The following is a 57,671-nucleotide window of genomic DNA, read 5'->3' on the forward strand; positions in this document are numbered from 1 at the left end:
GATGTTTACCGCGTCCTTGGTACTTGCCATCATGATTATCCCTTTTATCGCCGCCACCATGCGTGATGTTTTCTCTGTGGTGCCAGATCTACTCAAAGAGTCGGCCTACGGTATGGGTGCGACGACGTGGGAAGTGATGTTCAAGATTATCTTGCCTTATACCAAAGCGGGTGTCGTTGGCGGCGTGATTTTGGGACTGGGTCGTGCGCTCGGTGAGACCATGGCAGTGACTTTCTTGATCGGTAATGCGTTCAATATCAGCCCAAGTCTATTTACTTCTGGTGTGACCATCACCTCAGCATTGGCCAATGAGTTTGCCGAAGCGTCAAGTGAGCTGCATCTAGCGTCTTTACTGCATCTGGGCTTAATCTTGTTTATCATCACCTTCATCGTGCTGTCGCTGGCCAAACTGATGCTCATGCGCATGGATCACAAAGCAGGTAACCGATAAGCCTAAGCATGGTTATTGGATCTCGATTGATATTGATAAAAGATATGGGAAATAAATAGTATGGCTGCTAACAATGCGATGAATGCGCCCATGACCACCAAACCAAGCAGCGTGGGGCGTTACAACAAAAGTCTGTACAACAAACGTCGCTGGATGAATAAGCTGGGTTTGGGGTTTGCCATGACAGCCATGGTGTTTGGCTTATTTTGGTTATCATGGATCTTGGTGACGCTGTTTATTGAAGGCTTCCAAGGTATGGTGCAGCTGCCAATTTTTACCGCTGACACGCCGCCGCCGATGAGCCCAGGTGGTTTGCGCAATGCGATCGTGGGTTCTGCCATGCTGGCGTTTTCAGGATTGTTCATCGGTGCACCCATCGGGCTTATGACTGGCATTTATTTGTCTGAGTTTTCTAGAGGCAGTATGCTTGGCCAAGTGACGCGTTTCTTGAACGATATTTTATTATCGGCACCATCCATTGTCATTGGTCTGTTTATATATGCTTTAATGGTCAAGGGTCAAAATTTCTCTGGTTGGGCAGGCGCATTAGCATTGGCATTGATTGTCATTCCAGTCGTCGTACGTACCACAGAGAATATGCTGAATCTGGTGCCCAATAGCTTGCGCGAAGCGGCTTATGCACTTGGCACGCCCAAGTGGAAAATGGTGACGCAAGTGACTATCAAAGCTGCCAAAGCGGGACTGACGACAGGGGTACTTTTGGCTTTTGCTCGTATCACTGGTGAGACGGCGCCATTGCTATTTACCGCCCTCAATAATCAGTATTTCAGTACCGATATGGGTCAGCCAATTGCCAACTTACCCAATACCATCTATCAGTTTGCGATGAGTCCTTATGATAACTGGCACACACTGGCATGGGCAGCCGCGCTACTGATCACAGCGTCGGTCTTGGTATTGAATATTTTGGCAAGATTTATTGGCAATCGCGGTCAGGTCAAATAAAGACAGATATCGCTGCAAAAATACCAAGTATTTACTTATATTTATACGAAATACACTAAGCTAGGTTGGATAATATTATGAATGATGTCGTAAGCAAAGCCCGCACAGAAACAACGGCTGATCGCTTTAACAGTACAACAGACAGCTTGTTAAATAGGACCACGTCTCATAGTGCGCAATCGCAGCAACCCAATACTGCTGACTTCACCAAGCAAAGTATTCATGATATGCCCAAAAACATGCCCAAAGCAAAAATGGAAGTCCGCGATCTTAACTTCTACTACGATGATTTTCAGGCATTAAAAAACATCAATATCGATATCGCAGAAAAGAAAGTAACGGCGTTCATTGGTCCATCAGGTTGCGGCAAATCGACGCTGCTACGTACCTTTAACCGCATGTATGATCTGTATCCAGGAATGCGTGCAGAGGGCGCTATCAACCTTGATGGGCGCAATATTTTGGGCAAAGACATCGATGTCAACTTGCTACGCGCGCAGGTCGGTATGGTATTTCAAAAGCCAACCCCGTTTCCCATGTCGATCTATGACAATGTTGCCTTTGGTGTCAAACTCTATGAGAAGCTCAGCAAAGACGAGCTAGATCATCGCGTGGAGTGGGCACTAAAAAAATCGGCGCTATGGCCAGAAGTGAAAGACAAACTAAAAGCATCCGGCCTGTCGCTATCAGGTGGTCAGCAGCAGCGTCTGTGTATCGCCCGTAGTGTCGCAACCAAGCCTGAAGTATTGCTGCTCGATGAGCCAACGTCTGCGCTTGACCCTATCTCGACGAGCGCTATCGAAGATCTGATAGAAGATCTCAAAAATGACTATACCATCGCCATTGTTACCCACAACATGCTGCAAGCGGCGCGGGTATCAGACTATACCGTCTATATGTATCTAGGCGATATGATCGAGATGGGTGAGACTGATCAGATCTTTACCAAACCTACCCAAACTGCAACAGAAGATTATATTACTGGTCGCTATGGTTAGGGCCGATTAATTAGTACTGAAGAGCTAATACTGAAGTTGGGTCGTTTCACTCAACCAGCATATCGCGCTACTAAAATATAGATTTCAGGGAATACCTCTCATGCAAAGTGATAAGCATATCTCCAAAAGTTTTGACCAAGATCTTGATGAAGCCATCCGTCTGTTTTTGTACATGGGTGATAGTGCTGCCAACCAAGTAGCCAAAGCCATTCATGCACTTATCGATAAAGACGAGACACTGGCTCAAGAGGTCATCGAGATGGATTTTGATATCAACCGCATGGAGGTTGAGCTCGATGAACATATTTTATTGTTGGTTGCTAAGCGTCAACCTGCCGCAGGAGATTTGCGTTTAGTCATGTCGATCAGTAAAGGCGTGGTAGATTTGGAGCGTATTGGTGATGAGGCGGTAAAAATCGCGAAAATGGCAAACAGAATCGCGGCACAAGGCAAATCGTCTTACGGTTATGCTGAGGTACAGCATTTGAGCAATCAGGTAAGACTGATGCTTAACAACGCACTAGAAGCCTTTAGTCAATCAAATGCTGAGCAGGCGTTTGAGGTCATGCGCAATGACAGTGTGGTCAATAACGAATATCAATCTGCCATTCGCGCGTTGATGACCTATATCATGGAAGACTCAAGACAAGTCTCAAAGGTTATCAATATCATGTGGATTTTGCGCTCGCTTGAACGTATCGGCGATCATGCGCAAAACGTGGCGGAGCTGGTCATCAACTATATCAGTGGTCAAGATGTACGCCATTCAGACTATGCCATGGTCGAAAAAGCAGTGCAAGAAGCCAATGATCGTCTGGCTGCTCGTCAAGTGAGCACGATGTCAGTCGACGACTACGAAGCTTTAGAAAGTAATGACGACTAATAACGCAGGCAAAATAGTCTTCTTACGTAAAAAACGCGCTTACTATAGCGCGTTTTTTATGGGCGTAATGCAGTGGTCTCAGCCTAGCTTTCTGGCGTCCAGCCTTGAGCGCGCTCATAGTCTTCATTATCCAAGAACTTATCACGTTGCTCGGTCAAGAATTTTTTAGCTTCAGGATCCATCATGCTCAAATGATTCTCATTGATAAGCATGGTTTGATGTTCTAGCCACTCTTTCCATGCCTTGTCAGAGACTGTGTCTTGTAGCTCTTGGCCTTTTTTGTTAGGGAAGGGCGGATGCGGCATTTTTGGTAGTTCTTGCTTGTATTTGCGGCAAAACACGGTATTGTCTTGGGGATTAAAAGTCTCAGTCATCAGGTGTTCCTTATTTATCATATTAGGCCATGCCATCAATTAGCCCATTAAATCATTTAGCGGTCTTAAAATGGCTACATCTTGTCAAACATCGTCAAAAACTTTGTGAATATACCGATATTCTCTGCAGTTTTTTCCTTGTTTGACTACCATTTATCTTATTTTAAGCCTCGCTATCTAAATGATGATATGCCCTAGCAGGCAAATTAAATAATCATATGAGCCTATGATAACGCTCTTGGTCAATTTAGCAAAGGGTATCTCGTGTCTGTTATTAAACAGACACAAATCTATAAGGTGTTATCAGCACGTCTTGCCTTTATTCTGATTTATCGTTTCATATCAGATAGACAAAGAAAGCGCGAAAAAAGGGCGGGTAGCTGATAGTAAGTTATAGTTAATTCAGTTTAAAAGAGATATAAGACAACCGAGCGCAGATGTAACTGTGATACTGCAAGTGAGGTTAACGCTATAGCTCTTTTATAGGGGATTGACTATAAATAAAAAACACCCGCATCAATAGCGGGTGTCAGATGTAGCGCGGTCAGTTCACTTATGCTTAAAACGATATGATCAAGCAAAGGCTTTTAAACGAGCGCGGCCATTGATTACGGCTTGCTTGACTTGGTTTGGCGCAGTACCGCCCAGGTGGTCACGAGCTGCTAGTGAGCCCTCTAGCGTGAGATAGTCAAAGACATCCTCACCGATGGCATCGCTGAATTGCTGTAGTTGTGCCAAGGATAAGTCACTGAGATCAACGCCTTCTTTAATGCCTAGTGCAACCGCATTACCCACCACTTCATGCGCATCACGGAATGCAACGCCTTGACGTACCAGATAATCGGCTAAGTCGGTAGCAGTAGCATAGCCTTTCATTGTCGCAGCGCGCATACTTTCTTTGTTTGGGACAATGTTGGGCAGCATATCAGCAAAGGCAAGTAGAGAGCCTGTTAGCGTGTCGACACAGTCAAACAAAGGCTCTTTGTCTTCTTGGTTGTCTTTGTTGTAGGCGAGTGGCTGGCTTTTCATCAGGCTGAGTAATGTCATTAGCTGACCAAAGACACGTGCCGCTTTACCGCGTACCAATTCTGGCACGTCAGGGTTTTTCTTCTGCGGCATGATCGATGAGCCAGTACAGAAACGATCCGGTATCTGCACAAAGTTGAACTGCGCTGACATCCACAGAATAATCTCTTCACTCATACGTGACATGTGCATCATCAAAATAGAAGCGGCGGAGGTGAACTCAATCGCAAAATCACGATCTGAGACGGCATCGAGCGAGTTTTGACAAATACCTTCAAAACCCAATAGCTCAGCGGTGATAGTACGATCAATCGGGAACGTCGTGCCAGCGAGTGCGGCACTACCAAGGGGCATCTGATTGATACGGCGGCGGGCGTCAATCAAACGTTCGGTATCGCGATACAACATCTCAAACCACGCCATTACATGGTGACCAAAGCTGACAGGCTGGGCGGTTTGTAAATGCGTAAAACCAGGCATAATAGTATCGGTATGTTGGTCAGCCAGGTCAAGCAAGCCACTTTGTAAGCGTATGAGCAGCTCGATAATATTATCGATCTCTTCACGTAACCACAAACGAATGTCGGTCGCGACCTGATCGTTACGGCTACGACCCGTGTGTAGTTTTTTGCCAACAGCGCCTATAATATCAGTGAGGCGTGATTCGACATTCATGTGCACGTCTTCGAGGGCGATTGACCAGCTAAACTCACCTGCTTCGATCTCGCGTAATACTTGATGAAGACCGTCGATAATGGTGGCCACTTCATCAGCAGTCAAGATATCGCATTCTTTGAGCATCGTTGCATGGGCAATCGATCCTTGAATATCGTGACGAGCAAAGCGTTGGTCGAAGCCGACAGAGGCGGTAAAGGCAGCCACGAAGCTGTCCGTCGCTTCACTGAAGCGTCCACCCCACATCTGCTGGCCCTGAGTGCTGGTAGGGCTGTTTTGTGCATCTTTGTTTGTTACTGAGACATTCGTGCTAGAATCAGAAGCAGATGAATTTTTACTTGATTCAGGATTACTAAGGTTTGAAGAATTGGCGTTCATATTGGTACAAGACAAGTCAAGAGAGTAAGAACTCAAGTATAGCAAATGATGAGGTTGCCTTACTAGCTACGCGCTTAGAGTTTTTTATTCCAAAACTCATGGAGATCATGAGGCCTTTGCAGTGGCTGACATATATTGCTCTTTGGTCACTGTTTCTCACAGTGATTGAGCGGCATGGTCTGTCCAGTTGGTCGGACTTTATCATCAATCTTGTTGCGCGAACCATACAAAACGGTTTGACCGTTATACCTGTATTATATTTGGTAGATTATCTGCGCCCTGTCTTCAAAAATGCCAGCATTCCGAGTGTGAGTGTGCGTATCGTCATGCTGATGATGTTTGCCGCGACGGTTTCTATGGCTTTAGTCGTTTTGGTTTTGATTAATATGGGTTTGATGGAATATGATCGTCAAGCTTTTATGACCAATCTGTTTTTCAATACCGTACTGACGGGCGGTTTTACCATTGTATTTTTATTATACTTTTTGCGTAGCTACCGTGAGCTTAATGCGCTCAAGCTATCGTTTGAATACAAATTGACCGCACAGAATGACTTAATAAAAACTCGCACCGCCCCGCACTTTTTCTTTAATACCATCAACACACTGGTCTCACTCATTGAGTCCAATCCGTCAAAAGCCTCTGCTTTATTACAAAACGTTTCGGTCTTATATCGTGCCAGTTTTAGCGGCGAACGTGAGATTAGCTTTGAAGAAGAAGTTGCGCTGTGTGAGCATTATCTAGCGATCGAGTCTAGCCGTTTGGCAGACAAACTCGAGGTCCATTGGGATTTGCCTGATGAAGATATTATGTATGATATGGTGATTACGGCGTTAACCTTACAAAGCGTACTGGAGAAAATGCTACTCAACGTGGTTGAGATGACCACTGAAACCATCCATTTTAATATTAAAGTCACTTGGGAGCAGCACAGAGTAGCTATTCAGATCGACGTGGAACTTCCTACAAAGACCTTAATCATTAACCATGATTTGCGTCAGCATATGGATTTTTATATTCAAGCGGATCGATTACGTGCGTACTTTGGTCAAAGTGCTGATATCCAAAGCACAGTGACTGGTAACCACATCACTACCATTATTGACTATCCCTTACAAGACGTCAGTTTATAATCTTTCCTCTTTTACCGTTTTTTATGATGTTCTCAGACACTATATTTTTATTATAAGATGTTGTGGCATATTTATTGCATCGTCTTTTATATCTATGTCTTTTATATCTATATGGTTATTGCGATTTTTATCTGGCAATTATTGACAATGAGTGGTTACTATCAAAAATATGATGCAGAAAATTTTACCATATTGAACTGACCAGTACATTCGTCATACCATCGAAACATATTCAGTAGAGTTTGGGGTGGGAGTTTATATGCGTATCGTAGTTTGTGATGATGAGCCTTTAGCGCGTGAGCGTTTGGTCAGAATCGTACAGGAATCAGGTCATGAGGTGGTTGCTCAAGCTACCACAGGGGCAGAAGCGATTGTCGCTGTAAAAACTCAGCAGCCTGACATTATATTATTAGACATTCGCATGCCTGAGATGGATGGGGTGCGCTGTGCCCAAGAGCTGGACAAACTTGATCATCCACCAGCCATTATATTTGTCACCGCTTACGATCATTATGCGATAGCGGCACTAAAAGCCAATGCAATTGGTTATCTGTTGAAACCGGCAAACAAAGACGAGCTATTAGAAGCACTGAACAAAGCAAAAAACCTAAACGCGGCGCAATTGAACGAAATTCGCAAGCTTGCAAATCCAGCGGCGCGTCCGATACGCGAGCATATTGCTGCTCGTACCCATCGCGGGGTCGAATTGATTAAGCTCAAAGATATCTATTATTTTGCGGCAGATCAAAAATACGTCAAAGTACGTCACAAAGATGGTATGGTATTGATTGATGAGACCCTAAAAGAGCTAGAGCGAGAGTTTGATGATCGTTTGTTCCGTGTGCATCGCAACGCTATTATCAATCTGAATTTTTTAGACTTTTTAGAAACCCTAGACGCTGGACAATATCAGATACGTTTTAAAGAAATCGATGAGACGTTAGCCGTGAGTCGTCGTCATCTGCCAGCCTTACGTGACAAAATCCAAAGCATGTAATAGGATGTTTTCAGAGCGACATAATCATCCCATATCATCAAACCCTTATTTATGCTTAAATAGGGGTATTTTTTTGCGCCAGCATTTACTATCTCTGATGTGAGTCGACCATTTTTTGTGGCAAGTTTTCCTAATCGCTTAGCACCAACTTAGCACTGACATTGTAGCATTTAGATTATAGTACCGAATTTATTGAGGCCCTTTATGAGCAATCTGCAGCAACCTGCTTTGACTACCTTAACCATCGCCACGCGACAGAGTCCTTTGGCTCTATGGCAAGCGGAGCATATTCGTGATCGCTTACTGGCGCTCTATCCTGAGTTGACAATTGAGTTACTAAAAATTGTCACTAAGGGTGACAAGATTTTGGACACACCTTTGGCCAAAATTGGCGGTAAGGGTTTATTTGTCAAAGAGCTCGAGCAAGCATTGTATAACAAGCAAGCAGATATTGCGGTACATTCGCTAAAGGACGTACCGATGCAGCTGCCTGAAGGCTTGACGCTGGGTGTCTATTGCAAGCGTGCTTCACCAACTGATGCTTTTGTCTCAAATACTTATAATAGTATTGATGAATTGCCGCAAGGTGCAGTTGTTGGGACTTCAAGTTTGCGCCGTCAGTGTCAGATCAAAGCCTACCGCCCAGATCTACAGATCAAAACCTTGCGCGGCAATGTCGGTACGCGTTTAGGCAAGCTAGATGCTGGTGAGTACGATGCCATTATCTTGGCGACCAGTGGCTTGCAGCGTATCGAATTAGATGAGCGCATTCGCGGACAGCTAGATATTGATGCCTGTTTGCCTGCCGTTGGTCAAGGTGCGTTAGCCATTGAATGCCGTGAAGGTGATGACGAGGTGTTGAAATTACTAGCGCCACTGAACGATGATAAAGCGCGTATTCGCCTTATCGCTGAGCGTGCGCTTAACCGTCACTTGCAGGGTGGCTGCCAAGTCCCGATTGCAGCCTACGCAGTGTTGCAGAGGGCTGATGAAACCAGTGCGAATAACGATGACAATGGTGAAAACGGCAACAACGGCAACAACGATAACGGTAATGTGTTGTGGTTACGTGGTCGAGTGGGTCAAGCGGATGGTAGTAAGCTGTTAAAAGCAGAAAAGCGAGTGACATTGGTTGGTACACAAGACGAGCAAGAGTCGCAGGCAAATCAGCTCGGTATTGATGTTGCCAATATACTACTTGCTGATGGTGCAGGGGCTATCTTGTCAGCGATTTATCACGCTGAGTAACGTATTCACTTTGTCATACTGAGTCATTGATCCACATATCCACTGTTTGGTCGATGATTCAGTCCATTCTACAAGCCTTTTGTCGTGGTACATCTATGTCATCAACGTCAACTAAAGCTAGGTCTACTCATAAAAATCAATCCACTGATGGGTCGGTGCCAAAAATTGTCATCAATACACGGCCGATAGCACGCGCTGCGCCATTGACGAATCATTTGCGAGCAGCAGGGTTCACGGTGGCTGAGATACCGATGTTGACGTTGCAGCCGCGCCCAACGACTGGCGATGACCTAGCATTGATGCGTGCGTGGCTAGCAGGTGAATATAAGGCTCTGGTCGTCATAAGTCCAACGGCGGCCACTTCTGGGTTGAATGTTTGGCAGTCGCTTGTGTACAGTGAGCATGACGATAGTAGTTATGCGCAACCGGACAATAAAGCAGCCAACATAGCTTCTGAAGCTTTGGTAGCCCCAAGTCAAATCATTGCAGTGGGTCAAGCAACCGCTACGGCATTGACCCAATCCAATATAGACTCGGCAAACTACCAAGTACGACAGCCTGAAGTTGCCAATAATGAAGGTATGCTAGCAATGCCTGAGATAGAGCGTTTACAGGCGGGTGATAAGCTTTTGATATGGCGCGGACTGGGCGGGCGACGATTATTGGTCGATACTTTACAAGCACGCGGTGTACATATCGATAGTATTGCGTGGTATAAGCGTACAATGCCTACCGAGGCAATGACTCAGTATCAGCAGTGGCAAAAAGATTTTTTTGTATGTAATCAAACGACAAATACAACACCAAAGCAAGCAAAACCTATCGTCGTCGTGAGTAGTGGCGTTGCTTTTGAGCATTGGACGAGCATCGTCCAAGGTGCAAGAGAAAAAATGTCAGAACCAAAACGTAGTAATGACATAATGACTGATGCAAGAGATAATTTGCCACTCACGCTAGCAGACTTTTCTTATGTCGTATTGGGTGAGCGCTTAGCAAATATGGTTGCAGCGCAGCGCTTGAGCTATTGGCGCGTAGAGGATTTGGCGCCAGACACCATTCTTTCAGCCATCACTACCAATACTTAGACTTAGGGCGTGTCCCTATTTTAAAAATGGTGATAAAAATGAGATAAATCACAGGCAAACAGCGTCAAAGATTTAGCCATTTTTAGTCCATTTAGTGACAAACGTTTGAATTGGGGACATGCCCTAATTTTATAATTTCTATTTGATTTAAATATGTTTATACCTACCCATCACGGTACTGTCTTATGCCAATGAATTCTGAGTCTTTATCTAAGGATCCTTCTGCTATACAGCAGCGTCGGCAAGCAAATATCTTGCTGCTGCGGATGCAGTGGTTGGTCATTTTGCTGCTTATCGCGGCATTACTCTGGCTCTATATTAGTCAGCAGCGTTTTCAGCACAGTGTCAATGAGCGGTTGCAGAGCAATGAGCAGGTTGTCAGTCGTCTAAATGAGATGGACGATCGTTTATTTGCCATGAGTCAGCAGACATTGCCAGAGCCTAGAATCAAAGCCAGTAGCCAAGCGCAAAACCAGCTGGATTTACTACGTATTCAAATAAAAGCCGCTGACAGATTGCTAGCAGACAACAATGATAGTGCCGCGATCGAGTTGTTGCGAGGTTTGCATTGGCAATTGGCACAAAGTAGCAACGAGATTGCACCTGCATTGACCGTCGTAATCAAGCAAAGTTTGCTTAAAGACATCGAGCGATTACAAGCGCAAAGCTCACAACCTAGCCCCTGGCAAATACAAAATCTTGCGATTCAAAACATCCAAGAGTTTTTGCACAGTCATGAGCGCCTTGGGAGTTACGAGGGTACTGATATCCAGCGCCGAGAGCTTGTCGATGCAGCAACCAAAGATGCGTCATCGCAATCAGCAACGACTGGGTCTGCTGATAAGTCATCTCGTAACGAGGTGACATTGACGCGTAGACAACTGACGATTCATGAAGTCATCATGACGTTGAATCTGGCGAGCCAAGCGAGCAATATGCGCGAGCAGGATCAACTGATCAATTATTTGACCCAAGCGCGCAAACAGCTAAAAACCTTACTACCTAAATCATCGGTTAGCAATGGCAAAAACTCCGCGCAAGTTGGCGCCATTGGCATTGCTCCATCCGACAAAAAGCCAAAGGGTACGGACAACAACCTAGAGACCATGCAGTCGCCAAATGATATACCAGAGGTCATTGCCTGGTTTGACCAACTGATTGTCAATGCTCCTAAGCCAACACCCTTGTTAACCACACAGATTTTGGATAAGCCACAACCTTAATCGATACGGTTCGAAACAGCTATATATAGACAACATGAGACACAAGGTAAGTTATGACCAATATGAGTGAAAAGCCAGATTTTATGTCTGAGGTAGCAATTGATCGACCTGAAGTACTGGCGCATTACCCAGTGATTCATTATCAGCCGATTCATTGGGGTGAGATGGATGCCTTTAATCATTTAAATAACGTGGTGTATTATCGTTATTCTGAGTCAGCGCGCATTGGTTATTTACATGCGTTAGATATGTTCGATGGCAGTATGGTCACCGTCTTGGCACAGTCGAGCTGCCAGTATTTGCACCCAGTGACCTATCCTGATACTTTGTTATTGGGCGTTCGCTGTCAGCGTCTGGGCAATACCAGTATTGCGATGGAATATAGCTACTATAGTACAGCACAAAACAAAATCGTTGCCACCGCTGATGCCGTCGTAGTGCGTCTCGATAGTGATGGGAAAGGTAAGTTACCGTGGACAGCAGAAGAACGTGCGCGCTTACTGGCATTAGAGGCGAAATTTGGTCATACCCCTGAATATTAGAATAGGCTTTAGCTGCGTTGATGACCTATCTCGGATAGTGTTATATAACCATCAAAAATAAAAAAGGCACGCTAACATTATCGTAGCGTGCCTTTTTTCATGAATTTTCTCAGGCCATTTTCCAAGTAGATTTTAGCTCTCTTGCGGTGCGTGCACAAAATCCACCACATTGAGATCAAAACCTGATAACGCATAAAACTTCATGGGCGATGACAGTAGACGCATATCACGGACGCCTAAATGACGTAATATCTGTGCACCAACGCCGATACTGCGATAAGGCTGCTGGGTGATGGTCGATTGTGACTCATTGTCCAAGGCTTTATCTAATGCATCCCCTAGATCGACCGGTTGATGATTGCCGACCCAAACCAACACACCGCGCTCTGAGGCGCTAATCTCTTCTAGCGCTGATTGGACGCTCCAGCCACTACGACCAGTCATATCATTTTTGGCGGCAAATAAATCACGCAGTGGGTGGAAACCGTGGACACGTACGGTACTCACACCTTCGCTCACATCTCCTTTTACCAAGGCGATATGAGTTTCTTCAGCGCCGAACTCGCGGAAACGGTGCAAGGTAAAAGTGCCATGTTCTGTTTCAAAAGGACGAGTTTCGATTTCCTCTACCGTTTGCTCATTGGCGATGCGGTAGTTGATGAGATCAGCAATGGTGCCTATCTTGATGTTATGCTCTTTGGCAAATATCTCAAGATCATCGCGACGTGCCATGGTGCCATCAGCGTTGATGATTTCTACAATCACCGCAGCAGGCTCCAGTCCCGCTAGGCGAGCCAAGTCGCACCCTGCTTCTGTGTGGCCTGCACGGTGTAGAACGCCGCCGTTTTGTGCCATGATAGGGAAAATATGTCCAGGCTGCACGATGTCTTCTGGTTTGGCTGCCGAAGATACAGCGGCTTGAATGGTGCGCGCGCGGTCAGCCGCTGAGATACCTGTGGTCACGCCTTCAGCCGCCTCAATCGATACTGTAAAGTTGGTGCTAAATTTTGCCTCGTTACGATCTGACATCAGCGGCAATGCCAATTGCTGGCAACGCACTTGTGATAGCGTTAAGCATACCAAGCCGCGCGCGTGGGTAATCATAAAGTTAATGTCTTCAGGACGAACATGGGTCGCCGCCATGATGATATCGCCTTCGTTTTCGCGGTCTTCATCATCCATCAAGATGACCATTTTTCCAGCACGAATGTCTTCGATAATCTCAGGAATCGTATTTAAACTCATAGTAAATCTCAATATTTTATTATTAATAAATATGTGTGGTTTGTAATATAAAGGGTTGTCGGCTCATTGTAGCAGTAGTTGGTAACACGTGCTGTTGCCGTTGAGCAAATCGTTTGATCATCGTAGCAACCAAATATGAAAATGTTTCATGATTCTTATTCATCATGACGATAGGTATTTTAACGGTTTTTGCCTCAGCGTGCTGACCCAAAGCTGAACTATAACGCTTAGTCTTTTAAAAACAGGGTTCAGTTTTGCCAATAGTATATGCAACTAACTTTCAAACCTTTTGATCCAGTGGGTCAATAGATCAGTCGTTACTGGCCGCTTGGCTTTTTAGCCACGCCATAAACTGCTTGCTATGCTGTTCTCGCTGGTTATCGGCAAACTCATAAAAGCTCGTGCCTGCTAAGTTTTCTGGCAAATAGCTTTGAGGGTAGTAGTGATTGGGATAATCATGCGGGTAAGCATACCCTTGACCATAGCCTTGATTGCGCATCAATTTGGTCACGCCATTGCGCAGATGTAGTGGTACTGGCGAGGCGTCTTTTTCTGCCAACGCCATCGCTGCATTGATCGCTTTATACGTGCTGTTACTCTTTGCACTGGTGGCTAAATAGACCACCACTTGCCCTAGGATAATACGCGCTTCTGGCATACCGATGGATTGCACACTGCGCAGGGCTGCATCAGCGAGGAGTAGGGCGTTTGGATTGGCATTGCCGATATCTTCACTGGCTAAGATTACCAATCTGCGCGCGATAAAATCGGCAGGCTCACCGCCAACGAGCATCCGCGCCATCCAGTACAGCGCCGCATCAGGGTCGGAGCCACGTACTGATTTAATCATGGCTGAGATAATATCGTAATGCTGCTCACCGTCTTTGTCATAACGTACCAGCGCCGTTTGTGCGACGCGAGCGACCAGCGCATCATCGATGATAAGCGGCGATTGTCTGGTATCCGCCGTTTGTATAGCCAGCTCTAGTAGATTAAGCGCCTTTCTGGCATCGCCATGCGCCAGTTTGCTAATGGTGTCTTGTGCCTGCAAGTCGATGGTGAGCTTTTTGAGTACATGGTCCTCCAAGAGTGCCCGCTGTAATACCGCACTGATTTGCTCAGGCGTTAATGGCTCTAAACGATACACTTGGCAACGTGATAAGAGCGCGTTATTCACACTAAACGACGGATTCTCTGTCGTGGCGCCGATTAGGGTGATATCACCAGACTCTACCGCGCCCAATAATGCATCTTGCTGCGCCTTATTAAACCGATGAATCTCATCGATAAAGACCACTGGTGACTCAAATGCCAGTGAGTCTTTACTATCCAATACCTCGCGTAACTGCTTAACCCCAGTATTCAATGCAGAAAGCGCATGGAAAGGTCGATTGACCGCATCCGCCAATAGCATTGCGATGGTCGTCTTACCGATACCTGCTTCGCCGTGCAAAATAATAGAGGGCAGATGCCCTTGTTCGACCAAACGCCGTAAAGGTGCGCCAGTGGCCAAAAGATGCTCTTGACCAATAATAGCCGCGAGAGAAGCAGGGCGCATACGCTGAGCAAGAGGGGTGTCGGCATGAAAGTTAGGCGGCATAAGGTTCTCTATTGAAAAATTAAAAAACGGTCTATTGGCTAAAGTGGTGGCCATTGAGAGATTTTATAGTAAAATCTAAATAACGACATACTCGTCTATAGTTATCATTTCTATTGAAGTGAAAAGCGTTTGTTTGCTTGGCATGATTCTCGCAGCAACTTTACTATGACAATGAGTAAATGAGTATTAGACATCAGCAGTCAAAGTAGGCTAATTTATAAGTAGGGTACTTGCTATAAACAATACACGCTAGGCTAACGCAAAAACATGTTAATGAAAGCTAACGAAGCGTATAGCTTATGTCCCCAGCACTTTATTTTTAATCATTCATCCTTACTAACGGTTCAATGGTAACGATCAGAATGGTTGACCAAACACCATTTATTATCACTGCCCTAACAAATATAAGGTATTACATTGACGATGTCTGGACAACCTCTCAAGCGTTTGTTGAATCGATATTCACGCAGCAGCGTAAAAAAGCAGCAGTCGCGTTGTCTGACAATTGGCGAGATAGCACTGGCACGCTCAGTGTTCGGTGACAGTATCAGATTAGATGAAGTGCGACTAAAAACCACTTGGTGGGTTCTCAAAAGTTATGCGGTGAGTCCGAATGGTCATATTTACTTTAATCCAGCCGATTGGATCACAGATTTTAGTGTGGCCTCGTTGGGCAAGCAAAGCTGGCTCATCCATGAGCTCACCCATGTGTGGCAGTTACAGCAAGGCTTGAAAGTGGTACGCGGTGCCCTTATCGATCGGCGATATGATTATGTGCTAGAGACGGGTAAGTCCTTTTTTAAATACGGTATCGAGCAGCAGGCGCGAATGGTTCAAGATTATTTTGTGCGCCGTCAAAAAGGACAGGATTGTCAGGATTTAGAAGCCTGTATACCATTTTTGACAGTAAACGCCATGACTGACAAAAAACGCGCCAACAGCAATTTTACTATTTAAACTGCCTCATAGTAAGCGAAAAGCCTACGTGCATCACCATTTTAGCTTTTTATATTTTAGCCTTATTAAAGGATATTTACGCTTATGTTTCGACTTTTGCCAGTAAAGCCTAATGTTGATACTTCTGCTAGCTCAGCTCTGGCCGCAGTAGCGCTAACGGGCGTGCTATTTCTGACCGGCTGTCAGCAGCAAGCTGACGCACCGCCTGTACCAGATGAGGCTCAGACAACTGAAAAAACAAGTGAGGAAGACAGTCAACCTATGCAGCAAAGTGATTCTGCTGCGGCGCGTATAGAGCAGTTTCAGCCTATATACGTTGCGCAAGCGCAAGGGCTACAGCGTCGACTACAAGCAGAGTATGAGTCACTGGAAGCGGCAGATACTTCAGATAGCGAAGAGTCGCTATTACTCAATGGAGCGACTAACGATTCAGCTACTCTTACAGAAAATGCGAATAGCGCCAATTCCGAACCATTACCAGCTGATAGTCCAGTAGAAGCTAACGCTACCAGTGAGGAAGGTTCGGATGCAGAGATGAATACAAGTACGGAAGTTGGAGAGCGTGACTTAACGGTATTAAAACGTATTAGCCTTGAGCCGCGCAAACCGATTATATTGACGGAAGAGCAGATCATCGAGCGATATCAGCAAACGATGGCAGCGTTATATCAGCCTGTGACCACGCCCCTTAGTGCAGAAGATGCGGATACGCTAATCAACATAGCGACCTTAGTTCCTCAGTTATTTGAGCATGCAGAGATTGCAGGAAGGGTCAGTGCAAAAAGCCCTGCGCTGGCTCGGTTGATTATTCAGCACCAAGTATGGGAGCAAATAGAAGCGCAGCAAGTGGTTGATATGCAGCAAATGAAGCAACAACAGCAGCAAGAATTTGAAACGCTCATGGCCAAATTCAACGATACGATTAAAGGATATGACGAGCAGATTGCTAAATATGAGCAGACGTTAAAAGAGTTTCAATAACGGTTTAAATGATACACATAGTAACGAGTTTGCCAATAATTGGATGAAGTATATCCAATAGTATCTATCCCATCATAGCAATAAAAAATCCCGCACGATGGCGGGATTTTTTATTGTAAAGATACTATTTTTGCTTACTTACGGTCTTCAACCTTGACAAAGTCACGGCGCGTTTCACCAGTATATAACTGACGTGGACGACCGATCTTGTATGGGGCGCTGTGCATCTCTAACAAATGGCTGATCCAACCTGAAGTACGAGCCAGTGCAAAGATTACCGTAAACATTGATGTTGGGATACCGATGGCTTTTAAGATAATACCAGAGTAAAAATCAACGTTTGGATATAGGTTACGCTCGATGAAGAACGGGTCTTCTAGTGCAATTTTTTCGAGTGCCATTGCCAATTCAAGTTTAGGATCGTTGACACCAAGTGCTTCTAATACTTCATCACAAGTCTCTTTCATGACTTTCGCACGTGGATCGAAGTTTTTGTAGACACGGTGACCAAAGCCCATTAGCTTCACTTCACGGCTTTTCACTTTTTCCATAAATGCTGGCACGTTTTCAACCGTACCGATTTCATCAAGCATTTCTAGTACAGCTTCGTTGGCGCCGCCATGCGATGGACCCCAAAGAGCTGCGATACCAGCAGCGATACAGGCATAAGGGTTGGCACCCGTTGAGCCGGCTAGGCGCACAGTAGAAGTCGAGGCGTTTTGCTCGTGGTCTGCGTGCAAGGTGAAGATTTTGTCCATGGCGCGGGTGACGACGTCGTTTGGCTCATAGTCCACATCAGCAGGAGTCGCAAACATCATGTACAAGAAGTTCTCAGCGTAGCTAAAGTCGTTACGTGGATACATGAACGGTTCGCCCTGCGAGTATTTATAGCTCATCGCCGCAAGCGTAGGCATCTTAGCAATCAAACGAATAGCTGTGATTTCACGATGCTCTTCGTTGCTTAGGTCTAGGTTGTCATGATAGAACGCTGATAACGCACCAACGACACCAACCATAATGGCCATTGGATGCGCGTCACGGCGGAAACCTTCAAAGAATTTACGCAATTGATCATGAACAGCGGTATGTTCACGAATTTTTTCAAAGAAATCTGCCTTTTGCTCAGCGTTAGGTAGCTCGCCATTTAGCAACGCATATGCCACTTCTAGATATTCAGCATGGTTTGCTAACTCGTCGATAGGGTAGCCGCGGTGTAATAATTCGCCTTTGCCACCATCGATATAAGTAATTTTTGATTCAACGGGAGCAGTTACTTTAAAACCAGGGTCATAAGACCAAAATCCTGATTCTTGCAAAGCAGCAACATCGATAACTGGGCGCCCTAAAGTACCTTCAATAATAGGAAGTTCGTATTCTTCACCATTCACGGTTAGTTTGGCATTAGTGTCAGCCATAAATTGCTCTCCATTGTTTTTGATTCGTTAGAATAAAATTACTACAGACGCATACCTCACGTCGTTATCTGTCAAACGGCAAAATCCGTTTCACTCATTTAATACGCAAGGTATATTAGCAGCAATTACTTGTGATTTGAAAAAACTTTTATTGACCGTGGGTCCAATTGGCGCGGCCTAGCGGTGGTTGTTCGCTGTAATTTTTGTATCAAAATATGTCTGATTGGTTATTTTGCGCTAAACTTTCTGTTTATTAAACATATTTACAACGTCAATATTGACGTTATATTTTGGGGTTTGTCGCAAAAACGCAGCAGGATTTTCGCAAAAAACGAGGCTAAAAACAGACAGGGCATGAGCAGTAGACAAGTTAAGTGTCGAGCATAATTGTCAGAGGTAAGCGTTTTCCACATTCAGTATTGCATATATCTATTCGTTTGTTAATTAAGTGTGTGACTTTATTACTTTAGGGATAAATTTGTAATTATCGCCCAGTCATTTTATAATTGCAGGAATTGACTGGCACTAGCTTTGTGCGAATTGATAAGTGGTCATGATATAGTGTCGCCTAGAGCTTACTTTATACATGCTTATTTACGATTGTCTGGTATTTTGATAAACCAAACCGAATTCTGTGGTTTAAATGTTCTTGTTAACTGCTCTATTTTTAGATGCTCAGCACCAGTATTTAGTGCTCAGTACAAGGTTTATTTTGATAGAGAAGACATATTAACGTTGTCTGGCTATTCATACGACCAATAAAAATAGACTGGTTAGTCGATCTTACTCATGTTTATTTTCTTTGTTGTATAATAGATAGGTTGTTTTGTAGGCCTGTCAGCTCGACAAGCGACACTAAACAGCTTATCAATACCTTATATACATGATTCTTTCTTCATATTTAGCACAAACTAAAAGAAGTCAGCTAGCTCTTCCTTACTTTATTCGTCTCGTGTGTTGCTCGATGCTCAACTGACACTATTTTTGTCAAGCGTTGATAGCAGATACAGGAGTATAACCGCAAAAAGGATGCCCGCTGTGAAAAGCAACCGACCTATTGATCTGCCTTTAAGCCAAGTGATTAGCGTTAATCGCTCACCGATCGCAATCGCCTCTATTTTGCATCGTATCTCTGGCATTATTTTATTCTTATTAATTCCTGTAATGCTGTGGCTATTACAGAACTCATTGGCGTCGCCTGAGAGTTTTGAGACCGTATTTGACAACGTACTTGTGCGCTTTTTGACATGGATATTTGTTGCCGCCATCGCATATCACTTCGTGATGGGTATCAAACATTTATTTGCTGATATGGGCATGAACGAAGAGCTAAAATCTGGCCGCACTGCCTCTATGGTCAGTTTTGTAATTGCAGCGATTTTAGTTGTCGCGTCATTTATATGGGTGATGTTCTAATGATTAAAAATGATTCAGGAATCAAAAGTGCTACTGGTCTGACAGGTTCAGGCTCACGCGATTGGATTATTCAGCGTATTAGTGCTGTTGTTTTAGCCGTTTATAGTGTGGTGTTGCTGGGCTTCTTTTTGACCCACGGCGATGTCACGTATCTTGAGTGGTCATCATTCATGACTAGCCTGCCAATGCGTTTATTTAGCTTAGTTGCTGTACTTGCATTAGCTGGCCATGCTTGGGTGGGAATGTGGACAGTATTTACTGACTATATTACGACAGGCAAACTGGGCTCAAGCGCAGCAGGTTTACGTTTAGTGCTACAGTCATTGATGATTATCGCTATTTTAGTATTTCTATTTTGGGGAATCATGATTTTTTGGGGTAACGGCTTTGGTGTCGTTGCTGTTTAATGATTGAGTGACCAGCTTTAGTATTGATATAAGCATCTATATATAACGGATGCGCGCAGCTGGTATGTCAGCTGATAAAGTAGTTTAAAAGTATCCGTTGATAGCCAAAAATAGTCATAGCATTGGACCAACAGCGCCCACTATTTAGATTGTCGCTGAATGAGCAACAAGGTTGAGCAGGTTTGGTTCAGTATAACGATAGATATGCAAATTAAGTGGTCAAAGACTGTTATATCCTCTTCTTTAATAAGTGCATGTAATGGCCAGATAAAAGCCCTTAAACCTGCAATAAGAAGATTTTAAAACACGCTTTTCATTTACTTATAAGCATTAATAGGCATTAGGAAAACCGTAATGGCAACTAGACAAGACAATACCATTAGTAATATTAAGACCCTAAACTACGATGCAGTTATCGTTGGTGGTGGTGGTTCAGGTATGCGCGCTTCATTGCACTTAGCGGAAGCGGGTATGAAGGTTGCAGTCCTGACCAAAGTATTCCCAACACGTTCGCACACGGTTGCTGCTCAGGGTGGCATCGGTGCAAGTTTGGGCAACATGAGTAACGACAACTGGCATTTCCATTTTTATGACACCGTAAAAGGATCAGATTGGTTAGGTGACCAAGACGCTATCGAGTATATGTGCCGTGAAGCACCAAAGGTAGTCTATGAGCTTGAGCACATGGGCATGCCGTTTGACCGTAACGAAGATGGTACGATTTATCAGCGTCCATTCGGCGGTCATACGTCAAACTATGGCGAAAAAGCGGTACAACGTGCGTGCGCTGCTGCTGACCGTACAGGTCACGCATTGCTACACACGCTGTATCAGAAAAACTTACAGCAAGGCACTGAGTTCTTTATCGAGTGGATTGCGCTTGATTTGATCAAAGACGAAGCGGGTAACATCAACGGTGTTATCGCTCTTGAGCAAGAGACAGGTACTGTTGCGGTATTCCAAGCACCAGTTACTGTTCTAGCAACAGGTGGTGCAGGTCGTATCTTTGCCGCTTCTACCAACGCTTATATCAACACTGGTGATGGTATTGGTATGGCAGTTCGCGCTGGTATCCCACTACAGGATATGGAGTTCTGGCAGTTCCATCCAACGGGCGTTCATGGTGCAGGTGTACTATTGACCGAAGGGTGCCGCGGCGAAGGTGCTATCTTGCGTAACAAGGATGGCGAAGCTTTCATGGAGCGTTATGCCCCAACCGTTAAAGATTTGGCACCACGTGATCTCGTATCGCGCTCTATGGACCAAGAAATTAAAGAAGGTCGTGGTTGTGGCCCTAATGCTGACCATATCGTCATGGACATGACCCATTTGGGTGTCGACACTATCATGAAGCGTCTACCGTCAGTATTTGAGATCGGTAAAAACTTCGCCAACGTTGACATTACTAAAGAACCTATTCCAGTTATCCCAACCATTCACTACATGATGGGTGGTATTCCAACCACTATCCATGGTCAGGTAATCGTGCCGGATCTAGAGGCAGGTACAGATGAAGACGGTTTATATGCTAATGGTAACGTCGTTAAAGGACTATACGCTATTGGTGAGTGCGCTTGTGTGAGTGTACACGGTGCCAACCGTTTAGGTACCAACTCACTACTTGATTTGGTTGTGTTTGGTCGTGCTGCTGGTAAGCACATTGTTGATGAGTTCCATCAAAACGATCATAACTACAAACCACTTGATCCGCATGTACTTGATATCACGGTTGGTCGTTTAAACAAATTGCAGCAATCAACATCAGGCTACAATGCACAAGACGTGGCTGATGAGATTCGCGCCACCATGCAGAAACACGCCAGTGTATTCCGTACGCAAGCCATGATGGATGAAGGCGTTGAGAAAATTTTAGCGCTGGGTGAGAAAGTCGAACAAATCCATTTGGGTGATAAATCACAAGTCTTCAACACTGCTCGTATCGAAGCGTTTGAAGTGGCAAACCTATACGAAGTAGCAAAAGCGACGATGGTATCAGCCGCGAGTCGCCACGAAAGCCGCGGCGCGCATAGTGTCTCTGATTATGATCGTCCAGAAGATGATGACTATGCACCAAACGGCCGTAATGACCACGATTGGATGAAGCATACTTTATGGTATTCTGAAGGCAACCGTATCATTTACAAACCAGTTCGCAAAGTGCCACTGACTGTTGACTATATCGAACCAAAAGTTCGCGTCTATTAATCCTAGACTATGCGCTCGATATAAACAGAAAGCTTAAACGTTTTATCCCTTATTCATTTATTAAAAAGGTGACCGCCAGCTACATGCTCAGAGGAGTGCTGCTAGGCTACTAATTGATATTCGATTATCAGTAGTGATTAATAGCCAGCACTCATATGTTGCAATCTTTGTATGCCCGCCATCACCTACGTGTGGAGTTTAGCATTATGAGCCGAGGTACTCGCACCATCGAAATCTATCGCTACGATCCTGATGTGGACGCAGCCCCACGCATGCAAACTTATACGATTGAATTACTTGATTCAGATCGTATGTTGCTTGACGTGTTATTACGCCTAAAGAAAGAAGATGAAACAATCACTTTCCGCCGCTCTTGCCGTGAAGGTATTTGTGGTTCTGATGGCATGAACATCAATGGTAAAAATGGTCTAGCATGTCTAATTAACATGAACACGCTACCAGAAAAAGTAACCGTTCGTCCGTTACCTGGTTTGCCAGTGGTTCGTGACTTGGTTGTTGATATGAACCAATTCTACGAGCAGTACGAAAAAGTACATCCGTACTTAATCAACGATCAGCCAGCACCACCAACTGAGCGTTTGCAGTCTCCTGCTGAGCGTGAAAAGTTAAATGGTCTGTATGAGTGTATTCTGTGTGCATGCTGCTCAACGAGCTGCCCATCTTTTTGGTGGAACCCTGATAAGTTCTTAGGTCCATCAGCATTGCTACATGCGTATCGCTTTGTTGCTGACAGCCGTGATGGTGACACGCAAGCACGTTTGGCGCGTTTAGACGATCCGTTTAGTCTATTCCGTTGCCGTGGTATTATGAACTGTGTGTCAGTTTGTCCAAAAGGCTTGAACCCAACCAAAGCAATCGGTCATTTACGTAATATGTTGATTGATCAAGCTGGTTAATTGTTTTGATTATTGTTGATAGCACAAAAAAACACCACCTATTCGTTAGGTGGTGTTTTTGTTAGTTAAAATCACTGATTATAGTAGTGTTAATTTTCTGATCACTATTGTTTGAAGTGGGCTTCTATTGGTAGCGATGAGCAATTGTGCCGGATAGGTAGAATAATAAGCCTAGTACACTGGTGAACAATAGGACGTTAGTCTATCCGTAAATCTGTATGGGCGATACGTTGACCATATGTAAGAAGACATATTATATAAACAGCCAATCTATACGCCAATCTCAACTTATCGTAGGCCTTTGATTTTTATAGAATTTAAAATTCTAATTGTTTTAACTGAAATTTTAAAAACTAAGTAAACCAATACCTTAGAAAAATAAGTTGAGAGTGGGGTAATCTATATAATCGGATACACGTAAAGTTTGGTATAATTGCATCTTGAACTTGATTAAACATTGCGAAGTTTGTTTCCAATGCATTAAAAGTAGCATCTGTACGGGCTATTGCATTAATACAATAAAACGTTATGTATACAATAACGAGGCTTCTATAATTGATAATAGATATTCATTACGTAAATACTTAGTATTGAACAAACAAACTATATCGCAAAAAACGCTCATGATATTCTATACAGCAATGCATGTTTATCTGAAACGATAAGATTTGTTAGCAAATAGCGGATATTTCAGCGATAATAGCCATTTTATAGGCTAGCTGAAAGATTGACCATTTATTAATAATTTATCATTGATGAATTGGTTATGGCTAAAAGAAGTATATATAAATTAATGTTGTGAAACGAGCTAGATCAGAAAACTGAGTATTCACAAATAAATTTATTTTTAACATAGGTGTTGCAATAAGACTTGTTATCACTATTTAGCATTACTTGCTCTTTTAGACAATGACAGCAATATTCTATAGTGACGGCAATACTTAGGGATAAAAGTGTTTTATCGAACCGTATTCAATGGGGTATGACGAATTGTCTGAACGCCTAGCATACAACGACTGACACCATAATAAGCACGATTCCATTCATTTATCTATCAAATAGACGATTATTATGAATAGTATAACCAAAGAAAAAGCGGACCAAGGACATACTGAACTGGCCGCCGATAATGCCAGCTATATAGAAGCTCTTTATGAGCAATACCTAACGGACCCTGATAGTGTTGACACAGATTGGCAAGCGTACTTCGAACAGTACAAATCGTCAAATGATGCTCAGCATAATGCTATTAAAGACCAATTTTTGTTACTTGCCCGCAATCAAACGGCGAACAAATCGAGTAACGAAAGTACCGGTACAAGTAGTAGTAATTCAGACAACTGTACTGATCCTAAGCAAATGGGTGTACAGCAACTCATTTCAGCATACCGCCGCCGTGGTCACCGCCGCGCCAAGCTAGATCCATTGAACTTACATCCACGTGCAGAAGTGGAAGATCTAACCCTAGCTTATCACAACCTATCAGAAGCCGACCTTGATACTGTATTCCCAACCAATGATTTAGTGATCGGTAAAGACGAAGCACCATTACGTGAAATTATCGAGATCATGGAGCGTGTTTACTGCCGCCATATCGGTATTGAGTATATGCATGTGACCACCAGTACAGAAAAACGCTGGATGGAAGAGTATGTAGAAAGCAATCTAGGCTATATCAAGTTTGACAAAGAAAAGCGTTTGTCTATTCTTGAGCGTCTAACAGCGGCCGAAGGTCTAGAAAAATATTTGGCGCGTAAATATACAGGCGTTAAGCGTTTTGGTCTAGAAGGTGGTGAGAGTTTCATACCTGCAGTCAATGAAATCATCCAACGTGCTGGTGGCTATGGTACAAAAGAGATGGTCATTGGTATGGCTCACCGCGGACGTCTAAACGTGTTGGTCAATATTTTGGGCAAAAACCCTGCAGACTTATTTGATGAGTTTGACGGTAAAGTGCAGCCAGAGAAAGGCTCAGGCGACGTTAAGTATCACAATGGTTTTTCATCTAACGTGATGACCCCAGGTGGTGAAGCGCATTTAGCCTTAGCATTTAACCCATCGCATCTTGAAATCGTTGCACCAGTATTACAAGGCTCAGTACGTGCACGTCAAGTGCGCCGTAATGATCAGCCGTCATTAGATAATACTGGTGGCAACTCAGTGTTACCTATCGTTATCCATGGTGATGCGGCTTTTGCTGGACAGGGTGTGGTTCAAGAAACCTTCCAAATGTCACAGACCCGTGCTTATACCACTGGCGGTACTGTACATATCGTTATCAATAACCAAGTTGGCTTTACCACTAGCCGTCAAGAAGATGTTCGTTCAACCGAATATTGTACTGATGTCGCAAAAATGGTACATGCACCAATCCTACACGTGAATGGTGATGATCCTGAATCAGTCGTTTTCGCGGCTCAATTAGCCTTAGACTATCGTCATCAGTTTGATAAAGACATCATTATTGACTTGTTCTGCTACCGTCGCAACGGTCACAACGAGGCAGATGAGCCTTCAGCCACTCAGCCATTGATGTATGCAGTTATTAAGAAGCTGCCAACGACACGTACCCTTTATGCACAAAAGCTCATCGCAGAAGGTATCTTAAATACTGAAGAAGAAAAACAGTATGAAGATAATTATCGTGAATCTTTAGACCGTGGCGATTACGTTGTCAGCTCACTGGTTCAAGAGCCTAACGAGCAGCTATTTGTAGACTGGAAGCCTTATCTAGGTCATGACTTGGTTGACGATTGGGATACCAGTGTTGATATCGAAAAGCTCAAAGGGTATGGACGCCGTATGGCTGAGATGCCAGAAGGCTACAAGCTACAGCGTCAGGTTCAAAAGGTTGTTGAGCAGCGTCTAGCCATGCAAACAGGCGAAGAGCCTCTGAACTGGGGTGCCGCTGAGACATTAGCCTATGCATCATTAGTTGATAACGATGATGTCTTGGTACGTATTACTGGTGAAGATGTCGGCCGTGGTACATTCTCACATCGTCATACTGAAATCTACAATGTTAATGATGGCAGCATGTATGTACCACTTGCTCATTTGAGCGAGAAACAAGCACGTTTTGCTACTTATAACTCGTTATTGTCAGAAGAAGCTGTATTGGCCTTTGAATATGGCTATGCTACGACAGTACCGAACGCCTTGATTGTTTGGGAAGCTCAGTTTGGTGACTTTGTGAACGGTGCTCAAGTCGTCATTGACCAGTTCATCTCAAGTGGTGAGACCAAGTGGCAACGTGTCTGTGGTTTGACGATGTTGTTACCGCATGGTTTTGAAGGTCAAGGCCCTGAGCATTCATCTGCTCGCCTTGAGCGCTTCTTACAGCTATGTGCTGAAGACAATATGCAAGTCATCACGCCAACGACTCCTGCACAGATTTATCATGCCTTACGTCGTCAAGCGGTACGTCCGATCCGTAAGCCTTTGATCGTTATGTCACCAAAGAGCTTATTGCGTCATAAGCTAGCAACTTCTCATTTAGAAGAGCTTGCTAACGGTAAGTTCGAAACGGTATTGCCAGAGATGGACGATCACAACGCAGATAAAGTGACTCGTATGGTGCTATGTGGTGGTAAGGTTTATTATGATCTACTAGAACAGCGTCGTGCATTAGGTCTCGATCATGTTGCTATCGTCCGTATCGAGCAGCTATATCCGCTACCAGAGCAACGTTTGGTCGCTGAGATTGAAAAATACAGCAACTTGACCGAGATTGTATGGACGCAAGAAGAGCCATTGAATCAGGGCGCTTGGTACTACTTAGCACCGCATATGTTCCGTATTGTTGTACCACATCCAACCAAAGCAAAAGTTATGGAGCCCGTGGCACGTCCTGCTAGTGCAGCACCTGCAACAGGATCTCCAAAACTGCATGCACAGCAACAACAAGCACTGATTGCTGGTGGCCTTGGTGTAAGTGTTGATGAATTAGCTCAATAATAGATTGTCTAATTGAAAGACTATAGAAGATAAATGAATCAGGCGATGACAGTCAGTATGTTTTAATATTCTGCCAAATAGCATTATTAAAACGATACTGATTGCCTATCACGACTTAATAATAAGTATGAATATCCAAATCTAAGGAGTATATCGATGGCTGACATCAAAGCCCCCGTTTTTCCAGAATCGGTTGCCGATGGCACAATCGTTGAATGGCATGTCACTGAAGGTCAACAAGTTAGCCGTGACGACCTATTAGCTGAAATCGAAACTGATAAGGTGGTACTAGAAGTTGTGGCACCTGATGATGGTGTTGTGACCAAGATCGTCAAAGATGTTGACGATACTGTTCTGTCTGATGAGCTAATCGCACAATTTGAAGCAGGCGCAAGTGCTGGTGAAGCACCAGCGGTAGAGACAGATCAACCTGCTGCGCCAGTACAAGAAAAGCAAGCTGCAGATGGTGGCGAGCCAGTACAAGTCACTGACAAAAAAGATGAAGCAGAGCACAAAGATCAAAGCCCAGCCGTCCGTAAAGCGGCAAAAGAGTCAGGCGTTGATCCTAAAGATGTGGAAGGTAGCGGCCGGGGCGGTCGTGTCACTAAAACTGATATGGCTAACCCAACACTGAAATCAGACAGCAGCATCAAGTCTGACAGCGGTCGTCCAGTTGCCGAATCAACGGGCGAGCGTACTGAAAAACGCGTTCCAATGACGCGCTTGCGTAAACGTGTTGCTGAGCGTCTATTATCAGCATCACAAGATACCGCGATGTTGACGACGTTTAATGAAGTGAACATGAAGCCATTGATGGACATGCGCGCTAAGTACAAAGAGAAGTTCGAAAAACGTCATGGCGTACGTTTAGGCTTTATGTCGTTGTTTGTAAAAGCGGCAACTGAAGCGCTAAAACGCTTCCCAGCAGTCAATGCTTCACTAGATGGTGATGACATTGTTTATCATGGTTTTTATGATATCGGTGTAGCCGTATCATCAGATCGTGGTCTGGTCGTTCCTGTACTGCGTGATACTGACCGTATGGGTATGGCGGACATCGAAGCCAAAATCCGTGAATACGGTAGCAAGGCGCAAGAAGGCAAGCTTGGTCTAGACGAGATGACGGGTGGTACATTCACTATCTCAAACGGCGGTGTATTTGGGTCATTGATGTCAACCCCTATCTTGAACCCACCGCAAACTGCCATCCTAGGTATGCATGCGATCAACGAGCGCCCAATGGCGGTCGACGGTAAAGTTGAAATCTTGCCAATGATGTATTTGGCGTTATCTTATGACCACCGTATGATCGATGGTAAAGAAGCGGTACAGTTCCTAGTAACTATCAAAGAGTTGGTCGAAGACCCAGCTATGTTGCTACTAGACTTGTAAGCTTCTAAGCTTGTATTGGCAACCGCTGATACAAGCTTTTTAGCTTTGGTGCAGATAATAGCTCTACCTGATAAGCAGCAACTGATTTGCTACTAAATATATTCAAAGAATTTAATAATGGTGACTGACGCTCAGTGATCGATAAGTGAGTCTTTCTCACGGACATAGCGTATTAGCTATCAAGTGTAGACAATGCTGAGCGTTTGGTAAATAAACCAGTTTAAATAACACATAAAATTAAAAATAGGAACGTACTATGAAAGATAATTATGATCTAGTCGTTATCGGCGGCGGACCTGGTGGTTACGAAGCGGCTATTCGTGCCGGTCAGTTGGGTATGAGCGTCGCTTGTATCGAAAAACGTGTTTACAAAGGCGAGCCAGCACTTGGCGGCACTTGCTTAAACGTTGGTTGTATTCCATCAAAAGCTTTACTTGATACCTCACATCGCTATGAGGCGACAAAAGACGAGCTCGACGAGCATGGCATCAGCACCGGTGATGTCGGCATCAACGTCGAGAAGATGATTGAGCGTAAAGAAGGTATCGTCAAGCAATTAACCGGCGGTGTTGCGGCACTACTCAAGGGCAATGGTGTTGACTGGCTACAAGGTTGGGGCACGTTAGTCGACGGTAAAGGCGATGACAAAAAAGTTAAATTTGTTGCGCTAGAGGATGATGCAGAAAGCACCATTACTGCCAAGAACGTTATCTTAGCCTCAGGTTCTGTGCCTATCGATATTCCAGTTGCCAAAGTCGATCACGAGCATATCGTCGACTCGACTGGCGCGCTTGATTTCACTGAGACGCCAAAGCGCTTGGGCGTGATTGGTGCAGGCGTTATCGGTCTTGAGCTTGGTTCAGTATGGCGTCGCTTGGGCGCGGAAGTCGTGGTTTATGAAGCGCTGCCTGAATTTTTAGCCGCTGCGGATAAAGATATCGCCAAAGAAGCTCGTAAGATGTTCAAAAAACAAGGCTTAGATATCCGCGTCGATACCAAAGTGACTAATGCAGAAGTCAAAGACGGTCAAGTCGTCGTCACTAGCGAAAACAAAGGCGAAGCCTCAGATGAGAGCTTTGATAAATTGATCGTTTGTGTCGGTCGCCGTGCTTACTCTGAGAAGCTACTTGGCGAGGACAGCGGTGTGACGCTAACCGAACGCGGCCTTATCGATGTCGATGATCAGTGCAAAACCAATCTAGATGGCGTCTATGCTATTGGCGATTTAGTACGTGGCCCGATGCTCGCGCATAAAGCGATGGAAGAGGGCATGATGGCGGTTGAGCGCATTCATGGCGAAAAAGCACAAGTCAACTATGACACTATTATCAACATTATCTATACCCATCCAGAAATCGCTTGGGTTGGTCTGACTGAAAAAGAAGCTGCGGATGCAGGCTATGAGGTCAAAACAGGCTCATTCAATCTAGCTGCTAACGGTCGCGCGCTGGCGCAAAGTGAAGCGCAAGGCTCAATCAAAGTCGTTGCCGATGCTAAGACCGATCGTTTACTCGGTATGCATGCTATCTTTGCTGGCGCCGGCGACATCGTCCATCAAGGCATGATCGCGATGGAGTTTGTATCAAGCATCGAAGACTTACAGCTGATGACTTTCGCGCATCCAACCGTATCTGAAGCGGTACACGAAGCAGCATTGTCAGCAGATGGTCGTGCGATTCACGCGATTCAGCGCAAAAAACGCAAATAAGGTATTATCCATAACGGGCGATGAGGTTAGGCTTGTATCATGAGCACTGACATCATCGCCATGTTATGCGCGCCCGTTGTGTTGGGCGCATCGTTTCACTTTTCTTAATGGTAAATAACAAAGGATACAATCAATGAATTTACATGAGTATCAAGCCAAAGAGCTACTAAAAAGCTATGGTCTGCCAATTCAAGAAGGCATCATTGCCAGCAACGGCGAAGAAGCTGCAGAAGCATTTGACAAAACCCCAACCGACATCGCTGTTATCAAAGCACAGGTGCATGCTGGCGGTCGTGGTAAAGCGGGTGGCGTAAAGCTGGTTAAAACTCGTGAAGAAGCCAAGCAAGTGGCTGAAGAGCTTATCGGCACGAACCTTGTTACGTATCAAACTGATGCAGAAGGTCAGCCTGTAAACTTCGTATTGGTTGCAGAAGATATGTATCCAGTACAAACTGAATTGTACCTTGGCGCTGTTGTTGACCGCTCTTCACGTCGTGTAACGTTCATGGCGTCAACTGAAGGCGGCGTTGAGATTGAAAAAGTTGCTGAAGAAACCCCAGAAAAAATCTTCAAAGTTATCGTTGATCCATTGGTTGGCTTGCAGCCATACCAAGCGCGCGAAGTAGCGTTCAAATTGGGTCTTGAAGGCAAGCAAGTGAACCAGTTCGTAAAAATCATGACTGGCGCTTATCAAGCATTCATCGACAACGACTTTGCCCTATTTGAAATCAACCCACTAGCGGTACGTGAAAACGGCGAAATCGTTTGTGTTGACGGCAAAATCGGCATCGACTCAAATGCACTATATCGCTTGCCAAAAGTAGCGGCGCTACGTGACAAGTCACAAGAAAACGAGCGTGAGCTAAAAGCGTCTGAATTTGACCTAAACTATGTTGCCCTAGAAGGTAACATCGGCTGTATGGTTAATGGTGCTGGTCTTGCTATGGCGACCATGGACATCATCAAACTGTACGGCGGCAAGCCAGCTAACTTCCTAGATGTAGGCGGCGGCGCGACCAAAGAGCGCGTGGTTGAAGCATTCAAAATCATCCTAGAAGACAGCAGTGTTGAAGGCGTTCTTATCAACATCTTCGGCGGTATCGTACGCTGTGACATGATTGCTGAAGCGATTATCGCAGCAGTTAAAGAAGTTGACGTACAAGTACCAGTTGTTGTTCGCCTAGAAGGTAACAACGCTGAGAAAGGCGCACAAATCCTGAACGAATCAGGTCTAAAACTGATTTCAGCGCAAGGTCTGTCTGACGCTGCACAAAAAATTGTCGACGCTGTAAAAGCGTAATAGTCCCGATGTGATGGCAGCTTGCCCGTTATTGGCACTGCCGTCATAAGACAACCGAATACAAGGAAAACATAATGAGTGTATTAATTGATAAAGATACCAAAGTATTGGTACAAGGTTTTACTGGTAAAAACGGTACGTTCCATTCTGAACAAGCCATCGAATACGGCACCAAAGTGGTTGGCGGTGTTACGCCAGGTAAAGGCGGTCAAACGCACCTAGGTTTGCCAGTATTTAACACCATGAGCGAAGCGATGGAAGCGACCCAAGCAGACGCTTCTGTGATCTACGTACCAGCACCTTTCGTTCTTGACTCAATCATCGAAGCGGTTGACGCGGGCGTGAAGCTGATCGTGGTTATCACCGAAGGTGTACCAACCATCGATATGCTAAAAGCCAAACGCTACATCGAAGAAGCGGGCGACGTGCGTATGGTCGGTCCAAACTGCCCAGGCGTTATCACTCCAGGTCAGTGCAAAATCGGCATCATGCCAGGTCACATCCACTTGCCAGGTAAAGTGGGCGTTATCTCTCGCTCTGGTACACTAACGTACGAAGCAGTTGCGCAGACCACCAAGCTAGGCTTTGGTCAGTCAACTTGTATCGGTATCGGTGGTGACCCAATCCCAGGCATGAACCAAATCGATGCACTAAAACTGTTCCAAGAAGACCCACAAACCGAAGCGATCATCCTAATCGGTGAAATCGGTGGTACCGCTGAAGAAGAAGCCGCCGCTTACATCAAAGAAAACGTAACCAAGCCTGTTGTTGGCTACATCGCTGGTGTCACTGCACCTGCAGGTAAGCGTATGGGCCATGCTGGTGCTATTATCTCTGGTGGTCAAGGTACTGCTGAAGAGAAATTCAAAGCGTTTGAAGATGCTGGCATCGCGTACACACGTGACCCATCTAAACTTGGCGACAAGCTAAAAGAAGTTACTGGCTGGTAAGATAGACATTAGTCTATAGTGAAACTACTAAAACTATATTGAAATGTTAAGAAGACACCCCTACAATGGGGTGTTTTTTTATATCTGAAAATCCTATGAAAAGCGAGATATTGGCCATTACTTATAAAGATTGTATCAGTTCTCATAAACATGTTATTTTGAATGATATAGCTCGTAATTTTTGATTCAGGGTTCTTGAACTGATAATTTCTGTATATCTGCTGAGACGTTTGATATTAGCAAGGTACAAATCCAAATCGCTATAATATCTACTAAGTATTTGCTAAGTTAGCATTATTTTACCTAACCTACTTTCTTAAAACAGTCCTCTTATTATGAAAAAAATTACTCATGCTGTTATCCCTGTCGCAGGCTTTGGTACGCGTATGCTGCCATTGTCTAAATCTGTGCCAAAAGAATTGTTACCGCTTGGCAATCGCCCTGCCATTCATTATGTGGTCGAAGAGGCTATCGCTGCGGGTATCAAGCATATGGTCTTGGTCGGTCATGCACAAAAAAGCGCGATTGAAAACTACTTCGATATCAATGCTGAGCTAGATAATCAATTACGTCATAAAGGTAAAGATGAGGTGGCTGATAGTTTAAATTGGCTACCAGAGGATGTAACGGTATCAATAATACGTCAAGGTAAGGCCTTAGGTTTGGGTCATGCAGTACTAGCTGCGCGTCCTATCATTGGCGAACATGATTTTGCTGTATTGCTCCCTGATGTCGTTCTCGATCCGTTTACTACTGATATGGCTGCTGATAATTTGGCCTTTATGATTGATGCTTTTAGTCATGATGGCCATTCGCAAATATTGGTAAATGAAGTTGCTGACGAAGATGTGCACAAATACGGTATCGCCAAACTTATCGATACCAGTCATATAGATGAGATATCTGGCGGCGTTAATGCCAGCTTTGGCGTGGCAGGTTTTGTAGAAAAGCCAAGCTTAGCAGAAGCACCATCAAACCTAGCTGTCGTAGGGCGTTATGTTTTTAGCAATCATATTTTTGATTACCTCGCAAACACTAAAGCTTCAGTCGGTGGTGAGATTCAACTGACTGATGCTATCGATGCGCTTATTAACGAATATGGTGTGAATGTGACAACGATGCGCGGTGCCAGTTATGATGCCGGTGACATGCGCTCGTATATGCAAGCGTTTATCTATTTTGCCGAGCAGCAATTAGCAGATGAAAAATAGCGATGGATAAGATAAAGGACGATAAGAAGTATCATAGCGCTCGCCGTTCCAAATACTGGGAGCAGTTGCAAACGCTTGCGGCGCAGCCATGGTCGCTGGCAAGTTTATTTGCGCAAGATGACAGTCGTGCGACACGCTTTAGTGCGCAAGCTGGCGCGCTGTACATGGACTATAGCAAGCAGTGTATCGATGAGCGAGTTATGGATGCTTTATTGCGGCTAGCAGATAGCTGTGAGTTGTCCGCTCGAATTGATGCGTTGATGCAAGGGGCGATGGTCAACAATAGTGAAGAACGTGCGGCCCTACATACAGCACTACGTCTGCCTGAGAATGCAGAGCTACAAGTTGGTAAGCAAGATGTGGTTGCCGATGTACATCATAGTTTGGCGCAGGTAGCGAGATTATCCGAACGTGTCCGTAGTGGCACATGGCGAGGGTTCTCAGGTAAGGCCATCACTGATGTGGTTAATATTGGCGTTGGCGGCTCTGATCTTGGGCCTCTTATGGCGACCGCTGCGCTTGATGAATGGGCAGATACGGAAATCGGTGTACATTTCGTCTCTAATATGGACGGCACTCAGCTTGATAATTTGCTCAAACATTTAAACCCTGAAACCACTTTGTTTATTATATCCTCTAAATCCTTTGGCACAGTTGATACTTTATCTAATGCCAAAACCGCACTGTCTTGGTTACTTGCGACGGCGACGCTGCGCGCTGGTACTGAAGACAGTGTGTTGCGTCGGCACTTTATTGGAATATCAGCCAATAGTGAAAAGATGAGGGCTTGGGGGATACATCTTGAGCATCAATTAGAGCTTTGGGAGTGGGTTGGAGGCCGGTTTTCTTTGTGGTCAGCGATTGGGCTAGCCATTGCTATTCGTGTTGGTATGAATAGGTTTAGGGAGCTACTAAGTGGTGCTCACAGTATGGATGAGCATTTTGCACAGGCGCATTTTACAGATAACTTACCAGTATTGCTAGGGCTGCTAGCTGTATGGAACAGTACGTTTTTGAGGGTGAATGCCCATACCGTATTGCCTTATGATGGACGGTTGGGCTATCTGCCTAGCTACTTGACCCAGCTTGAAATGGAAAGTAATGGCAAGTCGGTCACTCAGCACGGCGACCATATTGATTATGATACTTGCCCAATTCTGTGGGGCGAGATTGGTTCAAACGCTCAGCATGCCTTTTATCAGCTACTGCATCAAGGCACGCAGCAAGTCTCCTGTGATTTTATCGCTTGTGTACGCCGTTATAGTGGCGAGGTGCAAAACGCCTCGTTGCAACAACAGCATGAGCTATCTTTAGCAAACTGCTTAGCGCAAAGTCGAGTCTTGGCATTTGGCAATGCTGCTGTCACAGAGGCATCGAATAGTGATGCAAAAACGGTATCCAGTGCAGATAAATACAAATATTACCGTGGTAATCAACCATCGACTACCTTGCTTATCGATGAGCTTACGCCTCATAGTTTGGGTGCGCTGGTTGCGCTCTACGAGCACAAAGTCTACGTGATGGCCAGTATTTGGGATATCAATCCGTTTGATCAATGGGGGGTTGAGATGGGCAAGCAAATGGCAGAGTCTGTGCATGACGCTATGCAGCAAGAGGCTCACAGCCAATTTGACACTTCTACCGACCAGTTATTACAGCATATCAAAAAACTGTCTTAGTAATACTGATCAATCAATAATGTAAAAAGGTACACTCATGGGGACTGCTACAAACGATCAATGTATGCCTTATAATGGATTTGCATCAAACCCATTGACCAGTTCCAATGTGTGTGTGCTGGTTGGCCATAGTATCGAAGCGATTACCAGTGCCGTGGTGCTGGCAAGTTTAGGTCAACGCGTTCATCTGTATGCAGATATAGATCTATTGGCTCAGCAGATACAGCAATATAGCTTTGAGCATCATCTGCAAGCGCTATGGCAAATGTATGTACAGCAGCGAGTTATTACAAGTCAAGCATTGCCAGATAGTGCAGAGACGTTAATACAATATTATGAAACGGCAAATCATGGTGACAGCCACGTCGTCAGTCAGAGCATTCATAGTGATGATCAAAATAAAGTGGCGCTTTACTGGTTGTTTTTAGACAGTATTAAGTCTGCGTGGACAGAAGATGGTTGGATTCGGGCTTTTAATCAAAGCCATCAGCAGGCATTACCTGTAATAATGAGCGGAATTAAGGAATTAGGCGCTGTATCAGCACTATCTGAGCGTCTACAGCGAGCGTGGGTCTATTATATACCGTTTGTTTTTTTGCAAGATGGTGATGCTTATAACTCCATGTTGAACCCTGCATTATGGTTGCTGGGTGAAAAAACAGCAGACAGCAACCAACATTTAGAGATGTTACAGCCGTTAATGCAGCATGCTCGCGCCGCTCATCATGCCGATATCGCAACGATAGAGTTTGCGCGTAGTAGTATCATGGCGATGCTCGCGACCCGGGTGAGCTTTATGAATGAGATGTCACGCTTGGCGGATAGCCAGCAGGTGGATATCAGTCAGGTGAGTCGTATTATGGGGTTGGATGAGCGCGTAGGCAGTAGCTATCTACAGGCAGGATGGGGGTTTGGCGGTAATACACTACCTACCGAGCTGGCTAAGTTACAGCAGTCGAGCAAAATGCATAGTTTAGACATGCCTCTTTTACAGTCTGTCGTGCATATTAATGAGGACCAAAAAGAGCTGATATTTCGCAAGTTTTGGCAGTATTTTGATGGTTTCATTGACAATAAAACCGTCATGATCTGGGGTGGCAGTTATAAAGCAGGCTCAGGCCGTACCGCAGGCTCAGCCATTCATCCATTGTTAGCATTACTGTGGTCTTATGGTATCCGTACACTGGTTTATAGTGATAAAGCACAGGGTGAGCTTGCTGCACTGTACGAACAACAACCATTGCTTGAATTGATTAGTAGTCCTTATCAGAGAATCAATGATGCTCAGGCCGTTTTTTTGATCAGCTGGTCGCCACGAGAGCGATTGGATATTGATAAAATCAATCAGCAAGCCATGCCAGTATTTGATGCGCAAAATACATTTACTCGATCGCAAATTGATCGCTTAGTAGGCGACTATGTGGGCATTGGTCGAGCTAAATAGTTTTATTTAACATTAGGGCGTGTTGAACATTCGACCATGGCACTGACAGCGACTATTTTTTAGGCGATTCGATGTTAAAAATAATAAGTTTAGTCACTCTAAGCGCTTATTTTTAACGATGAAGCGGCAAAAAAGAGTCCTGTCCCCTGCTTTTATCGTTGGGGCTGATGCTAAAATTGCCCCATACTGCGTTACAAATCTCGCTAAGGCATCTGCATTATCATCGCTTTGTGCCTTGTCTGGAACAATTTTAGCGATCAGCAGTGCCTATTTGCGAATGTTCAACACGCCCTATTCATTATCAAAAAAGCTCGCTAACCATGATTAGCGAGCTTTTTTATGATTTTATGCTGGTACTGCTCCTTGTACCGCTAGCCATTGCTGAATTTCTTGCGTTTTACTAGCCAATAACGAGTGATCGCCGCGACTTTCGATATTCAATCTAATCAGTGGTTCAGTATTTGAAGCACGCAAATTGAAGCGCCATTCGCCAAAATTTAGGCTTAAGCCATCAAGCAGAGATTTAGTTGGATTGTCGATACTAAATTTTTCTTCAATGGCACTGATGATGGTTGGGGCATCATGAGTCGTGAGGCGGAAGTTTAGTTCGCCTGAGCTGGGATAAGATTGAATATAACCTGTGACCAATTCTGATAAGGTCTTACCTGTGATAGACAGCAGCTCAATGGTGAGTAACCAAGGAATCATACCGCTGTCGCAATAGAAAAAATCACGGAAGTAATGATGGGCCGACATCTCGCCACCATAGACCGCACCTGACTCGCGCATGATTTGCTTGATAAAAGAATGTCCAGATTTACTGATTACAGCATTGCCATTATGCGCTTCGATAACCGCTTCAGTATTATATATCACTCGTGGATCATAGACGATTGACTCACTCGGGTATTTGTTCAAAAATGCTTGAGCGAGCATACCGACGATGTAGCTACCATCAATGAACACGCCATTTTCGTCAAACAAAAAGCAGCGATCAAAGTCACCGTCAAAAGCAATACCAAGATCCGCTTTGTTTTCTAGTACGGCTTGCTGAGTCGCCAGTCTATTGGCTTCAATCATTGGATTGGGAATACCGTTAGGGAAGCTACCATCAGGCGTATGATGCAACGTGATAATTTCAATGGGTGCACCAGCTTGCGTCAGTCTATTGATTAACAAGTCAACGACTGGACCTGCACTGCCATTGCCGGAGTTAATAATCAGTTTAAGGGGCTTTAATTTATCAATATCGATAAAAGTCATGACATGATCGATATAAGCACTTTTATCAGTCAATAATTGCAACTGTCCTGATTGATTGTCAGTGGTAAATTGTCCTGATTCTGCCAATGCCTGAATCTCTGCCAAACCGTCATCCGCACTGATAGGTTTTGAATGTTCTTTGACCAGTTTGAGGCCATTATAGTTGATAGGGTTGTGACTGGCAGTCACCTCAATACCGCCTAGCGCCTGATAATAACTGGTGGCAAAATACACCTCTTCTGTCCCTGTCATACCTAGGTCAATCACATCAATCCCTGCATCCATGATACCTTTGATAGCCGCTTGTTTTAATTGCTCACTAGAGTGGCGAATATCACTACCAATGACAATAGCTGGTTTTAGATCTGCCATATCATTGGTTTTATTTTCAATGGCTGCCTGATAGCGCTGATACAAAATCTGAGCAAAAGCCCGACCAATACGGTAGGCGATGTCTTCATCGAGATTGACGCCAAGCTCACCGCGTATATCATAGGCTTTAAACGAGTTGATGGTGATAGCATTGAATTCCATGGCTGGCTGATAGCTGGTGGTCGCAGAAGTCGACATAATGATAAAATTCCTTGCGCGTGAGCAATGATAAAATAAGAAAGTAGATAGCATAATTATAAGCCAATCAGGGTTCAATGATACATTAACTACTCAATGAGTTAGACACATGTCGATATGTATGACGCAGATTTATGCTGATCGATCACTAAGCCTCGTACTACACTGACATACGAGAATGATAAACTATACGCTATACCAAACCAAAAAATGGCATGATAAATAAGATATAAGAGTATTTCCTATGAGTATTTTAGACAATAAAATTACCGTACCTAAGCCCGTGCAAGGAACGCCAGACGCTACTGGAAAGCTTGATGATCTGCTGGCTTTGATGGCTCGTCTACGAGCAGATTGTCCGTGGGATAGGAAACAGACCAACCATAGCCTTATTCCGTATGCCATTGAAGAAGCCTATGAGCTGGGCGAAGCAGTGCAAAGCGATGATGATGAAGATATCAAAGGTGAGCTGGGTGATGTCCTATTACAAGTCATCTTTCATTGTCAGATGTACGCTGAACAAGGGCGTTTTGATATGAGTGATGTCATTACGACTTTACAAGAAAAGCTGGTTCGCCGTCACCCTCATGTATTTGAAGCCGAAACGCTCAAGGACGATGCCGCAGTAAAAATACGCTGGGATGAAATTAAAGCGGAAGAGCAACAGGCACGCGAAGCACGAGGTAAGTCAAAACGTCGCTTAGATAACGTAAAAGCCGGTAGTGCTCTCATGCAGGCACAAAATGTACAAAAACAAGCGTCAACGCTGGGTTTTGATTGGGACGGTGTTACTGGTGCCGTCGAAAAGCTAGACGAAGAGATTGCCGAGCTAAAGCATGAGCTAACAGATAAATCTATAGTCGAGATCAAAGCCAATATCAGAGAGGTAGAAAAGGAATTAGGCGATTGCATGTTTGCGCTCGTCAATGTCGCACGTAAACTAAACCTTGATGCAGAAGCCGCTACCTTAACCTGCGTACATAAATTTAAATCACGTTTTGGTTATATTGAGGAGCAATTAGCATTAAGTGGTAAGCGTTTGGAGGACAGCGATATAACCGAAATGGATGCATTGTGGGAAGCGGCGAAACAACATGAACGCTCATCATAAAATTTCGTCTCACAGTTATATTTCGCCCAGCAGCTACACAGCAATGTCTATTGTTAGTCTTTTATGCGCTCTGCTGATGCTTAATAATGCCCACGCTGCTCCCTGTTTTGAGAACCCTCAGCGCGCTTACAATTATCTGTTGGCACAAGAAAATGCCAAAATACAGGCACGAGATGAAGCCACCGTAAATATCAATCGTGCCAGTGAAGGCGAGCTGGTATCGCTGAATGGTATTGGCAGCAGTAAAGCCCAGGCGATTATTTTATATCGTGAAATGTTTGGTGAATTCAAAACAGTAGATGAGTTGGCAAAGGTGAAAGGTATTGGTGCAAAAACGCTTGAGAAAAATCGAAGACGCTTAAGTGTGCAAGATTAATAGCGGTATTTTGCATTAATCAATCCCAATATTGACAAAATAGCATGTAAGTAAATGTCATAACACACCCAGCACGTGCAAAATTTGTTAAACTAGCGGGTACATCCGCCTGATAAACGCTGTGTTATTCAGGGGTGGTTAAAGAATACCGGCGAGGAGTAGATGCATGGCCGAGCGTGCCGCCAAGCAGTTAGAACTGAACAAATCTGAATTACCCAATTCCATTACTGAAGTGATTGCCACATTGACCCGAGCTGGGTTTGATGCGTATATTGTTGGTGGCGGTGTGCGCGATACCTTATTGGGTCTGCGCCCAAAAGACTTTGACGCCGTGACTGATGCCAAGCCGCACGAGATTAAAGACGTCTTTGGCAAGCGTTGCCGTATCATCGGTCGCCGCTTCCAATTGGCACATGTATATTCAGGTCGCGAGTTAATCGAAGTGGCGACGTTTCGTGGTCCACCAACGAGCAATGCCAATACCAATCAGGACGGTATGATCCTGCGCGACAATGTGTGGGGCGATATCAAGCAAGACTTTGCCCGTCGTGACTTTTCTATCAACGCGCTTTATTATCAGCCGCTCAAAGGCGTGGTTCATGATTTCTGCGGTGCGCTTGATGATATTGATAATAGAATCATTCGTCTATTGGGTCATGCGCCAGTGCGTATCGAAGAAGATCCAGTAAGACTATTACGTGCGCTGCGATTTAAAGCCAAATTGGGCTTTGAGTTTGATGATGCGTTATCCGATCAGTTTCATGATGGTAATTGGGCGCTGCTTGAGCAGATATCGCCACATCGTCTCTACGATGAAACACAGAAGATGTTTACCGGTGGCTATCTAGTGCCACTGTTGCCACTATTGTTTGAGTCTGGCGCGATCGATAGCCTCATCATTTATCCACCAGCCGAGCCAAGCGCCTTAGTCAATCAAGTGGCCATCAATACCGACAAGCGTATTGCGGCAGGCAAAAGCATCAATCCAGCGTTCTTTTATGCGGCGCTATTGTGGGAAAACTATTTGCATCAATTGGCAAAAGCTAAAAAGCGCAATATGCCGTTTGCTGAAGCACAAATGCATGCCGCTGGTAAAGTCATTGACCGTCAACGCATCAAAACCGCTATTCCAAAATTTGCTGAGCAGTTTATCCGTGATATTTGGATATTGCAGCCAAAACTTGCGGCTCCGCGTAGCAAGCAAATCGTTCAGCTCTCTGAGCATCCGCGCTTTCGTGCGGGTTTTGACTTTTTATTATTGCGTGAGCAATGCGGTGATGCTGAGCATCCATTGTCAGAGTCGACGAATGGCATGGGCGAGTGGTGGCAGACGTATCAGACATTGTCTGAGCGAGAGCAGCAGCAAGCGATTGAAGCGTTCGACGAAAATATTCGCCGCGGTGCCTATAAAAAAGGGCAACGTAGTCGCGGGCGCAATCGTCAAAAACCAGAAGCAAATATCACTGATCACTCACCATCTAATCAGAACAGTGCAAAACAAAGTAAAGCCAATACTAGTACTGATAAAGGTAGGAATGATCAGACAATGGTAAATGACCCATCAAATATCCCAGCACGCCGTCGTCGCGCTGTCAGTCAGTCTAAAAATGACAGCAGTAACAACACAGCATACAACACGCAGCAGGTAAAGCAAGACAGTAATGAGCTTGCGCAGCTACAGCAGCTATCGCTTGCCAGTAATAACCAGGCGACAAACAAACGCCATCACTCTAAACCTGCCCCACTGTTTGTGATAGAACACGAAAAAGTTGTGCCACCGCTACAAAAGCAGCTGCCAGCAGAGAGTGCATCGCAGCCGAAGCGCAAGAATACACCTGTGCAAACGGATAAAGCTGATCGTTCAGATAGTACTCAGTTGTCTAAAGCTAATTCGTCAGAGGTTAAGGCATCATCTGATCAGGTAAAACCAACTCGCACAATCGCCAGATCGCCTGCGCTTGTCAGTATGAATAACGAGCCGATTCCGCACAAGCGTCGCCGTCGTCAGCCTACTGTTGATAGTACAAATAGTGTCGAGTTGCAAAGTAAGAATGATAAAGAACAATCAACAGCGAAGTATGCGAGAAAAGCACCTAAGTCAGTAGCGACATCAGCTAGTCCAGCTGATACTACAGAAGCAAAAACTGTAGCGCGTGAAGGGACAAAGAAAGCGGCTACACCAACAAAGGCCAAGAAACCAGTCAAAGCAAAGACTGAGCAAGTTGATAGTAATCAAGCGCCTGCTGTTAAAGTGACCGACGATAAAGGCCCTGTGCCATCAAAACGCCGTCGCCGTCAGCCTAGTACTGAAAGTGCCTGATATGAATAACAGTATGAATGATAGTCACTGGGTTACCTGTTATGTGGGCCTAGGTAGCAATCTATCTAATGAGTTGGGCTCGCCTATAGACCATTTGCAGCAAGCGCTTGAAAGCATGAAAAAGAGTGAGAAAATACGCGAAATTAGCGTGTCTTCTTTTTATGCGTCAGCGCCAATGGGTCCACAAGACCAGCCAGACTTTATCAATGCGGTTGCTGGGTTTGAAACGGTAATGACGCCTTTTGAGCTGCTTAGTTTTTGTCAGCAGTTAGAGAGCATGGCCAAGCGGGCACGTTTGCGCCGCTGGGGTGAGCGTAGTCTAGATGTCGATATTTTACTATATGGTGATATGCAGATTGCCGAACCACAGCTAACGGTTCCGCACGTTGGACTATGCGAGCGTAATTTTGTATTAATACCACTGCGAGAGTTAGCGCCACATTTGACTATCGTAGAAACACCAATAGCTGATTACCCACAAAGTCATGATTGGACAGGCTTAAAATTATTATCAAACGACTGATCTGCAGTAGCTTATCATAACTGATTAAGTATTAGATACTTTTTATGATAGCTCACTAACGCTAGCTAAAATGATAGACATTGATAATTAAAGGCATTGCAAGTTAATTGAGGGTCATATGACAACATTATCTACGTTGAATAAATTTAAAAAAGAGGGTACTAAGTTTACTTGCTTGACGTGCTATGACTCAATGTTTGCACGGATGATGGATAAGGCACAGATCGATACGATTTTGATTGGTGATAGTCTAGGTATGGTCGTGCAAGGTCATGACTCAACACTACCTGTAACCGTCAATGATATGGCATATCACACAGCCAATATCGCTCGTAGTAATAAACACGCTTTGATATTGGCTGACCTGCCGTTCATGAGTTATGTGACGTTGCCAGAAGCCATTGCCAATAGCCGCCAATTGATGCAAGCAGGGGCGCATGTGATTAAGGTCGAAGGCGGTAGTGAGCTCTGTGAATTGGTGACGACTTTAGCGCAAGCAGGAACGCCTACTTGTGTACATCTTGGTTTGACTCCGCAATCGGTCAATGTCTTTGGCGGCTATAAGATTCAAGGCCGCGGTGACGAAGCGGCTGACAAATTGCTCGCTGATGCTAAGGCAGTGGTTGATGCTGGTGCAGCGCTGTTGGTGCTAGAGTGTGTGCCGGCAGCACTTGCCAAAACAGTGACAGATGCTGTTGCTGTACCAGTCATTGGCATCGGTGCAGGCGCAGATACTGATGGTCAGGTACTGGTGATGCATGACATGTTGGGCATGGTACACGGTCGTGTGCCACGTTTTGTACATGACTTTTTGACCGATGAGCGCAATCATGCACGCAGTATTGAAGGGGCTTTTGCGTTATATCAGCAATCAGTACGTGACCGCAGTTTTCCAACTGAACAGCATCAATTTAGCTAATCTATTTGAGCTTTCAAATATCAGAATGTTGAAATATAAGAAAAACTACCATGTCTCCAATTATTTATCATGATATCCCATCACTACGTGCAGCGCTTCAGCCTTATCGTGGTCACGAAATTGACAAACAAGACCGTCAGCAGCGTATTGCGTTAGTACCAACAATGGGTAATCTGCATCAGGGTCATCTAGAGCTGGTAAAAATTGCTAAACAGCATGCGGATATCGTCGTCGTTAGTATTTTTGTCAATCCTACTCAGTTCGGTGTGGGCGAGGATTTTGATAGTTATCCACGTACACTAGACGACGATGTGGCTAAGCTTGCCACTGTTGGTGCAGATTATGTGTTTGCGCCAAGCGTTGATGCGATGTACCCAGTATTACCACCACCGACTACTGTATTAGCTGGCGCTATTAGTAGCCAACTATGTGGTCAGTCACGTCCTGGTCATTTTGATGGCGTTGGTATCGTTGTCTCTAAGCTTTTCAACATTGTGCAACCAGATGTGGCGATATTTGGCCAAAAAGACTATCAGCAGCTGGCTATTATTAAGCAGTTGGTGCGTGATTTGAGCTACCCAATTGAGATTGTTGGTGCACCTATTATTCGTGCTGATGATGGGCTAGCACTCTCCTCACGTAATCAATACTTAACCGAATCTGAGCGACAAGTTGCGCCTATACTGCATCGAGAGCTACAAGATTTGGCAGAGCAGTTGAAAGGTGGTGGTATTAGTCAGCAAGCGTTTGAATCATTACTAAAAGACAAGCGTACACGCATTAGTGATGCAGGTTTCACGATCGATTATCTAGAAGTAAAAACTGAAGCGCTGGGTTCTGTCGTAAGTGACTCTACAACTTTCAATATAGAAAATAAAAACATTGTTATTTTGGTTGCAGCATGGCTGGGACGCGCACGTTTATTGGATAATCAGTTAGTAGTGGTGGGGTAAACCCTTCGGTACATATTGTATCGGATGCAATGAACTAGAATGGGTAGATCATGGATATAAATCAGGATCAAAGCGAGAATCAAGCCGCATCGACAACGCCAAAAATATCAGCGCCAAAAATATCAACGGATAAACTCAGCATTCTAGTGGTATCAGGCCGTTCAGGCTCAGGAAAAACCTCAGTACTGAATATCTTAGAGGATTTAGGTTACTACTCTATTGATAATCTACCGTTGTCTTTATTGCCGAGCGCCGCGCACAAACTGGTAAAAGAGAGCGGTATCAATCGCATTGCCCTTGGCGTTGATATTCGAACGCCGCGCGCGGATCTGTCCAATTTTGCAGCAACCTATGCAGCATTAAAAGACACTTACGGCAGTCAAGCTGTTCAAGTGTTGTATGTGACCGCGCAGGAGAGTACCCTGATAGCGCGTTTCAATGCGACGCGCCGTGTACATCCACTCATGTCTCAGGATGTCGATAGTGACAATGCAAACCATGTCGTATTCAATCTACCTGCCGCGATCAAAAAAGAAGTTGAGCTGTTAAAGCCCATCTCCAGTCAAGCAGATATCAAGATCGATACAACGACTTTAAATATTCATCAGTTAAAAGACAGGTTACGCGAACATATTGGCATGGACAATCAAATTGTCATTAACCTGCTGTCATTTGGTTTTAAGCACGGTAGTCCTATTGATGCTGATTTTGTGTTCGATGTCAGGATTTTGCCTAATCCACATTGGAATCCTGAGCTGCGTGCCTCGACAGGGCTCGATGCTGAAGTCAGCACGTTTTTTGCAGAGTATCCTGAAGTGGCTGAAATGCTAGATGATATCGATAAGTTTTTGACACGTTGGCTACCAGAGTTTTTGCACAATAATCGTCATACAGTGACGGTTGCGATCGGTTGTACCGGCGGTAAGCATCGTTCAGTATTTATCACCGATCATCTACAGCGTCGCCTCGCTGATACGATGCCAGAAGGTGTAAAGGTACTGGCAAAGCACCGTGAAAAAAGTCGTTGGTAGTTATATTCAGCACTATTAATTTATTACTTATTATTTTGGAAAGCTTTTATGATTGACTGGTCAGAACAAGATATGCGTGTCTCGCGCACAGAGCTCAAAAAAGCCCACGAGCGCTTACAGCAGTTATCCATACCACTCGCTAGCCTCTCAAAAAAGCAGTTAAAAACGTTGCCAGCCAGTGATTATTTTATGGCGGAGCTCATGGCATTAGCTGACATTACTAGCGCCAATGCTCGTAACCGTCAGACCAAACGCGTCGGTAAGCTCATCAGCGAAGAAAATCGCCATGAGCTGGTCAAGGCATTGTTTGATGCGTTTTTCCCTAAAGAGCAGGTGTCTAAAATTGAAAGTTGGTACGATCGTCTAAATATCAATGATGAGGGCACGCTCAAGCAATTTGTCAAACAATACAAAGCCTCTGAACATAATAGTATGTATCAGTTACTATTGTGGATTGAATACGCCAAGCATATGCAAGATGATGAGCTAATGGCAGAATCCAAAGCAGACTTGGCAAGCTATATTCGCGAAGTGGCGATCTTGTCGCAATTGAAAAAATAGATATACGATAGTAATATCGACTAGATTTTAGAACGCAAAAAAGCCAATCAATGATTGGCTTTTTTGTATGCGCTGTATAAGCTTGTATATAGAGGCTATTTTTTCTCAGCGCGAGCTTTATCGACTAGATATTCAACCACTTTAGGCACCTTAGCATCTTCACCTGTGACCACATATTTGCCTTGTACGACTACAGCAGGTACGCCAGTAAGCTGATAGCGCTTAGCGCCTTCTTGTGAGCGCCCGATTTTGGTACCGACAGCAAATGAGTTGTAAAGACTGTTGAATTTCTTCTCATTCACGCCTTTTGATGCGTACCATTTACTCAATGATGATTGATCAAACAGTTTTTTGCCATCTTTGTGGATCGCGTCAAACAAGGCAGAATGGGTTTTGTCTTCGAACCCTAAAAGCTGAGCCGCATAAAAACCACGAGCATTGGCTTCCCAAACAGGGTTAAGTGCTGCTGGTGTTTTAAAGAATACGACATCTTTGTCTTTAGTCTTTGCCCATTTCTCCATATGTGGATCAAGCACATTACAGTGCGGGCAGCCATACCAGAAAAACTCACGAACAATAATAGCATCACCGCTGATGGTCTCTGGATTGTCTAGCACACGATAATCTTTTCCAGCGACATAGTCTGCAGCTTGTGCGCCCATAGAAGCAAGTCCAATGGCCATTGCCAGACCAGTCAATGTAATGACACGTTTCATACTTTATCCTTAAGATGTAGGGATTTAGAGTTTGTTAAAGGGTTTGTGTATCTATGGCGCTTATAATACATGATATCTGAGCGAGAAGAATTTCAATATACTTAAGTGACATAATATTGAGGTATCGACTATGATAACGTAAAACGTGGGCGCTTGTGAATCGGATTCTTAACCGACAGTTGTAAAGCTGTTAGCTATTATTTAAGGTATCTTACTTACGCTGCTTTGTATTTTTATCAATATTATCCGCTCATTTATATTTTTAGATCAGATCTCTCTATACTAGGAGTAATTGTCGATAATATGAATGAATATTTTTATAATAGGCCGTGTAAGGGTGCTATTACAAAGCAGCTGGCACACAAACTTAGGTGCTTGCCCAGTCTATTCACAATCAGTGACGATGTACTTACGACAAAGAAGCTGCGCTCATGATAATATTGAACACATAATCGTGCACCTTCTACGATAATAACGATAACGACAACAAAGGAAATACTATGAGCTCAGCCTTAGCTTCTTCGCCATCATCGAGCGATACAACCAAAAACCGCTTCGATGATACAGTAACGAATACGATCAACGTCGATCCCAGCGAAGTCGAAAAATTTAACAACTTGGCGAGTGAATGGTGGAGCAATACAGGTGCATTTGCAACCTTACATGAAATCAATCCATTACGCTTAAATTGGATAGAAGAAAACGTCAAACGGGGCTATCAAAACGACACTAACAATGGCAACAACACTGGCGCGATCAAAACAGCAGAGCAAGGGCTCTCTGGTAAAAAGGTACTGGATGTCGGCTGCGGCGGTGGCATATTGTCGGAATCTATGGCGCGTCGCGGTGCGGATGTGACAGGGATTGATTTGGGCACTGAAAACCTCAAGGCCGCAACCGTACATGCCTCACAGGGCGGGTTAGAGAACACATTGCGCTATCAGCATATTCCAGTTGAAGAGCTAGCAAGAACGCATGCAGGTCAGTTCGATGTGGTGACCTGTATGGAGATGCTTGAGCACGTGCCTGATCCTAGCTCAATTGTACAGGCGTGTTATGAGCTACTAGCCCCTGGCGGCGTCTGCGTGCTCTCAACCATCAATCGCAACCCAAAATCGTATTTGTTTGCCATCGTTGGGGCAGAGTATGTGCTGCGATTGCTTGATCGCGGTACGCATGATTATGCCAAATTTATCACGCCAGCTGAGCTAGACAAAATGGCCATCAATATAGGATTTGCACGCCAAGATATCATCGGTTTGCATTACAATCCCTTGACCAAGCGTTATTGGCTTGCTCAAAATGTCGATGTCAATTATATGATCGCCGTTCAAAAGCCAATGGGTTAACATTGTCAGTGACCAGCGATATCCATTGTATTTTTATTAAACACGTTATCAATCTCAAGAGCATTCACTATGAGCCAATTTGTAAAAGCTGTTTTATTTGACCTTGATGGCACGTTAATCGATACTGCTGCAGATTTTGTGCGTATCATTGGTAAAATGAGCCTTGAAAATAATTGGCAAGCGCCGCCTGAGACAGATATTCGTGAGCAAGTTTCTGCGGGTGCATCCGCTATGGTGCAATTAATGCTCAGACATAACGATCAGCTAGAGGTTGGCGAGGACGAGTTACTTAATTTTCGTCAACAGTTCCTAGATAACTATGAGGCAGATATTTGTGTCGATAGCTGCTTGTTTGATAGCCTTGACGCGGTGCTGGCAGATCTAGAGAGCAAAGGCGTACCGTGGGGTATTGTCACCAACAAGCCCCGCTATCTGGCAGAAAAACTGCTCAATAAAATGCAACTTGATGAGCGCTGTGCCGCTTTGGTCTGTCCAGACGATGTATCACGCTCAAAACCGGATCCTGAGCCGATGTATATGGCCCTAGAGAAACTGGGCATCCCTCGCGGTGCCGCTGGCTCTGTGCTGTATGTGGGCGATCATATCCGTGATATTGAAGCGGGCAACGCCGCTGGCATGCCAACCATTTTGGCCGCTTATGGTTATATTCCGCCTGAAGATCAAAAAACGCTCAAAAAGTGGGGAGCTGACTATATTGTTGAGACCCCTGAGCAGTTGAAAAAATTGCTGCTTTCTTCTGGCAAATTTGAGTATTTATAGACTGGTTTTTGGGTAGTAAATGGTCAGTATGAGTCATCTTGAGTTCATACTGATAAGCATATATTTTAATGATTCAACGATAAGTAGTGAGTAATACCATGAGTGACAATATCAATCAGCCAGCTAATCAGACAAACAACCAAAAAAACGTTCAAAGTCTTACTCAACCTTTGACTCATGACGATATTCGCAATTTTGTGCCACCTACTCATTGTCTAGATGGAAAAACTATCTTAGTGACAGGTGCAGGGGATGGCATTGGCCGTGTTGCAGCATTAACCTATGCTCGCTATGGCGCTACAGTATTACTACTAGGTCGTACCAGCAGCAAGCTCGAGTATGTCTATGACGAGATTGAGAGCCTTGGCGGTAAACAGCCTGCTATGTTGCCGATGAATCTAGAAGGGGCAACCTATGCTGAAATGCAGCAGCTAGAAGGATTGATTGATAAAGAAGTTGGTCAGCTGGATGGTATTTTGCATAATGCGGGTGTGCTTGGGCAATTGACGCCACTTGAGATGTATGACGTTGATACATTCGCTCAAGTCATGAAGGTCAACTTTACAGCGACCTTTATGCTCACCCAAGCATTGCTACCACTGCTAAAAGATGCCGATCATGGCTCTATCGTCTTTACGTCTAGCACTGTAGGTACGCACCCTCGTGCGTTTTGGGGCGCTTATGCGCTATCAAAACAAGCGATTGAAGGTATGAGTGATATCTTTACTCAAGAAACTCAAAACACCACCAACCTGCGCTTTAACTGTGTCAATCCGGGTGCTACTCGCACCAATATGCGCGCTCATGCTTATCCAGGGGAGAACCCTATGAGCTTAAAAACACCTGAAGATATTATGGCAGGCTACGTCTGTTTGATGAGTGATGCCAGTATTGGGGTGCGCGGGCAAGTTGTTGAGTTGCAGCCAAAAGATTAAGAGGTGTTACTTAAACTTGCATGAATACAAAGCGTAAAAGTAATTTGGGTAGCTATAGTTGATACTAAATGAAATAGATGCGTCGTACTAGGATGCGAAACTGGTATAAATTTTCTTTAGTTGCTTGATGTGCTAATAGAAGCTACAAAAAATATATACCAACAGCAAGATATCTGTTTTATAGTAAATACGACTCTGTTTTTTGTCAAAACTACCAATGATTTTTACTTAGGATAATACTTATGAATAAGTCCATTGCTGCTGCATGTGTGCTGCTAAGTTGTACTTCAGCTTTTGCGCAAACCACGCTTTTTGATCCTTCCATCGAGCACAATCCTCAGGATGGTGTCATAAAGCTGTATGGAGCAGGTGGCCCACATACCGCTTTAAGAAAAGTGGCAGATGTCTGGGAAAAGCAAGGTGGTACCAAGGTAGAATTAATAGCAGGACCTGAAGACAAATGGTCGGCTGACGCTCAAGCTGATGCCGATGCTCTGTGGGGAACTTCTGAGCAATCAATGACTGCATTTCTTGAGACATACGAAACTTTTGATCATGAAAAAGTTGAACCCATTTATATCCGACCAGCAATCATAGCTGTACAAAAAGGAAATCCTAAAAATATACGTAGCTTTGATGATTTATTAGCTAAGGGGATTAAAATAGTTGTGACCGAAGGTAAAGGAACATATAACACTTCGGGTACTGGAGTTTGGGAGGATCTCGCAGGACGCAAAGGAAGCTTAAACGATATTGCTCGTTTTCGAGATAATATAGTAGCGTATTCTTTAGGATCTGGAGCCAGTTTTAAAGCATTTAAAGATGAAAAAGCAGATGCTTGGATAACTTGGCCGAATTGGCCGCTTAATAATTCCAAAGATATGGACATGGTTAGTATAGATAAGGATCGAGCTATCTGGCGTGATTTAAACATCGTTGTATCACCAAAAGCTGATCCTCAAACAAAAGATTTTCTTAACTTTTTAATCACTAAAAAAGGACAAAAAATCATGAAAACAGAAGGGTGGCAACGCTGAGTAGAAGGTTTTAGGCATACACTCTTAAAAAGTAAATACCCTAAATATAATTCTCACTAATCGTTCAAACACATTTGTTATTTGCATATTGTAATTAGCAATAACCACCCCATCTATTTGTTATTAAAGAATTTATCTATAAAGCAATGATCATTAAAAAATAAATAGGATGGGATTATGGCAGGTGGCTGGTCAAGAGATGGTGCTGAGCATGAGCAAATGGATGCAACGGTCAATGATGCGTTAGAGCGCGCAAGACGCTCATTGCCAACAGGTGTGAGTGCAGAGTTTTGTGACGAATGCGCTAATTCTATTCCGGAGGCGCGGCGACTAGCGTTGCCTGGTATCCAGCATTGCGTCAGTTGTCAGACAGCGCTTGAGCAAGAGGCAAAGGCGGTGGAGCTATTTAATCGTCGCGGCAGTAAAGACAGCCAATTGCGCTAAAAGGAAGAAGAAAGCAAAAGAGCGGGCATTGCTAGATAACATAGCAATGCCCGCCCTTTTTCTGTCTGTTGCTATATAACCATTGCCATCAGTTCGCGATCGCAATCCTCCCAATTTATAGAAGCTGCTGACGCTTTGGCATCATGTTCAGTTTCTGTTTTTTCTGTAGCTGTATCGACAGCATTTGTATCTACAGCATTGCCTAGTTGCAAAATGATTTCTAGCCGACTATCAGTCTGTGGATCGATTGTTTTGGTGGTTAGACTACCAGGGTTAAAATTGATCTGCAGCCAGCCATCAGAAGTATGAACCACGCCTTTGATACGTTGCCAGTTTGGCAAATTCAATAACCAATTCTGTAAATCGTCAGCGTTTAGTATGTAGTGTGCAGGTAATCGCCATCCAGCCAACTGAAAATCCTGCTGCTCTTCATGATAGCGATAGGGCAGATCACTATTAGCACTAGCCTGAGCTTCTGTCTCATCGGTAGATGAACTCGATGATGGTACAGTTGCTAAAGAGTTGGCTTGAGACTGTAAACCAATCAGCGATTTTTGAGGATGAGCGATATTGACTTTTCGTTGATTCGAAATGATAGAGCTGGGCTTATTCAGTTGGTCGTTCAGCGTTGTCGAATACGCATCTGCTACAAGATTATCTATTAAATGAACGTCTGATGAATCTATTGTCTCAGCTACCGTTAGTTCAGATACTGCCCAAATGATTTTCACTTGTGAATTTAGCTTGGCTATCCATTCTACCAAGGCTTGTTCTTCGCTAGTATTTAGTTGGGCGTAGCGATTAATTACTAGTACATCGGCATCACGCACAGGCGCTTGAAAACCCTCATGGTCACGATACTTAATCTGTTGCCACTGCTCGCCACTCAGTACAGTTATCACCGCATTCATCTGTAGTGCGGTTTGCCAATGCGGCGCACTGAGCTGTAATATCAGCTCGCGTGGATGTGCCAATCCTGTGGGTTCAATAAGCAGTCTTCGCGGGTGATGGTCATTAAGCAGACGACTGATCGCAATTTGTAAGGGCAGTTGACTGGTACAGCAAATACAGCCGCCACTGACTTCACGCATGGCGATATTCTGTTGCTCAAGATCGTTATCTTGAGAGCTTGCCAATAGTGCACCATCAATACCGATACGGCCAAACTCATTGATTAATAGCGCCCAGCGCTCGTCATTTGGCTTTGTGGCAAGTAGCTGATTGATGACGGTGGTTTTGCCAGCACCTAAAAACCCTGTCACTAACGTGCAGGGTATGTTTTGAAAAATAATAGGGTTTTTCACAGATATGCTCATCATATCGGCACGTGTTTGTGAATAACCAAACACGGCCTATATTAAAAGAAATGTCATCAGTCAAAGGTTATTCACTCTTGACGGTTTCTACCTCAGCTTCATCAGGAACGAATACATAGCCCACACCCCAAACCGTTTGAATGTAACGGGCTTGTGAAGGGTTGTCTTCAATCAAGCGACGCAAGCGTGATACTTGCACATCGATAGAGCGCTCCATCGCACCCCACTCACGACCACGAGCAAGGTTCATCAACTTGTCACGGGTCAACGGCTCACGTGGATGCTGAACTAAAGCCTTTAACACCGAAAACTCACCTGTCGTCAAAGTGACGACATTCCCATCACGTTTGAGCGTGCGAGTCGATAGATCTAATGTCCATGGACCAAATTCAACCACTTCTAATTGGTGACTTGGTGCCCCTGGAAGCTCACGATTCTGACGACGCAACACGGCTTTGATACGCGCCAATAGCTCTTTTGGGTTAAACGGCTTAGGCAGGTAATCATCTGCACCCGCTTCCAAACCTGCGATACGGTCAGCATCGCCACCTTTGGCGGTCAGCATAATGATTGGAATATCCGCATTGTCTGCACGTAGGCGCTTACAGATGCTAATACCGTCTTCGCCCGGTAGCATCAAATCTAACACCACCAAAGAGAAGAGCTCACGTTGCATGAGTTTGTCCATCTGACTACCATCATGGGCAGTACGAACGACGAAACCATCGTCTTCTAAGAAGCGCTGTAGCAAAGAGCGCAGGCGAGCGTCATCATCGACAACTAAAATACGCTGAGTCAAAGTATCGGGGCTGTTGTTATCAGTCATACAGGCATCCTCTTATAAAAATTATTGTTAGCAGAAATGACGAGTAAAAAGCGATGAATAAAGCACTGCCATTAATTATCGTTATTTAATGATGGGTCAAAACAAGCACGTCATAAAACCAAAAACTATTGTTCAATATATCAGCACATCTCAATATTTGTGCTATGGATACTTTAGTGTATAAGATTGCACTGCGAATTGCATCACTCATAAGAATAAATGCTGTATGCGTTTGTTTAACAAGGCTACAGAACGTTTGATATAAAACGTTTTATGCCGCAAAACAGGCGATAATTAACGAAAAGATAAAAAGGATTTTTATTCATGCAGCTTTTGCTATAATGCAAAACTACATTTCTCAACGATTGATACGTATATGAGTAGCACTGATACCTTAACGTCATCTCAAACCTCGACAAATGCACAGGTTTTGGATGCAACCACACACGCGAATATTCACGACAAGCTTGCTCGCGCGCTTGGCATTAAGACTGCTCAAGTCAATGCGTTTGTGAAGCTTTATGATGAAGGCGCAACGGTTCCTTTCATTGCGCGTTACCGCAAAGAAAAAACGCAAAACCTTGATGACGCGCAGCTGCGTGCTCTCGAGAAGTCTCTGAATTATGAGCGTGACATGGCCACCCGACGCCTCAAAATCACTGAGCTACTGAGCACGCAAGGCAATTTGACCGATGAGCTGCAGACGCGTATCGATAATGCGACGTCAAAGCTTGAGCTTGAAGACATCTATCTGCCATATCGTCCGCGTCGTCGTTCACCGGCTGCCAAAGCACGTGCCGCTGGACTCGATGCTGCTGCGCAAGCTGTCTTGACGCAAGAAATCACCCCGACAGAGGCGCTGGCTGATTATCAAGTTCAGTCAAGTATCACTGATGATAGTGGTAATGAGATCGACGTTGACTTTAGCGATATCGACAAGCAGCTTGCTGGTGTGCAAGCCATTATCGTTGATGAGTGGACGCAAGCATTGGGGTTGTTGGACAACTTACGCAATGGTTTTGCCAAAACTGCCAGTATCGTATCGAGCGTTGCGAGCGAAGAAAAGCGTGAAGTTGGCGAAAAGTTCAAAGACTACTTTGAGCATAGCGAAAGCCTGGCTCGACTGCCAAACCATCGCCTATTAGCGATGTTACGTGGTCGTCAAGAAAACGTCTTGGGTCTAAAAATCGAAGGCGAAGACGCACCATTTATCGAAAAAATTATCAATCATTTCGATGTCGATGCCAAAGCGCCAGCAGCACGCCGTGAGTTTTTGACAGAGGCGGCCAGTAGTTTGTGGAAAGACAAATGGCGTCCACATATCGAGCACCGCTTACTGACCGAAAAGCGCCTAGCTGCAGAAGCAGATGCGATTGATGTGTTCGCTAGTAACTTACAGCATTTATTGATGGCTGCACCAGCAGGCCCTAAAGTGATCTTAGGTGTCGATCCTGGTATCCGTCATGGCGTAAAAATGGCTATTGTGGATGCGCAAGGTCATGTCATGTCAGATAGCGAAGAAAAACCTGTCATCGCGACGGTTTATCCGTTTGCCCCTGACAACAAAATGGATGAAGCCAAAAAAGTCATTGATGAGCTATTAAGTACTTATGATGTTGATTTGGTCGCGATCGGTAATGGTACGGCAAGTCGCGAAACCGATGCGATGATTAAAGAGATTTTGGCCGCGAACGCTGCACTTAAAGCCAAAGCTGTCATCGTCAATGAATCAGGCGCTTCCGTCTATTCGGCGAGCGAGCTTGCTAGTGATGAGCTTGCCAATTTAGACGTGTCGGTGCGCGGTGCTGTGTCTATCGCACGTCGCTTGCAAGATCCGTTATCAGAGCTTGTCAAAGTCGATCCAAAAGCCATCGGTGTAGGTCAGTATCAGCACGATGTGAACCAAAACCAGCTCGCAGATAGTCTTGATAAAGTGACTCAAGATAGCGTGAATGCGGTTGGTGTTGATGTGAATACAGCGAGTCCTGCTATTTTGGCACATATCGCGGGTCTGAACCGTAATGTGGCGCAGCAAATCGTGACTTATCGCCGCGAGCACGGGGCATTTGATAGCCGTGAAGCACTCAAAAATGTTCCACGTCTAGGCGCTAAGACCTTTGAGCAAGCAGCAGGTTTCTTACGCATCCATAATGGCAGCAATCCACTAGATGCGACAGGCGTGCATCCAGAGAGCTATGCCTTGGTTGATAGCTTACTCGCACAAGCCGGCAAGCCTTTATCAGAAGTCATCGGTAACGATGGTGTACTGAATGCTATCGATACGACTGCGCTGGCTGCTAACGATGATAATGTCAGCGTAAAAGCGATTATCGAAGAGCTTGCTAAACCTGCACGCGATCCACGTCCTGAGTTTAAAACGGCTAACTTCCGTGATGATGTCAATAGTATCAAAGATTTGAGCGAAGGTATGCAGCTTGAAGGTGTGGTCACTAACGTAACGGCCTTTGGCTGTTTCGTTGATGTCGGTGTACATCAGGATGGTTTGGTCCATATCTCTCAGATGGCCAATGACTTTGTCGCAGATCCCATGAACCGCGTCAAACCTGGTGATATCGTATCGGTTCGTGTTATTTCTATCGATGAAAAACGTGGTCGTATCGGATTTAGTATGAAGCCTGAGTCTGAAAAACCTGTCCGTACGGCTGCTAAGTCTACTGCAACCAGTACAGATGGTGAAAAAGTGAGCCGTCCACGCAGTAATCAGGCGAATAGTGACCGTCCAAATAATAGTCGTTCTGCTGCTGATAAGCGTTCGTCTAAGCCACGTGGTAAACGTCAGGACAATACGAATAGTAACCGTAGCAAACCGATCAAAAACGATAAAGCGCAAGCACCTAGTAAAATGGGTACACTTGGCGCCTTGTTACAAGAAGCTGGCGTGACTAAAACTAAGAAATAGCCAAAATTTATAGCCGTGTGCAACAAAAAAGGCAGCCAATTGGCTGCCTTTTTATATGTCACTTATTGATAGTAGTAAACTATTAGTCATACTATTCAATCAAGCACTGTCATTATTAACGAATGGTGAAACGACGGTTTTCGTTAAATTGCACTTGACCAGGCTGAGTCGCTAAAAGCTCACCACGACGGTCTTTTTTCTTTTCTTGTAAGGTAATCTCGACTGGCTTTTCGCGCATGTCAGCTGGGGTTATTTGGCTGCTTTGAACATCATTTGTCATCTGAGTAGGGCGTTCAGCGGTAGCACGGGCCTGAGCCAATTCAGCTTTAACTTGATCTTCAGACATTTCTTCGTCCGCTGTAACGGTCATATCTTCGTCCATGCCACCTTCTTTAGATTCCATATCTTCATTTATCGCGTCCATGTTGTTGTTATCAACAGCACCCGGTTGAGTAGCGACAAGCTCGCCATCAGGGCCTTCTATTTCGGCTTGCAAAGTATTATCGACAGGAGTGGTACGCATATCTGCTGGCATAATGTCACTGGTATCGACAGGTGCAGCTATTGCTGCCGCTGGCAAAACAAGTGTCGCTCCTAAGACTAACGATAAAATATTCTTTTTCATTATAAAACTCCGAATTCGATAAATGAACAATGATTAAAAGCAGCTGCCATATCTATATATAATTATGTCTAAAATGCAGATAATTGAGGACAGCCAGATTTTGGTTAGACCTTACTATAATTTGTAAAAACAAAGTACCAGTTATATAGCTGACATTTCAGTAGTAAACTCATTAAGGTTCTAACAGCTTGGTGTATTGTTGTGACGTTATGAAACTATTAAGCCCACATCTCATTTAAGAAATGAAGTAAGCATTTGGATCTATTTTATTCAACAATGATAGATTTACCAGTATTTGTATCGATAACAGGCTGCTAAAAACCTTTATCTGGC

48 protein-coding genes (1 of these 48 only partly in view) are annotated in these 57,671 nt (G+C 44.5%); 38 read left to right on the forward strand and 10 right to left on the reverse strand.

The features are described from left to right. From pstC to phoU, 4 genes are all read left to right on the forward strand, one after another. Positions 1-451: the end of a phosphate ABC transporter permease subunit PstC gene (gene pstC / locus BLR43_RS06550; protein WP_093069746.1), read on the forward strand. Its footprint begins 503 nt before the window's first position; 451 of the gene's 954 nt are visible here — the last part of the coding sequence; its start codon lies beyond the left edge, outside the window; its stop codon occupies positions 449-451. A 153-nt stretch (positions 452-604) separates the two neighbouring features. Then, on the forward strand, positions 605-1,417 hold the full coding sequence (gene pstA, locus BLR43_RS06555; protein WP_379542906.1) for a phosphate ABC transporter permease PstA: 813 nt from the start codon (positions 605-607) through the stop codon (positions 1,415-1,417). 77 nt (positions 1,418-1,494) lie between these two features. Continuing rightward, positions 1,495-2,415: a phosphate ABC transporter ATP-binding protein PstB gene (gene pstB, locus BLR43_RS06560; RefSeq protein WP_093069748.1), complete on the forward strand. Its 921-nt coding sequence runs from the start codon at positions 1,495-1,497 to the stop codon at positions 2,413-2,415. A gap of 100 nt (positions 2,416-2,515) precedes the next feature. Continuing rightward, a complete protein-coding gene (gene phoU / locus BLR43_RS06565; RefSeq protein WP_093069751.1) occupies positions 2,516-3,298 on the forward strand; it encodes a phosphate signaling complex protein PhoU in 783 nt (260 codons plus the stop codon). Between the two features lie 83 nt (positions 3,299-3,381). Here phoU and BLR43_RS06570 read toward each other — a convergent pair whose 3' ends face one another. Beyond that, positions 3,382-3,672 (reverse strand): oxidative damage protection protein, encoded by a 291-nt coding sequence (locus BLR43_RS06570; protein WP_071002583.1) that lies wholly within the window; start codon positions 3,670-3,672, stop codon positions 3,382-3,384. Positions 3,673-4,245: 573 nt separating this feature from the next. After that, positions 4,246-5,619, reverse strand: coding sequence for an argininosuccinate lyase (gene argH, locus BLR43_RS06575; RefSeq protein ID WP_071003720.1), 1,374 nt, complete (start codon positions 5,617-5,619; stop codon positions 4,246-4,248). Positions 5,620-5,858: 239 nt separating this feature from the next. On the opposite strand from argH, the gene BLR43_RS06580 reads away from it, so the two are divergent. From BLR43_RS06580 to BLR43_RS06605, 6 genes are all read left to right on the forward strand, one after another. Further along, the gene (locus BLR43_RS06580; protein ID WP_244265485.1) at positions 5,859-6,884 is read left to right on the forward strand and encodes a histidine kinase; all 1,026 of its coding nucleotides are present in this window, start codon (positions 5,859-5,861) and stop codon (positions 6,882-6,884) included. A 259-nt stretch (positions 6,885-7,143) separates the two neighbouring features. Further along, positions 7,144-7,881, forward strand: coding sequence for a LytR/AlgR family response regulator transcription factor (locus BLR43_RS06585; RefSeq protein ID WP_093069756.1), 738 nt, complete (start codon positions 7,144-7,146; stop codon positions 7,879-7,881). Positions 7,882-8,085: 204 nt separating this feature from the next. Then, positions 8,086-9,129, forward strand: a complete 1,044-nt coding sequence (gene hemC, locus BLR43_RS06590; RefSeq protein WP_093069759.1) for a hydroxymethylbilane synthase — start codon at positions 8,086-8,088, stop codon at positions 9,127-9,129. A gap of 95 nt (positions 9,130-9,224) precedes the next feature. After that, entirely contained in the window at positions 9,225-10,214 is a 990-nt protein-coding gene (locus BLR43_RS06595; RefSeq protein ID WP_093069761.1) for a uroporphyrinogen-III synthase, read from the forward strand. Positions 10,215-10,399: 185 nt separating this feature from the next. Beyond that, entirely contained in the window at positions 10,400-11,437 is a 1,038-nt protein-coding gene (locus BLR43_RS06600) for a hypothetical protein (protein WP_071002578.1), read from the forward strand. Between the two features lie 53 nt (positions 11,438-11,490). Further along, on the forward strand, positions 11,491-11,979 hold the full coding sequence (locus tag BLR43_RS06605; protein WP_083499576.1) for an acyl-CoA thioesterase: 489 nt from the start codon (positions 11,491-11,493) through the stop codon (positions 11,977-11,979). A 132-nt stretch (positions 11,980-12,111) separates the two neighbouring features. Here the strand turns inward: BLR43_RS06605 and ribBA are convergent, their stop codons facing one another. Beyond that, entirely contained in the window at positions 12,112-13,224 is a 1,113-nt protein-coding gene (ribBA, locus tag BLR43_RS06610) for a bifunctional 3,4-dihydroxy-2-butanone-4-phosphate synthase/GTP cyclohydrolase II (RefSeq protein ID WP_093069764.1), read from the reverse strand. Between the two features lie 310 nt (positions 13,225-13,534). Further along, positions 13,535-14,824 (reverse strand): replication-associated recombination protein A, encoded by a 1,290-nt coding sequence (locus BLR43_RS06615; RefSeq protein ID WP_093069766.1) that lies wholly within the window; start codon positions 14,822-14,824, stop codon positions 13,535-13,537. A gap of 423 nt (positions 14,825-15,247) precedes the next feature. Here BLR43_RS06615 and BLR43_RS06620 point away from each other — a divergent pair, with 423 nt between their 5' ends. Beyond that, on the forward strand, positions 15,248-15,781 hold the full coding sequence (locus BLR43_RS06620) for a type IV secretion protein Rhs (protein ID WP_093069769.1): 534 nt from the start codon (positions 15,248-15,250) through the stop codon (positions 15,779-15,781). A gap of 84 nt (positions 15,782-15,865) precedes the next feature. Next, complete coding sequence (locus BLR43_RS06625; RefSeq protein WP_093069771.1) at positions 15,866-16,762, forward strand: hypothetical protein; 897 nt, start codon at positions 15,866-15,868, stop codon at positions 16,760-16,762. Positions 16,763-16,896: 134 nt separating this feature from the next. Here the strand turns inward: BLR43_RS06625 and gltA are convergent, their stop codons facing one another. Further along, a complete protein-coding gene (gene gltA, locus BLR43_RS06630) occupies positions 16,897-18,177 on the reverse strand; it encodes a citrate synthase (protein WP_071002573.1) in 1,281 nt (426 codons plus the stop codon). A gap of 1,029 nt (positions 18,178-19,206) precedes the next feature. On the opposite strand from gltA, the gene sdhC reads away from it, so the two are divergent. The 12 genes from sdhC to BLR43_RS06690 all read left to right on the forward strand — a co-directional run bounded on the left by sdhC (position 19,207) and on the right by BLR43_RS06690 (position 36,763). Next, positions 19,207-19,593, forward strand: a complete 387-nt coding sequence (gene sdhC / locus BLR43_RS06635) for a succinate dehydrogenase, cytochrome b556 subunit (RefSeq protein ID WP_093069774.1) — start codon at positions 19,207-19,209, stop codon at positions 19,591-19,593. Between the two features lie 20 nt (positions 19,594-19,613). Further along, on the forward strand, positions 19,614-20,000 hold the full coding sequence (gene sdhD / locus BLR43_RS06640; protein ID WP_227674226.1) for a succinate dehydrogenase, hydrophobic membrane anchor protein: 387 nt from the start codon (positions 19,614-19,616) through the stop codon (positions 19,998-20,000). 354 nt (positions 20,001-20,354) lie between these two features. Continuing rightward, positions 20,355-22,205: a succinate dehydrogenase flavoprotein subunit gene (gene sdhA / locus BLR43_RS06645; protein WP_071002571.1), complete on the forward strand. Its 1,851-nt coding sequence runs from the start codon at positions 20,355-20,357 to the stop codon at positions 22,203-22,205. Between the two features lie 206 nt (positions 22,206-22,411). Beyond that, a complete protein-coding gene (locus BLR43_RS06650) occupies positions 22,412-23,122 on the forward strand; it encodes a succinate dehydrogenase iron-sulfur subunit (RefSeq protein ID WP_058023969.1) in 711 nt (236 codons plus the stop codon). 1,071 nt (positions 23,123-24,193) lie between these two features. After that, complete coding sequence (locus BLR43_RS06655) at positions 24,194-27,079, forward strand: 2-oxoglutarate dehydrogenase E1 component (RefSeq protein WP_093069777.1); 2,886 nt, start codon at positions 24,194-24,196, stop codon at positions 27,077-27,079. Between the two features lie 156 nt (positions 27,080-27,235). Continuing rightward, positions 27,236-28,471, forward strand: a complete 1,236-nt coding sequence (odhB, locus tag BLR43_RS06660) for a 2-oxoglutarate dehydrogenase complex dihydrolipoyllysine-residue succinyltransferase (protein WP_093069779.1) — start codon at positions 27,236-27,238, stop codon at positions 28,469-28,471. Between the two features lie 256 nt (positions 28,472-28,727). Further along, positions 28,728-30,179, forward strand: a complete 1,452-nt coding sequence (gene lpdA / locus BLR43_RS06665; protein ID WP_093069782.1) for a dihydrolipoyl dehydrogenase — start codon at positions 28,728-28,730, stop codon at positions 30,177-30,179. Positions 30,180-30,312: 133 nt separating this feature from the next. Continuing rightward, entirely contained in the window at positions 30,313-31,479 is a 1,167-nt protein-coding gene (gene sucC, locus BLR43_RS06670; RefSeq protein WP_093069784.1) for an ADP-forming succinate--CoA ligase subunit beta, read from the forward strand. Between the two features lie 74 nt (positions 31,480-31,553). Then, positions 31,554-32,429 carry a succinate--CoA ligase subunit alpha gene (gene sucD / locus BLR43_RS06675; RefSeq protein WP_093069786.1) on the forward strand — a complete coding sequence of 292 codons (876 nt, stop codon included), beginning with the start codon at positions 31,554-31,556 and terminating at the stop codon, positions 32,427-32,429. Between the two features lie 335 nt (positions 32,430-32,764). Next, complete coding sequence (locus BLR43_RS06680) at positions 32,765-33,640, forward strand: UTP--glucose-1-phosphate uridylyltransferase (RefSeq protein WP_093069789.1); 876 nt, start codon at positions 32,765-32,767, stop codon at positions 33,638-33,640. Between the two features lie 2 nt (positions 33,641-33,642). Next, the gene (pgi, locus tag BLR43_RS06685) at positions 33,643-35,319 is read left to right on the forward strand and encodes a glucose-6-phosphate isomerase (protein WP_093069791.1); all 1,677 of its coding nucleotides are present in this window, start codon (positions 33,643-33,645) and stop codon (positions 35,317-35,319) included. Between the two features lie 37 nt (positions 35,320-35,356). Further along, positions 35,357-36,763, forward strand: a complete 1,407-nt coding sequence (locus BLR43_RS06690; protein WP_093069793.1) for a UDP-glucose/GDP-mannose dehydrogenase family protein — start codon at positions 35,357-35,359, stop codon at positions 36,761-36,763. A 345-nt stretch (positions 36,764-37,108) separates the two neighbouring features. Here BLR43_RS06690 and BLR43_RS06695 read toward each other — a convergent pair whose 3' ends face one another. Then, positions 37,109-38,596, reverse strand: a complete 1,488-nt coding sequence (locus BLR43_RS06695; RefSeq protein WP_071002564.1) for a phosphohexomutase domain-containing protein — start codon at positions 38,594-38,596, stop codon at positions 37,109-37,111. A gap of 244 nt (positions 38,597-38,840) precedes the next feature. Between BLR43_RS06695 and mazG the strand changes: the two genes are divergently transcribed. From mazG to yjgA, 8 genes are all read left to right on the forward strand, one after another. Continuing rightward, the gene (gene mazG / locus BLR43_RS06700) at positions 38,841-39,707 is read left to right on the forward strand and encodes a nucleoside triphosphate pyrophosphohydrolase (protein ID WP_071002563.1); all 867 of its coding nucleotides are present in this window, start codon (positions 38,841-38,843) and stop codon (positions 39,705-39,707) included. Between the two features lie 76 nt (positions 39,708-39,783). After that, on the forward strand, positions 39,784-40,083 hold the full coding sequence (locus tag BLR43_RS06705; RefSeq protein WP_240365735.1) for a ComEA family DNA-binding protein: 300 nt from the start codon (positions 39,784-39,786) through the stop codon (positions 40,081-40,083). A gap of 166 nt (positions 40,084-40,249) precedes the next feature. Beyond that, the gene (gene pcnB / locus BLR43_RS06710; RefSeq protein WP_093069795.1) at positions 40,250-42,403 is read left to right on the forward strand and encodes a polynucleotide adenylyltransferase PcnB; all 2,154 of its coding nucleotides are present in this window, start codon (positions 40,250-40,252) and stop codon (positions 42,401-42,403) included. Between the two features lies 1 nt (position 42,404). Next, a complete protein-coding gene (gene folK / locus BLR43_RS06715; RefSeq protein ID WP_223334360.1) occupies positions 42,405-42,926 on the forward strand; it encodes a 2-amino-4-hydroxy-6-hydroxymethyldihydropteridine diphosphokinase in 522 nt (173 codons plus the stop codon). Positions 42,927-43,044: 118 nt separating this feature from the next. Next, positions 43,045-43,845, forward strand: coding sequence for a 3-methyl-2-oxobutanoate hydroxymethyltransferase (gene panB / locus BLR43_RS06720; protein WP_093069797.1), 801 nt, complete (start codon positions 43,045-43,047; stop codon positions 43,843-43,845). Between the two features lie 50 nt (positions 43,846-43,895). After that, positions 43,896-44,798 carry a pantoate--beta-alanine ligase gene (gene panC, locus BLR43_RS06725; RefSeq protein ID WP_093069799.1) on the forward strand — a complete coding sequence of 301 codons (903 nt, stop codon included), beginning with the start codon at positions 43,896-43,898 and terminating at the stop codon, positions 44,796-44,798. A 50-nt stretch (positions 44,799-44,848) separates the two neighbouring features. Then, positions 44,849-45,829, forward strand: coding sequence for an RNase adapter RapZ (rapZ, locus tag BLR43_RS06730; RefSeq protein WP_093069802.1), 981 nt, complete (start codon positions 44,849-44,851; stop codon positions 45,827-45,829). A 48-nt stretch (positions 45,830-45,877) separates the two neighbouring features. Beyond that, on the forward strand, positions 45,878-46,390 hold the full coding sequence (gene yjgA, locus BLR43_RS06735) for a ribosome biogenesis factor YjgA (protein ID WP_071002557.1): 513 nt from the start codon (positions 45,878-45,880) through the stop codon (positions 46,388-46,390). Positions 46,391-46,485: 95 nt separating this feature from the next. Here the strand turns inward: yjgA and BLR43_RS06740 are convergent, their stop codons facing one another. Beyond that, positions 46,486-47,106, reverse strand: a complete 621-nt coding sequence (locus BLR43_RS06740; RefSeq protein WP_071002556.1) for a thiol:disulfide interchange protein DsbA/DsbL — start codon at positions 47,104-47,106, stop codon at positions 46,486-46,488. Between the two features lie 500 nt (positions 47,107-47,606). Between BLR43_RS06740 and ubiG the strand changes: the two genes are divergently transcribed. From ubiG to BLR43_RS06765, 5 genes are all read left to right on the forward strand, one after another. Continuing rightward, the gene (ubiG, locus tag BLR43_RS06745; RefSeq protein WP_093069805.1) at positions 47,607-48,455 is read left to right on the forward strand and encodes a bifunctional 2-polyprenyl-6-hydroxyphenol methylase/3-demethylubiquinol 3-O-methyltransferase UbiG; all 849 of its coding nucleotides are present in this window, start codon (positions 47,607-47,609) and stop codon (positions 48,453-48,455) included. 69 nt (positions 48,456-48,524) lie between these two features. Then, a complete protein-coding gene (locus BLR43_RS06750) occupies positions 48,525-49,235 on the forward strand; it encodes an HAD family hydrolase (RefSeq protein WP_093069807.1) in 711 nt (236 codons plus the stop codon). A gap of 98 nt (positions 49,236-49,333) precedes the next feature. Beyond that, positions 49,334-50,170 carry a YciK family oxidoreductase gene (locus BLR43_RS06755; RefSeq protein ID WP_093069810.1) on the forward strand — a complete coding sequence of 279 codons (837 nt, stop codon included), beginning with the start codon at positions 49,334-49,336 and terminating at the stop codon, positions 50,168-50,170. A gap of 242 nt (positions 50,171-50,412) precedes the next feature. Continuing rightward, the gene (locus BLR43_RS06760; protein ID WP_025651116.1) at positions 50,413-51,207 is read left to right on the forward strand and encodes a substrate-binding domain-containing protein; all 795 of its coding nucleotides are present in this window, start codon (positions 50,413-50,415) and stop codon (positions 51,205-51,207) included. Positions 51,208-51,384: 177 nt separating this feature from the next. Beyond that, a complete protein-coding gene (locus BLR43_RS06765; protein WP_093069813.1) occupies positions 51,385-51,651 on the forward strand; it encodes a DksA/TraR family C4-type zinc finger protein in 267 nt (88 codons plus the stop codon). Between the two features lie 71 nt (positions 51,652-51,722). Here the strand turns inward: BLR43_RS06765 and BLR43_RS06770 are convergent, their stop codons facing one another. Continuing rightward, positions 51,723-52,967 carry a CobW family GTP-binding protein gene (locus BLR43_RS06770; RefSeq protein WP_093069860.1) on the reverse strand — a complete coding sequence of 415 codons (1,245 nt, stop codon included), beginning with the start codon at positions 52,965-52,967 and terminating at the stop codon, positions 51,723-51,725. 67 nt (positions 52,968-53,034) lie between these two features. Continuing rightward, positions 53,035-53,793 carry an osmolarity response regulator transcription factor OmpR gene (ompR, locus tag BLR43_RS06775; RefSeq protein ID WP_071002551.1) on the reverse strand — a complete coding sequence of 253 codons (759 nt, stop codon included), beginning with the start codon at positions 53,791-53,793 and terminating at the stop codon, positions 53,035-53,037. Positions 53,794-54,169: 376 nt separating this feature from the next. Here ompR and BLR43_RS06780 point away from each other — a divergent pair, with 376 nt between their 5' ends. Beyond that, positions 54,170-56,713, forward strand: a complete 2,544-nt coding sequence (locus tag BLR43_RS06780; RefSeq protein ID WP_071002550.1) for a Tex family protein — start codon at positions 54,170-54,172, stop codon at positions 56,711-56,713. Positions 56,714-56,828: 115 nt separating this feature from the next. On the opposite strand, the gene BLR43_RS06785 is transcribed toward BLR43_RS06780, so the two are convergent. Further along, positions 56,829-57,338: a hypothetical protein gene (locus BLR43_RS06785; RefSeq protein ID WP_093069815.1), complete on the reverse strand. Its 510-nt coding sequence runs from the start codon at positions 57,336-57,338 to the stop codon at positions 56,829-56,831. Between the last annotated feature and the right edge of the window lie 333 nt (positions 57,339-57,671).

The sequence above is a fragment of the Psychrobacter pacificensis genome, assembly GCF_900101915.1.
Taxonomy (GTDB): domain Bacteria; phylum Pseudomonadota; class Gammaproteobacteria; order Pseudomonadales; family Moraxellaceae; genus Psychrobacter; species Psychrobacter pacificensis.

Bases quoted from the DNA above. Each gene is read 5' to 3' on its own strand.
- pstA (WP_379542906.1), top strand. From the start codon at position 605: ATGAATAAGCTGGGTTTGGGGTTTGCCATGACAGCCATGGTGTTTGGC.
- pstB (WP_093069748.1), top strand. From the start codon at position 1,495: ATGAATGATGTCGTAAGCAAAGCCCGCACAGAAACAACGGCTGATCGC.
- phoU (WP_093069751.1), top strand. From the start codon at position 2,516: ATGCAAAGTGATAAGCATATCTCCAAAAGTTTTGACCAAGATCTTGAT.
- BLR43_RS06570 (WP_071002583.1), bottom strand. From the start codon at position 3,672: ATGACTGAGACTTTTAATCCCCAAGACAATACCGTGTTTTGCCGCAAA.
- argH (WP_071003720.1), bottom strand. From the start codon at position 5,619: ATGTGGGGTGGACGCTTCAGTGAAGCGACGGACAGCTTCGTGGCTGCC.
- BLR43_RS06580 (WP_244265485.1), top strand. From the start codon at position 5,859: ATGAGGCCTTTGCAGTGGCTGACATATATTGCTCTTTGGTCACTGTTT.
- BLR43_RS06585 (WP_093069756.1), top strand. From the start codon at position 7,144: ATGCGTATCGTAGTTTGTGATGATGAGCCTTTAGCGCGTGAGCGTTTG.
- hemC (WP_093069759.1), top strand. From the start codon at position 8,086: ATGAGCAATCTGCAGCAACCTGCTTTGACTACCTTAACCATCGCCACG.
- BLR43_RS06595 (WP_093069761.1), top strand. From the start codon at position 9,225: ATGTCATCAACGTCAACTAAAGCTAGGTCTACTCATAAAAATCAATCC.
- BLR43_RS06600 (WP_071002578.1), top strand. From the start codon at position 10,400: ATGCCAATGAATTCTGAGTCTTTATCTAAGGATCCTTCTGCTATACAG.
- BLR43_RS06605 (WP_083499576.1), top strand. From the start codon at position 11,491: ATGACCAATATGAGTGAAAAGCCAGATTTTATGTCTGAGGTAGCAATT.
- ribBA (WP_093069764.1), bottom strand. From the start codon at position 13,224: ATGAGTTTAAATACGATTCCTGAGATTATCGAAGACATTCGTGCTGGA.
- BLR43_RS06615 (WP_093069766.1), bottom strand. From the start codon at position 14,824: ATGCCGCCTAACTTTCATGCCGACACCCCTCTTGCTCAGCGTATGCGC.
- BLR43_RS06620 (WP_093069769.1), top strand. From the start codon at position 15,248: ATGTCTGGACAACCTCTCAAGCGTTTGTTGAATCGATATTCACGCAGC.
- BLR43_RS06625 (WP_093069771.1), top strand. From the start codon at position 15,866: ATGTTTCGACTTTTGCCAGTAAAGCCTAATGTTGATACTTCTGCTAGC.
- gltA (WP_071002573.1), bottom strand. From the start codon at position 18,177: ATGGCTGACACTAATGCCAAACTAACCGTGAATGGTGAAGAATACGAA.
- sdhC (WP_093069774.1), top strand. From the start codon at position 19,207: ATGCCCGCTGTGAAAAGCAACCGACCTATTGATCTGCCTTTAAGCCAA.
- sdhA (WP_071002571.1), top strand. From the start codon at position 20,355: ATGGCAACTAGACAAGACAATACCATTAGTAATATTAAGACCCTAAAC.
- BLR43_RS06650 (WP_058023969.1), top strand. From the start codon at position 22,412: ATGAGCCGAGGTACTCGCACCATCGAAATCTATCGCTACGATCCTGAT.
- BLR43_RS06655 (WP_093069777.1), top strand. From the start codon at position 24,194: ATGAATAGTATAACCAAAGAAAAAGCGGACCAAGGACATACTGAACTG.
- odhB (WP_093069779.1), top strand. From the start codon at position 27,236: ATGGCTGACATCAAAGCCCCCGTTTTTCCAGAATCGGTTGCCGATGGC.
- lpdA (WP_093069782.1), top strand. From the start codon at position 28,728: ATGAAAGATAATTATGATCTAGTCGTTATCGGCGGCGGACCTGGTGGT.
- sucC (WP_093069784.1), top strand. From the start codon at position 30,313: ATGAATTTACATGAGTATCAAGCCAAAGAGCTACTAAAAAGCTATGGT.
- sucD (WP_093069786.1), top strand. From the start codon at position 31,554: ATGAGTGTATTAATTGATAAAGATACCAAAGTATTGGTACAAGGTTTT.
- BLR43_RS06680 (WP_093069789.1), top strand. From the start codon at position 32,765: ATGAAAAAAATTACTCATGCTGTTATCCCTGTCGCAGGCTTTGGTACG.
- pgi (WP_093069791.1), top strand. From the start codon at position 33,643: ATGGATAAGATAAAGGACGATAAGAAGTATCATAGCGCTCGCCGTTCC.
- BLR43_RS06690 (WP_093069793.1), top strand. From the start codon at position 35,357: ATGGGGACTGCTACAAACGATCAATGTATGCCTTATAATGGATTTGCA.
- BLR43_RS06695 (WP_071002564.1), bottom strand. From the start codon at position 38,596: ATGTCGACTTCTGCGACCACCAGCTATCAGCCAGCCATGGAATTCAAT.
- mazG (WP_071002563.1), top strand. From the start codon at position 38,841: ATGAGTATTTTAGACAATAAAATTACCGTACCTAAGCCCGTGCAAGGA.
- BLR43_RS06705 (WP_240365735.1), top strand. From the start codon at position 39,784: ATGCTTAATAATGCCCACGCTGCTCCCTGTTTTGAGAACCCTCAGCGC.
- pcnB (WP_093069795.1), top strand. From the start codon at position 40,250: ATGGCCGAGCGTGCCGCCAAGCAGTTAGAACTGAACAAATCTGAATTA.
- folK (WP_223334360.1), top strand. From the start codon at position 42,405: ATGAATAACAGTATGAATGATAGTCACTGGGTTACCTGTTATGTGGGC.
- panB (WP_093069797.1), top strand. From the start codon at position 43,045: ATGACAACATTATCTACGTTGAATAAATTTAAAAAAGAGGGTACTAAG.
- panC (WP_093069799.1), top strand. From the start codon at position 43,896: ATGTCTCCAATTATTTATCATGATATCCCATCACTACGTGCAGCGCTT.
- rapZ (WP_093069802.1), top strand. From the start codon at position 44,849: ATGGATATAAATCAGGATCAAAGCGAGAATCAAGCCGCATCGACAACG.
- yjgA (WP_071002557.1), top strand. From the start codon at position 45,878: ATGATTGACTGGTCAGAACAAGATATGCGTGTCTCGCGCACAGAGCTC.
- BLR43_RS06740 (WP_071002556.1), bottom strand. From the start codon at position 47,106: ATGAAACGTGTCATTACATTGACTGGTCTGGCAATGGCCATTGGACTT.
- ubiG (WP_093069805.1), top strand. From the start codon at position 47,607: ATGAGCTCAGCCTTAGCTTCTTCGCCATCATCGAGCGATACAACCAAA.
- BLR43_RS06750 (WP_093069807.1), top strand. From the start codon at position 48,525: ATGAGCCAATTTGTAAAAGCTGTTTTATTTGACCTTGATGGCACGTTA.
- BLR43_RS06755 (WP_093069810.1), top strand. From the start codon at position 49,334: ATGAGTGACAATATCAATCAGCCAGCTAATCAGACAAACAACCAAAAA.
- BLR43_RS06760 (WP_025651116.1), top strand. From the start codon at position 50,413: ATGAATAAGTCCATTGCTGCTGCATGTGTGCTGCTAAGTTGTACTTCA.
- BLR43_RS06765 (WP_093069813.1), top strand. From the start codon at position 51,385: ATGGCAGGTGGCTGGTCAAGAGATGGTGCTGAGCATGAGCAAATGGAT.
- BLR43_RS06770 (WP_093069860.1), bottom strand. From the start codon at position 52,967: ATGAGCATATCTGTGAAAAACCCTATTATTTTTCAAAACATACCCTGC.
- ompR (WP_071002551.1), bottom strand. From the start codon at position 53,793: ATGACTGATAACAACAGCCCCGATACTTTGACTCAGCGTATTTTAGTT.
- BLR43_RS06780 (WP_071002550.1), top strand. From the start codon at position 54,170: ATGAGTAGCACTGATACCTTAACGTCATCTCAAACCTCGACAAATGCA.
- BLR43_RS06785 (WP_093069815.1), bottom strand. From the start codon at position 57,338: ATGAAAAAGAATATTTTATCGTTAGTCTTAGGAGCGACACTTGTTTTG.